Here is a 57671-nt window from a genome sequence, read left to right as displayed (position 1 = left end):
CCAGCGCTCTTCGCGCGGACCGAGAGTACGAGCCCATGCACGACGCACCCCCCGCCGCCGATTCCCTCGCGGCCGAGAAAGAACCCCTGTCGGCCGGGCTCAAGCAGCGGCATCTGACGATGCTCGGACTGGGCGGCGTCATCGGCGCCGGCCTGTTCGTGGGCTCCGGGGCCGGCATCGCCGTCGCGGGCCCGGGCATCGTCATCTCGTACCTGATCGCGGGTGCGCTCGCGATGCTGGTGATGCGGATGCTCGGCGAGATGTCCGCGGCGATGCCCGCCTCGGGCGCGTTCTCGGTGCACGCGGAGCGGGCGCTGGGCCGCTGGGCCGGTTTCACGGTCGGCTGGCTGTACTGGTTCCTGCTGGTGGTCGTGCTGGCCGTGGAGGCGACGGGCGCGGCCCAGATCGCGAACGGCTGGGTGCCGGGCGTCCCGACGTGGGCCTGGGTGCTGATCTTCATGGTGGTCTTCACGGCCGCCAACCTCTCCGCGGTGAAGAACTTCGGAGAGTTCGAGTTCTGGTTCGCCGCGCTGAAGGTCGGGGCGATCGTCCTCTTCCTGGCGCTGAGCCTGCTCGCGGTCTTCGGCGTGCTGCCGGACACCGAGGCGGTGGGCTTCACCAACCTCACCGGCCAGGGCGGCTTCCTGCCGAACGGCGTGAGCGGTGTCGTCTCCGGCGTCCTCGCGGTCGTCTTCGCCTTCGGCGGCCTGGAGGTCGTCACGATCGCCGCGGCCGAGTCCGACGACCCGGCGCGCGCGGTGGGCCGTGCGGTGCGCAGCGCCGTGTGGCGCATCCTCTTCTTCTACGTGGGCTCGATGCTCGTCATCGTCACCCTCCTGCCCTGGTCGTCGATGCAGCCGGGCAAGAGCCCGTACGTGGCCGTGCTCGACCACATCGGCATCCCGGGCGCGGGCCAGATCATGAACATCGTGGTCTTCGTGGCCCTGCTGTCCGCGCTCAACGCCAACCTCTACGGCTCGTCGCGGATGGTCTTCTCGCTCGCCGAGCGCGGCGAGGCGCCCAAGGGGCTGCTGAAGGTGTCGGGCGGCGGGGTGCCGCGCCGGGCCGTGCTGGCGTCGGTCGCCTTCGGTTTCGCCTCGGTGATACTCAACCTGGAGTGGCCGGATTCGATCTTCCGGTACTTGCTGAACGCCGTGGGTGCGGTACTGCTCTTCGTCTGGGGCCTGATCGCCGTCTCGCAGCTGCGGCTGCGGCGCCGCATCGAGCGCGAGATGCCGGAGCGGCTCGCCCTGAAGATGTGGGCCTTCCCCTATCTGACCTGGGTCGCTCTGGCCGGGATGGCCGCCGTGCTGGTGCTGATGATCACCGACGAGGGGGCCCGGCCGCAGCTGCTGTGGTCGGCCGCGGCGACCGCCGCGGTGCTCGTGGTGGCCTGGGTGCGCGAGCTCCGGCTGCGCCGCGCGGCCTGACCGGCCCGCCGGGTCGGCTCGTTTCCATCGCCTTCTGGCGAGATGTCAGGCACGGACAGTCATACCTGCGTCTGAATATCGGACAGCTCTGTCACAGGTGTTGTCCTGGGCGAACATGACCCCCACACTGAGGCAACTTTTCCGCTCTCACCCCACGGGACACACACGACCATGACTCGGACTTCTGCGACCTCCGCGCCCGAGCGCGCGGTCAATGGCCAGGCGCCGGGCGGCACGGATCTGTCGCACGGCCTCAAGCAGCGCCACCTGTCGATGATCGCCCTCGGCGGGGTCATCGGGGCCGGCCTCTTCGTCGGTTCCGGCGCGGGCATCGCCGCCGCCGGTCCGGCGATCGTGCTCGCGTACGCGGCCTCCGGGCTGCTCGTGATGCTCGTGATGCGGATGCTGGGCGAGATGGCCGCGGCCAACCCGGCCTCGGGCACCTTCTCCGTGCACGCCGAGAAGGCGATCGGCCCGTGGGCCGGCTTCACGGCCGGCTGGATGTTCTGGGTCGAGCTGTGCGTGGGCATCGCCGTGGAGGCGATAGGCGCGGCGCACATCATGCAGTCCTGGTTCCCCTCCACGCCCTCGTGGATGTGGGTGCTGATCTTCATGGCCGTCTTCTGCGGGACGAACCTCGCGGCGGTCAGCAACTTCGGCGAGTTCGAGTTCTGGTTCGCCACCCTCAAGGTCGCCGCGATCGGCATCTTCCTCGTCCTGGGCGTGCTGGCCATCGCGGGCGTGCTGCCGGGCACCGAGGCGCCGGGGGCGGACAACCTCACCGGTCACGGCGGCTTCGTCCCCAACGGTGCGAACGGCCTGGTCGTGGGCCTGCTCGCGTCGGTCTTCGCGTACGGCGGCCTGGAAACGGTGACGATCGCGGCCGCCGAGTCCGAGCAGCCGGTCAAGGGCGTCGCCCAGGCCGTCCGCACGGCGATGTGGCGGATCGCCCTCTTCTACGTCGGCTCGATGCTGGTCGTCGTCACCGTCCTGCCCTGGAACGACAAGTCGCTCCTGACGGACGGCCCGTACGTGGCGGTGCTCAAGTACCTGGACATCCCGGCCGCCGGGCAGATCATGAACGTGATCGTGCTGATCGCCCTGCTCTCCGCGATGAACGCCAACATCTACGGCGCCTCCCGGATGTCGCACTCCCTGGTCATGCGCGGCGAGGGCCCGCGCTTCCTGGCGAAGGTCACGGGCGGCGTGCCGCGGCTGACCGTCATCGCCTCCTCCGCCTTCGGCTTCTTCGCCGTCCTGCTCAGCTACTGGTGGCCGGACACGGTCTTCAAGTGGCTGCTGTACATGACGGGTGCCGCGGTGCTCGTGGTGTGGGGCTTCATCGCCGTCACCCAGCTGCGGATGCGCCGGCAGCTGGAGCGCACGGCGCCGGAGAAGCTCGTCGTGAAGATGTGGCTGTTCCCGGCGCTGACCTGGGCGGCCCTGATCGGCATCGTCGGCGTCCTCGCCCTGATGCTGCGCGAGGAGGACACCCGCGTCCAGCTGTACTTCACGGCCGGCCTCACGGGCGTCCTCGCCCTCGTCGGCTACCTGCGACAGCGCGTGACGGCCGCGAAGCACTGACCGCGGCGGGCGCGGCGCTCTCCGGCCACCACCACACCCCCCACGAGGCGGGCTGGGTCCTGATCTTCAGGACCTAGCCCGCCTCGGTCTTTAGTCGGAGATCCATAAGGATGGCCACCCCCTTACGGCGCGTCAGATGCTCTTGCTGGTAACGTCCACTTGCAAGTTAATTGCAATAAGTCGGAGGGCTCGGCATGGCCATCTACACACTTCCTGAACTTCCCTACGATTACGCTGCGCTCCAGCCGGTGATCGACGCGAAGATCATTGAGCTGCACCACGACAAGCACCACGCGGCGTACGTCAAGGGCGCGAACGACACTCTGGAGCAGCTCGCCGAAGCCCGCGACAAGGACCAGTGGGGCGCGATCAACGGCCTGGAGAAGAACCTGGCCTTCCACCTCTCCGGTCACATCCTGCACAGCATTTACTGGCAGAACATGACCGGCGACGGCGGCGGCGAGCCCCTGGACAAGGACGGCGTGGGCGAGCTCGCCGACGCCATCGCCGAGTCCTTCGGCTCCTTCGCCAAGTTCAAGGCGCAGCTGACCAAGGCCTCCGCGACCACGCAGGGCTCCGGCTGGGGCGTCCTCGCCTACGAGCCGATCAGCGGCAAGCTGATCGTCGAGCAGGTCTACGACCACCAGGGCAACGTCGGCCAGGGCTCGGTCCCGATCCTGGTCTTCGACGCCTGGGAGCACGCGTTCTACCTCCAGTACAAGAACCAGAAGGTCGACTTCATCGACGCCATGTGGGCCGTCGTGAACTGGCAGGACGTCGCCAAGCGCTTCGAGGCCGCCAAGCAGCGCGGCAACCTGCTGCTCGTTCCGTAAGGAACCCCCACTGTCCTGCTCGTGATCGTCTTCTCACCCTTCACGTGGCAGGCGGGGAAGGGCCCTCGCTCAGCGAGGGCCCTTCTTCATACGTGGCTTCATGCGCGTCTTCGAACGTGCCGTCTCACGCGTGGCCGAACGCCTCGCCCGTCACCGTGAACCCCTTCGCGAGGCCCACGTCGTGCAGCCGGGCGAACCGCCCCGCGTCCCAGCACGCGAGGACCGCGAAGCGGTAGTCGGCCGAGGCCGTGCCGTCGGCGGCGACCCGGACCGTGCCCGTCAGCCGGTACGCGAAGGCGCGCAGCGCCAGCCGCCAGTCGGCGCCGCCCCACGCCCGCGGGAGCGCCACCTCGCGCCAGCCGCTGTCCGCGGGGTACGCGGCGGCCGTACGGGGCCCGTCCTGCCACCGCTCCAGCGCCTCGGCGCGCCAGCGGTCCAGCTGCTCCCCGGCCGCGGAGCGCACGGCCGGCAGGGCGAGCAGGGCTTCCGCGTCCACGCGGTACGGGGCGCCGGTCCCGCGCAGGTAGTGGCGCAGGACGCCGGCCGCCCGGCGCAGGCCGAGCGCGGACCGCAGCGGGATCAGGGCCTGGCAGCCGGCCCGCAGCAGCAGGTCGTACGGCTGCACGGACTCCTCGGCGAAGCGGCCCGCGGCCGGTGCGTCCGCTTCGGCCCGGCCCCCGTCGAAGCCCAGCGGCGGCGTGAGATCGGTCTGCCCCATACCGGGACATTAAGGGAGGCGGGGCGTGTGTGCCCGTCGGCCGGGCCTTCCCGGCGGATCACCGCCGGTGATGCGGCTCGGTCCGGCACCGCCGGACAGGCGCACACCGGTTTCCCGCCGCTGCGGCGGGAAAGAGTGCCCGCCGCCACGGCGAACAGCCACCGCGGCGAGGGTCCGGCGGCATGCACAACCACCGCAATCGGTACTAGTCGAAGACCGGGCCCTGCGTGCGGGTGCGCTTGATCTCGTAGAAGCCCGGGGTCGACGCCACCAGCAGCGTGCCGTCCCACAGCCGCGCCGCGGCCTCGCCCTTCGGGGCCGGGGTGACGACCGGGCCGAAGAAGGCGATCTGCTCGCCGTCGGCGCCCGGCACCGCGATGACCGGCGTGCCGACGTCCTGGCCGACCTTCGAGATGCCCTCGGCGTGCGAGGCGCGCAGCTCGCCGTCGAACGCGTCCGACTGGGCGACGTCCGCGAGCTCGGCGGGCAGGCCGGCCTCCTCCAGCGCCGCCACGATCGTCTCGCGGTCCCGCGGCAGGCCCTGGTTGTGGAAGCGCGTGCCGAGGGCCGTGTAGAGCGGGCCGAGGACGTCCTCGCCGTGCTTGGCGGCGGCCGCGATGCACACCCGCACCGGGCCCCACGCCTCGGTCCGCATGACCGTGCGCATGCGCTCGTCCATCGTGTCGAGCTTGTCCTCGTTGAGGACGGCGAGGCTCATCACGTGCCAGCGCACCTCGACGGGGCGGACCTTCTCGACCTCCAGCATCCACCGAGACGTCATCCAGGCCCAGGGGCAGAGCGGGTCGAACCAGAAGTCGACGGGGGTCTTGGTCTCCACAGCGGTCACGGCGGTCTCCTCAGAAGGGCTGTTTATTCGCCGTTTCAACAAACACACCCCGTGCCATGATTCCGCTGTCGTCCGACACACACCATCCAGCAGAGGGAGTCCCGACGTGCCCGGTGAGAACCTGACCCGCGAAGAGGCCCGCGAACGGGCCCGGCTGCTGACCGTCGACGCCTACGAGGTGGCGCTCGACCTGCGGTCCGCGGTGGGGGCGGGACAGGACCACCGCACCTTCCGGTCGGTGACGACCGTGCGCTTCCGCTGCACCGAGCCCGGCGCGGCGACCTTCGCGGACCTGCTGGCGCCCGCCGTCACGGCCGTGACGCTCAACGGCCGCGCGCTGGACCCGGCCGCCGTCTTCGACGGCGCGCGGATCGCGCTGGACGGCCTGGCCGCCGAGAACGTCCTGGTCGTCGACGCGCAGTGCGCCTACAGCCGGACCGGCGAGGGCCTGCACCGCTTCGAGGACCCCGAGGACGGCGAGGTCTACCTCTACACCCAGTACGAGCCCGCCGACGCCCGCCGCGTCTTCGCGAACTTCGAGCAGCCCGACCTCAAGGCGCCGTTCTCGCTCGCGGTGACCGCCCCGGCCGGCTGGACGGTGCTGGGCAACGGGGAGCGGGCCGGCGAGCCCGAGCCCGCCGGGCCCGGCGCCGCCACCTGGCGGTTCGCGAAGACGCTGCCGATCTCCACGTACATCACGGCGGTCGTGGCCGGCCCGTACCACGTGGTCCGCGACCACTACAGCCGCAAGCTGCCGGACGGCACGGCCCTGGAGATCCCGCTGGCCGCGCTGTGCCGCAAGGGCCTGGCCCGGCACTTCGACGCCGACGACATCTTCACCGTCACCAAGCAGGGCCTGGACTTCTTCCACGACAACTTCGACTACCCGTACCCCTTCGGGAAGTACGACCAGGCGTTCGTGCCCGAGTACAACCTCGGCGCGATGGAGAACCCGGGCCTGGTGACCTTCCGCGAGGAGTTCGTCTTCCGCGGCAAGGTGACGCAGACGGCTTACGAGGGCCGGGCCAACGTCATCCTCCACGAGATGGCGCACATGTGGTTCGGCGACCTGGTGACCATGGAGTGGTGGGACGACCTGTGGCTCAAGGAGTCCTTCGCGGACTTCATGGGCACCTTCTCCATGGTCGAGGCGACCCGCTTCACGGGCGGCTGGATCACCTTCGCCAACCGCCGCAAGGCCTGGGCCTACCGCGCCGACCAGCTGCCCTCCACGCACCCGGTCACGGCCGACATCCACGACCTGGAGGAGGCCAAGCTCAACTTCGACGGCATCACGTACGCCAAGGGCGCCTCCGTCCTCAAGCAGCTCGTCGCCTACGTGGGGCGGGAGGCCTTCCTGGAGGGCGCCCGGCGCTACTTCAAGCGGCACGCCTTCGGCAACACCCGCCTGTCGCACCTGCTGGAGGTGCTGGAGGAGACCTCGGGCCGGGACATGGCCGCCTGGGCACGGTCCTGGCTCCAGACCGCGGGCGTCAACTCGCTCACGCCGCTGGCCACGTACGACGCCGCCGACCGGATCACCGAACTCGCGATCGTGCAGGAGGCCTCCCCCGAGCACCCCGAGCTGCGCCCGCACCGCGTGGCCGTGGGCCTCTACCGCCGCGAGGGGGCGGACGGCGCGCTCGTGCGCTACGCCGGCACCGAGGTGGACGTCGCGGGCCCGCGCACGGTCGTGACCGGGCTGGCCGGTGCCGAGCGGCCCGAGCTGATCCTGGTCAACGACGAGGACCTGACCTACTGCAAGGTCCGCTTCGACGAGGGCTCCCTGGACACCCTGCGCGCGCACCTCGGCGACATCGCCGACCCGCTGGCCCGCGCCCTGTGCTGGTCGGCGCTGTGGAACCTCACGCGCGACGGGCTGATGCCCGCCCGCGACTTCGTCGGCCTCGTCGAGCGGTTCGCGGGCGCCGAGAGCGAGGTCGGCGTGCTCCAGATGCTGCAAGCGTGGGCCCGGTCCGCGCTCGTGCACTACGCGGCGCCCGCGTGGCGCGAGCGGGGCGGGCGCGAGCTCGCCGAGGGCGCGCTGCGCGAGCTGCGGCGCGCCGAGCCGGGCAGCGGCCACCAGCTGGCCTGGGCGCGCTTCTTCGCCCAGCTGGCCGCGGACGCCTCCCACCTCCAGCTGCTGCGCGGCCTGCTCGACGGCTCCGCGCAGATCGACGGGCTGGAGGTGGACCAGGAGCTGCGCTGGGCGTTCCTGGCCGCGCTGGCCGGGCAGGGCGCGGCCGACGAGGCGGCGGTCGCCGCGGAGCTGGCCCGCGACAACACCGCCTCCGGCGAGCGGCACAGCGTCCGCTGCCTGGCGTCCCGGCCGTCCGTCGCGGTCAAGGAGGAGGCGTGGGAGGCCGTCACCGGCTCCGACAAGCTCTCCAACGCCCTCGCCGAGGCCACGATCGCGGGCTTCGACCAGCCCGGGCAGCGGGAGCTGCTCGCGCCGTACGCCGAGCGCTACTTCGCGGCGATCGAGGGCATCTGGCGCGAGCGGTCCATCGAGTACGCGATGGCCGTCGTGCGGGGGCTCTTCCCGAGCCTTCAGGACGACTCCCGCACCCTTGGCGCGGCGGACGCGTGGCTCGCGGAGCACGAGGGTTCGCCCGCGGCGCTGCGCCGTCTCGTGCTGGAAGCGCGGGACGACCTTGCCCGCGCGCTGCGGGCGCAGGAGTGCGATCGCGCCGCGGAGTAACTCCGCGGCGCGCGGGGTACGGTCCGGCTGCGGGGTGGCCCCGCAGCCGGTGCGTTCCCGTTCCGGCCGGGCCGGGCGCCGTCCGGCACCGCCGAATGCGTGGCACGGGGTTTCTCGCCGTCGCGGCGGACACAAGAAGCCGCATGCGGCGGAGACGGGAGGGATGCCGCCCCGGCTCGAAGACCAAGAGCACGGCCGCGGCCCGACCGCCAAGCGTCCGGTCCTGACCCGAAGGCCAAGCGTCCGGCCCCGGTCCGCAAGGCGGGCCGGTCGTCGAACATCCGTACTTTAGGGCGGCGTTGTCCTGAATTGTCGACGGACACGTAACACCGGGTTAGGGCCCGCCGCGGACACGGGAACGTGCCGGGCATGAACTCCGACACCCCTCTCTCCCCGCGCCCCCTGCACCACCTCTCCGACGTCCGTCACCGTGTCATGACCGCACGTCAGCTGCGCGACCACGGTGTGTCCGGACCCACTGCCGGGGAGCGCTGCCGCCCCGGCGGGCCCTGGCAGCAGCTGCTGCCCGGCGTCTTCCTGCTCCGCACGGGGCCCGCCACCAGCGAGGAGCGGCTGCACGCCGCCCTGCTGTACACGCTGCCGCGCACCCAGGGCCGGCCCGTGCAGCCGGGCCCGGGCACCGCCACCGCCGCGGCCCGGGAGGCGGCGGCCGGCCCGTACGGGCCCGCGATGATCACCGGGGCGGCGGCGCTGGCCCTGCACCGCTTCACGTCCGTGCCCCCGCTGCTCGCCCTCGACCACATCGACGTGCTCGTGCCGCGCACCCGCCGGCTGCGGGCGTCCGGCTTCGTACGGATCGTGCGGGCGCACTCCCTGCCGCGCCCGCGGCTGGTGACCGGGCTGCCGGTCGCGCCGGTCGCGCGGGCGGTCGCGGACACGGTCGGGCAGCTGACCGACGCCTCGACGGTGCGTCGGCTGCTGGCGGAGTCGGTGCGCGGCGGTCACTGCGAAGCGGCCGCGGTCGTGCAGGAGTTGACGCGGGCGCGGCTGCTGGGGCGCTCCCACGTGGTGGACGCGGTGGACACGCTGCTGGCCGAGGGGCGGGCCGTCGCCGAGGGGCGGCTCTACGACCTGGTGCGCGACCACCAGCTGCCCGCGCCGCTGTGGAACGTGGACCTGCGGCTGCCCGGCGGCCCGCAGCTGGGCCGGGTGGACGCGTACTGGCCCGAGCACAGCGTGGCCGTGGAAATCGACGCGCGCACGCCCCGGCAGGACGAGGACGCGGTGTGGTCGGCGCAGTTCCGCAAGCGGGAGCACCTGGAGCGGCTCGGGGTGATGGTCGTGCACGTCACGCCGAAGAAGCTGCGGGAGTCGCCGCAGCAGCAGGCCGCGGTGGTCCGTACCGCCCTGATGGCGTCGGCCGACCGCGACCCTGCCGCGTATCTGGTGGTGCTGCCCCGGTGAGGCCGCCTCAGCGGCGGGACAGCAGGAGTTCGGTGTTGCGGTCGCCGGGCGCCCCGCCGAGGGAGGTGTCCGATCCGGGCGCGTTGAAGGCGAGTTCGCGGTAGAGGGAGGCGAGGCCGGTCTGGGAGAGGTCGCCGAAGTCGGTGCGGTAGGGCGCGGCGGACTCGATGAGGGTGGTGAAGAGCGAGACCGTCCCGTCGTGGTTGTCCGTGACCTCGATGACGCGCGCGAGCTGCGGGTAGTCGACGTGCGAGGCGGTGGCGATCTCCCAGAAGCTGCCGCGGGGGCGGATCCGGTTGCGGTGGCTGTGGCCGTTGATCCAGGCGAGGACGTTGCTGTGGTCCTGGAGGACGGCGATGAGCTCGTTGCCGTCGTGGCGGTCCTCGCCGGGGCGGGTGGGGTCGGGGGTGAGGTTGTCCATGCTCCAGCTGGGGTGGTGGCTGAAGACGAGGGCGTACTTGTCCTCGTAGCGCTTGAGGGTGTTCTCCAGCCAGCGCAGCTGTGCGGTGCCGAGCGAGCCCTGGTAGTGGCCGCCGGGGTCGGTGGTGTCGAGGCTGATGCCGATGACCTTGTCGGAGATCTTGAAGGAGTAGTAGAGGTTGCCGGTGTCGAGGTTCTCGCGGGTGTAGCCGTGGCCGACGGGGCCGCGGCCCTTGTAGCGCGGGTCGAGGTGGGCCGCCACGTACTGACGCGCCGTCAGCGGGACCCGGCGGGGGTCGGGGGTGACGGTTCGCATCTCCTTCTTGTGCGCCTTCAGCAGATCCTCTATGCGCTTGCCCTTGGGGTCGACGCCCTTGGACTCGCCCTCCATCAGCCACTTGGCCTCGGCGGCCGAGATGGTCTGGAGCTTCTTGCCGCCGGTCGCGGCCTCGGCGATGAAGGTGCCCGCGGCCGGGTAACAGCCGCCGGAGAGACCGTCGTGGTTGCCGTAGGTGGAGTACCAGGGCACGTTGAGGCCGGGGCTGTTGACCTGGCGGGTGGCCGCGCCGAGGTAGCCGGGGATGCGCGGGTAGCCGGCCTGCTTGTCCTGGTCGCGCAGGGCGCTCTCGGGCTGCCAGAACAGCTTCAGGCCGCTGTTCTGGACGCCCTCGTAGTGGCGCGGGTCACCGGTGTTGGGGGTCATGCGGCCGCCGCTCATCGCGGTCAGGAACCACTCCGCCTCGATCTTGGCGTTCTCGTCGCCGTTGTCGCCGGTGGTGATGACGAAGGACAGCGGCGAGCCCGTCGCGGGCCCGTGCCGGAGCCGGTTGACGCGCTCGATGAGCGAGACGACGCCGGGCAGGGTCAGCGCCTCGTGCGGCCGCCACGCGCCGGGCTCGCCGGCCCGGAAGAACTCGTAGCGCAGCGGGTGCTGGACATCCGTCAGGTGCAGGTCGGTGAACTGCACGAAGGACGCGAGGGTCGTGCGCCGGTCCTCGCGGCCGCGCTGCGGCTCGGCCAGCTCGGAGCGGGTCTGCCGGGGCCAGCCGGGGCCGTCGCCGAGCCGCCGGTAGCCGCCGGTGCCGCGCGGGGCGGCGACCGAGACGAGCGTGGTGCCGGCGCCGTTCGGGCCGTAGACGGACGCGGCGTTCGCGCCCGCGGAGGCGGCCGCCCCCGGGCCCGGATCCGGTGGCTGCGCCGCGGCCGGTACGGCGTCGGTCCCCAGGGCCAGGCCGATGCCGGTGGCGGCGGTCGCGGCACCCGCCGCCGCGAGGAACGTACGGCGGTCGAGGCGGGCGTCTGCGGATCTGTCGGATCTGCGGTGCATAGCGGTCTCCCCGAGTGCGAACGCGAAGCGGGCTACGGGCTGCGGAGCGTGCCGGCAGCGATCCTTCCTACCGAGGATCGTTGGCAGCGGGGGTGACCTGGGCGTGAACGCGGCCGCAACGGCCGCCGCCGATCACCGCACATCGATCTTGGCGAATGCGAACGGACATACAGCACTCGTCCCCTGGCGGACTGACGCTCACTCAGCGTTCACTCTCGGGGGGAACACTGGGCCGCCTTTGGGGCGCGTGCTGTAGTCCGTTTGCCCTACAGCCTCTGAGCTGCGAGAACGCGGCTGACCGCTTCACGGCCTCCGTCACGCTTCCTCCCGAGTGGCGCCTGGCGGGTTTACGCCATCCTTACCTTCGAGCTCCGACAACTCTCCCCAAACCCCCGTCACTTCCATAAAAGTGATCGGTCATCCGGCTCCGATTTCCGGACGTCCGCTGTTCAGCGGCACCTTCACGTCAATTTCAGCCAGGGATGGTCATGACCCCCGAATCCCGCACCACCCGCCCCGGCGGCTCCAGACGCACGGCGCGAATAGCCGTCGCGGCCTCCCTCGTGGCCGCCCTCTCGGCCGCGGGCGCGGCGCCCGCCTTCGCCGACGACCCGCTGCCCGCCCCGGGGCCCGTCAAGTCCCCGGCGGACAAGCTCGGTTCGCAGGACGCCGCGCTCCTCGCCGGCGCCAAGGCCGGCGGCGACAAGACGGTCACCATGATGATCGCCACCGCTCCGGGGCAGACCGGCCAGGTCACCGGCAAGCTCGGGGCCATCAAGGGCGCGTCCGTGGGCCGCACGGACGACAAGCTCGGCTACGTCCGGGCCACCGTGCCCACGGCCAAGGCGGACGCCGCCATCGCCGAGGCGCAGAAGCTGGGCTCGGTGCACGGCATCGACCTCAAGCAGGAGATCAAGCTGCCGGACCCGACGCCGCGCGCCGACGCGGCCGAGGGCGCCCGCCGCGCCGGGGCCGGCAGCCGCCCCGGGCCCGGCAAGGACACCCCGGCGAAGAACCCGTACCAGCCGGCCTTCGAGACCGGCGCCGTGGGCTTCACCGAGGACCACCCCAAGGCCGACGGCCGCGGCGTGACCACCGGCATCCTCGACTCCGGCATCGACCTCGGCCACCCGGCGCTCCAGAAGACCAGCACCGGCGAGCGCAAGATCGTCGACTGGGTCACGGCGACCGACCCGCTCACCGACCAGGACGGCACCTGGCTGCCGATGACGGCCGACGTCTCCGGGCCGTCGTTCTCCTTCAACGGCCGCAGCTACACGGCGCCCGGCAACGGCACCTACCAGGTCGCCCTCTTCCGGGAGAAGGTCACCGCCGGCGGCGACATGAAGGGCGACCTCAACCGGGACGGCGACACCACCGACTCGTGGGCCGTCCTCTACGACAAGGCGAAGGGCACCGTCCGCGTCGACCTCGACGACGACGGCAACTTCACCAACGACGAGGAACTGAAGCCCTACAAGGACGGCTTCCAGGTCGGCTACTTCGGCAAGGACGACCCGAAGACCCCGATCGCCGAGCGCATCCCGTTCGTCGTGCAGATCCGCAAGGACGTGCCGATGGACCCCAAGGGCGGCGACTGGATCGGCAAGAAGGCCGACTTCGTCAACATCGGCGTCATCGAGTCCGAGCACGGCACGCACGTCGCGGGCATCACCGCGGCCAACGGCCTCTTCGGCGGGAAGATGAACGGCGCGGCGCCCGGCGCCAAGCTCGTCTCCTCCCGGGCCTGCACCTGGACCGGCGGCTGCACCAACGTCGCCCTCACCGAGGGCATGATCGACCTCGTGGTCAACCGCGGCGTCGACATCGTCAACATGTCGATCGGCGGCCTGCCCGCGCTCAACGACGGCAACAACGCCCGCTCCGAGCTCTACACGCGCCTGATCGACACCTACGGCGTCCAGCTGGTGATCTCCGCGGGCAACAGCGGCCCCGGCGCCAACACCATCGGCGACCCCGGCCTGGCCGACAAGGTCATCAGCGTCGGCGCGTCCATCTCCAAGGAGACCTGGGCCGCCAACTACGGCTCGGAGGTGAAGACCAAGTACGCGATGATGCCGTTCTCCTCCCGCGGCCCGCGCGAGGACGGCGGCTTCACCCCGACGATCACCGCCCCGGGCGCGTCCATCAACACCACGCCGACCTGGGAGCCGGGCGCCCCCGTCAAGGAGGCCGGCTACGACCTGCCGCCCGGCTACGGCATGCTGCAAGGCACCTCGATGGCCTCCCCGCAGGCCGCCGGCGCCTCCGCGCTGCTGATCTCGGCCGCCAAGCAGAAGAACATGAAGCTCACCCCGGCCGACCTGCGCACGGCGCTGACCAGCACCGCCAAGCAGATCAAGGGCGCGCAGGCCTACGAGCAGGGCGCGGGCCTCATCAGCATCGAGGACGCGTGGGAGGCGCTGCGCGAGCACGCCACCGCCCACGACTACACCGTCAAGGCGCCCGTCTCCACCGCGCTGTCCGGCGCGCTGAAGACCCCCGGCTCCGGCACCGGCATCTACGACCGCGAGGGCGGGCTCAAGGCCGGCGAGACCCGTACGTACGAGGTCACGGTCACCCGCACCTCCGGGCCGGACAAGGCCGTGTGGCACGAGCTGAAGTGGCGCAACAACGACGGCACGTTCAAGCTCGACGGCGACGACGAGGTCAAGCTGCCGCTGAACAAGCCCGTGACCGTCAAGGTCAAGGCGAAGGCGAAGACGGCCGGCCTGCACAGCGCGATCCTCACCCTCGACGACGACCGCACCGAGGGCATCGACAAGCAGGTCCTCACGACCGTCGTCGCCGCGGAGCCCGTCGCCGCGCCCTCGTTCGTGGTCAAGAAGAGCGCCACGGCCGTGCGCAACGCCAGCACGTCGTACTTCGTCAGCGTGCCCAAGGGCGCGAAGACGCTGGAGGTCGCGCTCGGCGGCCTGGCCAAGGACAGCCAGACCCGGTTCATCGCGATCAACCCCTACGGCGTGCCCGTTGACGAGACCTCCACCGTCAACTGCTACCCGAACTACCCGAACCCGGCCAACAAGTGCCGCCCGGACCTGCGCAGCTACGCCAACCCGCTGCCGGGCGTCTGGGAGATCGAGGTCGAGTCGCGGCGCACCTCGCCGCTGCTGGAGAACCCGTACGCACTTGAGGTCACCGCGCTCGGCGTCACCTTCGACCCGGCGACCCAGACCGTCCCCGAGGCGAAGATCGGCACCCCGGCCGCCGTGACCTGGAAGGCCGTCAACGGCTTCGCCGCGCTCGACGGCACGCTCAAGGGCGGGCAGCTCGGCTCCTCGAAGATCGCCCGGCCGGTGATCAAGGAGGGCGAGAAGCAGGTCACCAAGGTCACCCTCGGCGAGGGCGTCAGCCGCTTCGACGCCGCGATCGGCGGCACCGCGGACGCCAAGGCCGACCTGGACCTGACCGTCTACAAGGACGGCAAGGCCGTGGGCTCCTCCACCAGCGGCGGCTCCGACGAGCTCGTGAGCCTGACCAAGCCGGCGGCGGGCGAGTACACCATCGAGGTCACGGGCTACTCGGTGCCCGCGGGCTCGACCGCGTACGACTACCGCGACGTGTACTTCGCGCCCTCGCTGGGCGAGATCAAGGTCGCCGACGGTGCGGCGGTCAAGCTCGGCGCCGGGCAGTCCGCGCAGGTCACGGCCGATGTCGTGGTCGCGGGGGCGGCTCCCGAGGGCCGGTCCTTCTTCGGTGACGTGCAGCTGGTCAACGCGGCCGGGACGGTCGCGGGGAACGGCAGCGTGAAGATCGAGAAGGTCACCGGCTAGCCGGACGCACCACACGGGCAGCCGATCGAGTCCGGTCAAGGCCGGTCAGGACTGATCGAAGGCCCATCAGACTGATCATGGAGGGGCGGGCGCACGGTATGGGCGCCCGCCCCTCGCGCGCTTCGAGTGCCTTTTCCCGCGCCCCTCCGCGCCCCTATCGCGACCCGGGTTCCCGGAGGAGATTCGAGCACAGGGTGCGCTTATGCCCTATTCGATGCGGTCTGCGGACCTTGCTGTCGAAGGGACGGTTCCGCCATGCCACAGGACCCCCACACCCCCGTCTCCAGCGAATCCCCGGCGGGCCTGCTGCCCGCCGACGGACAGCCCGTGTTCCAGCAGCCCGGCACGGGTGAGGGCGACGCGCCCGCCACGGGCAGCTCCACCGGCACCGAGCCCGTCGAGGGCTACCGGCTGCCCGAGGCGCCCGAGGGAGGAGACGCCTTCGGCGGCCCCCTGCCCGACATCGGCGAGGCCTCCTTCGGACCGCCGGCCGACCCGGAGACCGTCCACGGCCCGGACGACCGGGTCCAGATCACCAACACCTGCGTCTACCCCTGGCGCGTGCACTGCTTCCTGGAGATCACCGCCGCCGACGGCAGCGCCTGGCTGGGCACCGGCTGGTTCATCGGCCCGCACACCATCGCCACCGCCGGGCACGTCGTCTTCATCAAGAACAGCGGCGTGCCCGGGCGCGACGGCTGGGTCCGCAGCATCAAGGTCTGGCCGGGCCGCAACGGCAACACCGTCTGCTACGGGCCGGTCGTCAGCACGAACTTCCGGTCGGTGACCGGCTGGACCGGCAGCGGCGACGAGAACTACGACTACGGCGCGATCATCCTGCCCACGGACCTGGGCCTGCAGACCGGCTGGTTCGGCTTCGGCGTCTGGTCCGACGCGGACCTGCTCCAGGTCACCGGCAACATCGCGGGCTATCCGGGCGACAAGCCGTACGCCACGCAGTGGTACGACGCGCGCCGCATCGACTCGGTGGGCCCGCGCAAGGTCTACTACGACATCGACACCTTCGGCGGGCAGAGCGGCAGCTCCGTCTACCGGATCACCGGCAACGACCGGTTCGGGGTCGCCGTCCACGCGTACGGCGGGGCCCGGGTGAACTCCGGGACCCGGATCACCACGCCGGTCTACAACAACTTCGTGGCCTGGAAGGCGTGACCCGCCCCCGATGACCGAGCGCTCATGAGCCCCTCCCCGGCGCCCGCCGGCGTGATCCGCGGCACGGTCCGCGACGCCGCGGGCGCTCCCGTCGCCGGGGCCCGCGTGGCCTTCACCGACGGGCCGGTGCCCCTGCCCGACATCGCCGCCGTCACCGACGGCGAAGGCCGCTTCGCGCTCACCGCCCCGGCGGCGGGGACGTACACCCTCGCCTGCCGGGAGGCCGCCGGAGCGGCGTCGGCCCAGGTCAGGGTCGGCGGCACCGCGGAGCCCGGCGCCGCCGGCCGCCCGGAGGATGTCCGGGCGGACCTGCGCCTCGGCTGAAGATTTCCGGCGCCGCCGGGCCCTTCTCGCACACCGGTCAAAGGATTGGACTTTTGGGGCGGGTGTGACCACATGATGGAACCGGCGTGCCAGGCGGGACGTCCCTGGCAGCAGGTTGCATGTGATGTACATGAGTAGGGAGCCCTCATGAGGATCGGAATCGTCGGAGCCACCGGGCAGGTCGGCGGAGTCATGCGCAAGATCCTCGCCGACCGGGACTTCCCGGTCAGCGAGCTGCGGCTGTTCGCCTCGGCGCGCTCCGCCGGGTCCACCCTCCCCTGGAAGGGCACGGAGGTCACCGTCGAGGACGCTTCGACCGCCGACTACACCGGCCTGGACATCGTGCTCTTCTCCGCCGGCGGCGCCACCTCGCGGGCGCTGGCCGAGAAGGTCGCCGGCCAGGGCGCCGTCGTGATCGACAACTCCTCCGCCTGGCGCATGGACCCCGAGGTCCCGCTGGTCGTCTCCGAGGTCAACCCGCACGCGGTCAAGGACCGCCCCAAGGGCATCATCGCCAACCCGAACTGCACCACCATGGCCGCCATGCCCGTGCTGCGCCCGCTGCACGAGGAGGCCGGCCTGACGGGCCTCATCGCCACCACCTACCAGGCCGTCTCCGGCTCGGGCGTGGCCGGCGTCGCCGAGCTGCACACGCAGGTGTGCCAGCTTGCGGAGGAGGCCGACCAGCTCGCGTTCGACGGCGAGGCCGTCGAGTTCCCCGAGCCCGGCGTCTACAAGCGCCCCATCGCCTTCAACGTGCTCCCGCTGGCCGGCTCGATCGTCGACGACGGCCGCTTCGAGACCGACGAGGAGCAGAAGCTCCGCAACGAGTCCCGGAAGATCCTGGAGATCCCGGGCCTCAAGGTCTCCGGCACCTGCGTCCGCGTCCCCGTCTTCTCCGGCCACTCCCTCCAGGTCAACGCCCGCTTCGAGCGCCCGGTCAGCGTCGAGCGCGCGTACGAGCTGCTGGGGGACGCCCCCGGCGTCGAGCTCTCGGAGATCCCCACCCCGCTCCAGGCCGCCGGCAAGGACGCCTCCTACGTGGGCCGCATCCGCGTCGACGAGACCGCCGAGAACGGCCTCGCGCTGTTCCTCTCCAACGACAACCTCCGCAAGGGCGCGGCGCTGAACGCCGTGCAGATCGCGGAGCTGGTCGCCGCCGAGCGGAACGGCTGACGCCGGTACGCGGGACAACGGGCCGGGCACCCCCTCCGGGGTGCCCGGCCCCTGTGCTGTCCGGCGCTCGGCAATGACGTTTCCAGGACATCGCGCCCCGAGGAACCGCCTCCCACCCGGCTCCCCTGTGGCCGGACGACCGCACTCCGCATCAACTCCACGGCGCCCGAGGCGCTCGTCGTGGAAGGATGGCCGGAAAGTCGCGAAGTTAAGGAGATGCCCAGGTGCCTGGAACGAATCTGACCCGCGAAGAGGCACAGCGGCGGGCGGCGCTGCTGACCGTCGACTCGTACGAGGTCGACCTCGATCTGTCCGGCGCGCAGGAGGGGGGCACCTACCGCTCCGAGACCCTGGTGCGCTTCGACGCGGCCGAGGCGGGCGCGGAGACGTTCATCGACCTGGTGGCGCCCGCGGTGCACGAGGTCGTGCTGAACGGGACCGCCCTCGACCCGGCCGAGGTGTTCGCCGACAGCCGGATCGCGCTGCCGGGCCTGGTGGCCGGGCGCAACGAGCTGAAGGTCGTCGCGGACTGCGCGTACACCAACACCGGCGAGGGCCTGCACCGCTTCGTCGACCCGGTCGACCAGCAGGCTTACCTGTACACCCAGTTCGAGGTGCCGGACGCGCGGCGCGTCTTCGCCTCCTTCGAGCAGCCCGACCTGAAGGCCGTCTTCACCTTCACCGTGAAGGCGCCCGAGGGCTGGACGGTCATCTCCAACTCGCCGACCCCCGAGCGGCCCGCCGACCACGTCTGGCGCTTCGCCCCGACGCAGCGGATCTCCACCTACATCACGGCCCTGATCGCCGGCCCGTACCACAGCGTGCACAGCACGTACGAGAAGGACGGCCGCAGCATTCCGCTGGGCATCTACTGCCGCCCCTCGCTGGCCGAGTTCCTGGACGCGGACGACATCTTCGAGGTGACGCGGCAGGGCTTCGACTGGTTCGAGGAGAAGTTCGACTACGCCTACCCGTTCCCGAAGTACGACCAGCTGTTCGTGCCGGAGTTCAACGCGGGCGCGATGGAGAACGCCGGCGCCGTCACCATCCGCGACCAGTACGTCTTCCGCTCGAAGGTCACGGACGCCGCGTACGAGACGCGGGCCGAGACGATCCTGCACGAGCTGGCCCACATGTGGTTCGGCGACCTCGTCACCATGGAGTGGTGGAACGACCTGTGGCTGAACGAGTCGTTCGCCACCTTCACCTCGATCGCCTGCCAGGCCTCCGCCCCGGGCTCGCGCTGGCCCCACGCGTGGACCACGTTCGCGAACTCCATGAAGACCTGGGCCTACCGGCAGGACCAGCTGCCCTCCACCCACCCGATCATGGCCGAGATCCGCGACCTGGACGACGTCCTCGTCAACTTCGACGGGATCACCTACGCCAAGGGCGCGTCCGTGCTGAAGCAGCTCGTCGCCTACGTGGGTGAGGACGCGTTCTTCCGCGGCGTCCAGGCGTACTTCAAGGAGCACGCCTACAAGAACACGCGCCTGACGGACCTGCTCGGCGCGCTGGAGAAGACCTCCGGCCGCGACCTGACCACGTGGTCGAAGCTGTGGCTGGAGACCGCCGGCATCAACATCCTGCGCCCGGAGATCGAGACCGACGCGTCCGGCGTCATCACCTCCTTCGCCGTCCGCCAGGAGGCGCCCGCGCTGCCCGCCGGCGCCCAGGGCGAGCCGACGCTGCGGCCGCACCGGATCGCGATCGGCCTGTACGAGCTGGAGGGCGGCAAGCTCGTCCGCACCGAGCGGATCGAGCTCGACGTCGACGGCGAGCTGACCTCCGTCGACGCGCTCACCGGCAAGGCCCGGCCGGCCGTCGTCCTGCTCAACGACGACGACCTGTCGTACGCCAAGGTCCGCCTCGACGAGCAGTCGCTGGCGACCGTCACCGCCCACCTCGGCGACTTCGCCGAGTCCCTGCCGCGGGCCCTGTGCTGGGCCTCCGCGTGGGACATGACCCGCGACGGCGAGCTCGCCGCGCGCGACTACCTCGCGCTCGTCCTCTCCGGCATCGCCAAGGAGTCGGACATCGGCGTCGTCCAGTCGCTCCAGCGGCAGGTGAAGCTCGCCATGGACCTGTACGCCGCCCCCGAGTGGCGCGCGACGGGCCTCGCCCGCTGGACCGAGGCGGCTCTCGACCACCTGCGGTCCGCCGCGCCCGGCAGCGACCACCAGCTCGCGTGGGCGCGCGCGTTCGCGGCCACCGCGCGGACCGAGCAGCAGCTCGACCTGCTCCAGGGGCTCCTCGACGGCACCGAGAAGATCGACGGGCTCGCCGTCGACACCGAGCTGCGCTGGGCCCTCCTCGGGCGCCTCGCGGCGACCGGCCGTGCGGACGAGACGGCCGTCGCGGCCGAGCTCGACCGCGACCGGACGTCCGCGGGCGAGCGGTACGCGGCGGCGGCGCGGGCCTCCCGGCCCACCGCCGAGGCGAAGGACGCCGCGTGGAAGTCGGTCGTGGAGTCGGCCGCCCTGCCCAACGCGGTGCAGGAAGCCGTCATCGGCGGCTTCGTCCAGTCCGACCAGCGGGAGCTGCTCGCGCCGTACGTGGAGAAGTACTTCGCGGCGGTCAAGCCGGTGTGGGAGACCCGCAGCCACGAGATCGCGCAGCAGATCGCGGTCGGGCTGTACCCCGCGCTCCTCGTCTCCCAGGAGACCCTGGACGCGACGGACGCGTGGCTGGCGTCAGCATCCCCGAACGCGGCGCTGCGGCGTCTGGTGATGGAGTCCCGCTCGGGCGTGGAACGAGCGCTGCGGGCGCAGGCCGCGGACGCGGCCGCGGCGAGCTGACGCTCGCTGCGCGAAGGGTGCGGGGCACGCACCCTTCACCCCGCCGCGGCGGCGATCCGCCACAGCGGCGGTATTCGGCGGTGCCGGACCGGCCTGAGCCCGCACGGCACCGCCGGTCGCCGCCGCGGTGGTTGCGCGCCGCGGCGGCGGGTTCAAGGGTGCGTGCGGGCACCCTTGACCCGGTCCAGGCCCCGTCCGGAGGACGTACGGCACCGCCGGTCGCCACCGCGGTGGTTACGCACCGTGGCGGCGGGTTCAAGGGTGCATGCGGGCGCCCTTGACCCCGGATGCGGAGAAGGCTTACGCCTTCTCCGACCTCGCGGCGCGCCGCGCCAGCAGCGCTGCCCGGCGTTCGTCGAACTTCGTTGCCTGGGTGTCCAGATCGGTCATGAACGCGCCCAGTTCGTCCTGGGCGCGGAGGCCCTCCGGGCCCAGGCCGGTGATCTCCAGGACCTTCAGGAAGCGGAGGACCGGCTGGAGGACGTCGTCGTGGTGGATGCGGAGGTTGTAGATCCCGCCGATCGCCATCTGGGCGGCCGCCCGCTCGAAGCCGGGGATGCCGTGGCCCGGCATGCGGAAGTTGACGACGACGTCGCGGACGGCCGCCATCGTCTGGTCCGGCGCCAGCTCGAACGCCTTTCCGAGCAGGTTGCGGTAGAAGACCATGTGGAGGTTCTCGTCCGTGGCGATGCGGGCGAGCATCCGCTCGCAGACGGGGTCACCGGAGTGCCGCCCCGTGTTGCGGTGCGAGATCCGCGTGGCGAGCTCCTGGAAGGCCACGTACGCGACCGAGTGCAGCATGCTGTGCCGGTTGTCGGATTCGAAGCCCTCGCTCATGTGGGACATCCGGAACCGCTCCAGGGCGACGGGGTCGACGGCCCGCGAGGTCAGCAGGTAGTCCCGCATGACGATGCCGTGCCGGCCCTCCTCCGCGGTCCAGCGGTGCACCCACGTGCCCCACGCGCCGTCGCGCCCGAAGAGCTGGGCGATCTCGTGGTGGTAGCTGGGGAGGTTGTCCTCGGTCAGCAGGTTGACGACGAGCGCGGTGCGGCCGATGTCGGTGACCTTGGACTGCTCGGGGGCCCAGGCCTCCCCGCCCATGACGCCGTCGAAGTCGCGGCCGTCGCTCCAGGGCACGTACTCGTGCGGCATCCATTCCTTGGCGATCTTGAGGTGCCGGTTGAGCTCGGCCTCGACGACCTCTTCGAGCGCGTACAGCAGGCGGCTGTCGCTCCACACGGCCCGGGCATGGTGGCGGAGGGGGGCGATGGTCACGGACAGCTCCAGGGGATGATCGTACTTACGGCTCCGTAGGTTACGACACCGTAGGTTAAGCCGGCCGTAAAGCGAAATCCTTGGCTCCGGAATGAGGGCGGGAACACACCGCGGGACACACACCGGGACACACCGCAAAAGGACGCGCAAAAGCCCGGTGCCCCGGTCCTTGAAGGACCGGGGCACCGGGCTGAAGCGGAAACGGAGCGGCTAGCGCGTGCGCGGGTGGTGGGTGTCGACGGTGTGCGGGTTGTCCGAGTGCCTGGCGGCGACCATCGTGAGGCCGGCGATCACCAGGAAGAGGACGATCGGCGCGGCGACGTAGAGGCCGAGCGTGTTGATCACGCTCAGGCCCGGACCCGGGTCGTCACCGTCGTCGCGGGTGAGCGCGAACGCGGGGGACGACATCAGCAGCATCAGCAGCGTGCCGGCCGAGATGGCACCGGCTCGCACGGCGTTCTTGTTCTTAGAGCTCACGGCCTCAAGATATCGGGAGCATAAGAGGCCCGCGCGCCCGGGGGTGGGGCTACGGCTCCCCCGCCGCTCCCACCTCGGCCATCAGGGCCCGCAGGCGGGGCGAGGCCATGAGCTCCTCCAGGGACAGCGGGCGCGCGTCGGGCCCGGCGACGGGCAGCCGCCAGTTGGGGTACTCGTCCCACGTGCCCGGCACGTTCTGCGGCCGGCGGTCGCCGACCGCGTCGGGCAGCCAGACGCCGACGAGCCGGGCGGGGGTGCGCAGCAGGAAGCGGTGGACGGCCAGAACGGCCGCCTCCTCGCCGTACGGCCCCTCGGGCAGGAGCCCGAGCCGCGCGAAGAGCTCCAGCCACTCCGCCGCCTCGCGGGCGTCCTCCCGCTGCTCGTCGGCGAGCGGGCGGGCGAGCAGCCCCAGCCGGTGGCGCAGGCCGACGTGGTCGCCGCTGAGCCGGGCGGCGGTGCTGGGCAGGTCGTGCGTGGTGGCGGTGGCGAGGCAGCCGGCGCGCCACCGGCCGGGCGGCAGGGGCGCGGCCGCGGCGCTCGCCCAGTCCCGCTCGAACCACAGCACGGACGTCCCGAGCACGCCGCGCTCGGCCAGCTCCTCGCGCACCCCGGGCTCGACGGTGCCGAGGTCCTCCCCCACGACGGTGGCGCCCGCGCGGTGCGCCTCCAGGGCGAGGACACCGAGCATGGCCTCGGGGTCGTAGCGCACGTACGTGCCGCGCGTGGGCTCCTCGCCCTCGGGCACCCACCACAGCCGGAAGAGGCCCATGACGTGGTCGACGCGCAGCCCGCCGGCATGCCGCAGGAGGCCGCGCAGCGTCTCGCGGTAGGGGCGGTAGCCGCAGGCCTCCAGGGCGTCGGGGCGCCAGGGCGGCAGGCCCCAGTCCTGGCCGCGGGGGCTGAAGGCGTCGGGCGGCGCGCCGACGGACATGCCGGCGGCGAAGGCGTCCTGCTGCGCCCAGGTGTCCGCGCCGGAGGGGTGGACGCCGACGGCGAGGTCGTGGACGAGGCCGATGCGCATGCCGGCGGCGCGGGCGGCGCGCTGGGCGGCGGCGAGCTGCTCGTCGGTGAGCCAGGCGAGCCAGCGGTGGAAGCCGACGCGGCCGGCCAGGCGGTCGCGGGCGCGGGCGGTGGCGGCGGAGCGGGGGTCGGCGAGCCCGCCGGGCCAGGAGCGCCAGTGCGGGCCGTGCAGCTCAGCGAGGGCGTTCCAGGTGCAGTGGTCCTCCAGGGCGCGGCCCTGCTCGGCGACGAAGGCCTCGTAGGCGGCGCGGCGGGCGGGGGCGAGCGGCACGGTGCGGACGAGCTCCAGGGCGCGCCGCTTGAGCTCCCAGGCGGCGTCGCGGTCGATGAGCTCGCCCTTGTGGAGGACGGCGTCGCGCAGGGCGGCGGCCCGGCCGAGGAGCAGCCCGGCGCGCTCGCGGGCCTCGCCGGTGAGCAGGGCGAACTCGGGGACGTCCGTGACGCGCAGGTGGACGGGGTCGGGAAAGCGGCGGGACGAGGGCCGGTAGGGCGAGGGGTCGGTGGGGGTGCCGCCGGCGCCGGGGACGGCCGCGTGCAGGGGGTTGACCTGGACGAAGTCCGTGCCGAAGGAGGAGGCGGACCAGGTGGCGAGCGCGGCCAGGTCGCCGAGGTCGCCCATGCCCCAGGAGCGGGCGGAGAGCAGGGAGTAGAGCTGGAGGAGGAAGCCGTGGCCGCGCGCGGGCGGGGCGGGCAGCCGGCCGGGGGCGACGATCAGGGGCGCGGCGGCGGTGCGGCCGTCGGGGGCGTGGGCGCGCAGCAGGTGCGTGCCGGGCGGGAGGGCGGCGGGGGGCCGTGCGGCGTCCAGGACGAGGACGGCGCCGTCCTCGGTCTCCACGCTGGCCTCGGTGCCGGGCGGCAGCGCCGGGAGCGCGCCGCGGCCCGCGCGCAGGACCACGGTGGCGGGCAGCAGCCTGCGCCGGGCGGCTTCCTCGTGGGCGGCGAGGGCCTCGCGCGCGGCGGCGGGCGTGGCGGCGTCGACGCCGAGCGCGGCGAGGACGGCGACGACGGTGTCCTCGGGCACCTCCACGCTGCGGCCGGGCGCGGGGCCGTACGACGTCGCGATGCCGTGCAGTGCGGCGAGCCGCGCTCTGGCCGTGAGCACGTCGGCCATCACCACCTCCGCAGGTGTCCGTGCCGAAGGCCGTACCCGCCGCCGGGCGGCGGGACACCACTCGAATTCCCGTTCACCCGCGGACGTTCGGCTTTCGCCGTCGACGCGCCGGGCAATACAGGCACTTCGGTCACGTGCGTTGACACGCCCACCGGCTGGTGATGGGCTCGCCCCCGTCCGGAGTACCAAGAGGGCGAGGGAGACGGCCGTGCACTTCCGGGGCAGCGACTCCTGCGGCACCTCAGCCGGCGGCCACGGGCCCGCGCGGCCCCGGCGCGCCGGCGTGACCGTCCTGGCGGCGGCCCTGCTCAGCGGCCTGCTGGCGGGCGCGCCCGGGAGCTCGGCCGCGCCCCGTCCGGACGACGCCGCGGCCGCCGCGACCGACCCGCAGAGCGACGGCGCGCTGCCGCCGGTGTGGCCGCGGCCCCAGGCCTCGCGCGCGCTCGGCTCGTTCGCCCCGGCCGGCGACGAGGTCACGCTGATGGCGGAGCCGGGCACGGACCCGTACGCGGTCGGTGCGCTGCGGGAGGTGCTGCGCGCGGCGGGCGCCCGTACGGTCGTGGACGCGGCCCCCGGCGGGACGCCGCCCCCCACCGGGCTGATCGTCTACGCGGGCGGGCGGGGCGCCGAGGAGGCGCTGCGGGCGCTGGGCGCGCCGGAGGCCGGGGACCTGCCGGCCGGGGGCTACCGGCTGGCGACGGGGCAGGTGGCGGGCCGGCCGACGGCGGCGCTCGCGGGCGCGGGCGCCGACGGGCTGTTCCACGCGGTGCAGACGCTGCGGCAGCTCGCGGTGGAGCAGGGCGGCGCGAAGGGCTTCGCGGGAGCGGTGGTCCGCGACTGGCCGGGCACGGCCGTACGGGGTCTGTCGGAGGGTTTCTACGGCGAGCCGTGGACGCGCGAGCAGCGGCTGGCGCAGCTGGACTTCATGGGCCGCACCAAGCAGAACCGCTATCTGTACGCGCCGGGCGACGACCCGTACCGGCAGGCCCGCTGGCGCGCCGCCTACCCCGCGGCGCAGCGCGCGGAGTTCCGGGAGCTGGCCGAGCGGGCGCGCCGCAACCACGTGACGCTGGGCTGGGCGGTGGCGCCGGGGCAGGCGATGTGCTTCTCGTCGGCGGAGGACCTGCGGGCGCTCAAGCGCAAGGTGGACGGCATGTGGGCGCTGGGCTTCCGGGCGTTCCAGTTGCAGTTCCAGGACGTGAGCTACAGCGAGTGGCACTGCGGGGCGGACGCGGACGCGTTCGGCTCGGGGCCGAAGGCGGCGGCGAAGGCGCAGGCGAAGGTCGCGGGCGCGCTGGCGGCGCACCTGGCGGCGAAGGGGGCGGAGGCGGCGCCGCTGTCGCTGCTGCCCACCGAGTACTTCCAGGACGGGCGGACGGCGTTCCGGCGGGCGCTCGCGGAGGAGCTCGACCCGCGCGTGGAGGTGGCGTGGACGGGCGTCGGGGTGGTGCCGAAGACCATCACCGGGGGCGAACTGGCCGACGCCCGGGCGGCGTTCGGGCACCCGCTGGTGACGATGGACAACTACCCGGTCAACGACTTCGCGCAGGACCGTATCTTCCTCGGCCCGTACACCGGCCGCGAGCCGGCCGTCGCGGCGGGCTCCGCCGCGCTGCTGGCCAACGCCTCCTCGCAGGCCGCGGTCGCGCGGATCCCGCTGTTCACAGCGGCCGACTACGCGTGGAACCCGCGCGGCTACCGCCCCCAGGAGTCGTGGCGGGCCGCGGTCGACGACCTGGCCGGGCCGGACCCGCGCACCCGGGAGGCGCTGCGGGCGCTGGCGGGCAACGACGCGTCGTCGGTGCTCGGGGGCGAGGAGTCGGCGTACCTGCGCCCGCTGCTGGACGCGTTCTGGACCGCCCTGTCGGGGACGGACGCCGCGGCGCGGGACGAGGCCGCGAAGCGGCTGCGGGCCGCCTTCGCGACGATGCGGGACGCCCCGCAGCGCCTGTCCGGAACCTTCGGCGGCGAGGTCGGCCCGTGGCTGGAGCAGCTCGCGCGGCACGGCGAGGCGGGAGCGCGGGCGCTGGACATGCTGCTCGCGCAGGCGCGCGGCGACGGCGCGGAGGCCTGGCGGGCCCAGTTGGACGTGCAGCGGTTGCGCGGGCGGGTCGAGGACAGCCCGGTGACGGTCGGCAAGGGCGTCCTCACCCCCTTCCTCGACCGGGCGCTGGCCCGGGCGAACGGCTGGACGGGCGTGGACCGGCCGGTCCGCTCGGCGGGCGCGGCCACCGACGGCGACCCGGCCACCTCGTTCACGGGCGCCGCGGGCGAGCCGCTGACCGTACGGCTGGGCGGGCCGCGGCCGCTGACGGCCGTCACGGTGCTCACCGCCCCGGCGCCCGGCGCGCGCGGCACGGCCTGGGCGCACGACGCCGCCAAGGGCTGGCAGCCGCTGGGCGCGGTGTCGGACAGCGGCTGGACGCAGGTGCCGGGCAAGGGCCTGACGGCGGACGCGCTGCGGGTGGTGTGGGAGGGGAACGGCACGCCGCCGCCCGTCCACGAGATCGCCCCGTGGTTCGCGGACACGCCCACGGCGGACGTCGAGCTCTCGCGCACGGAGGCGGACGCGGAGCTCGGCGGGGACCCGGCGACGGTGGACGTACGCATGATCAACCGGCGGCCGGAGCAGGTGCGGGAGAAGCTCACCGTGCGGGCGCCCGACGGGGTCCGGGTCACGGCCCCCGCCGAGGTGAGCGTGGCGCGCGGCGGGGTCGCCACGGCCCGGATCGAGCTCGCGGTCCCGGCGGGCGGCTCGGCCCGCACCTTCACCGTGCCGGTGCGCCTGGGCGACCAGGAGCGCACGCTGACCGTGCGGGCCTATCCGCGGGCCGGCGGCCCGGACCTGGCACGCGGCGCGGCCACGAGCTCCCCGGGCGGCGACGGCCTGTGGCAGCTGGAGCTGGCCCGTCCCGTACGGCTGGGGCGGCTGGTGCTGCACTGGAAGGACGGGCGGGACGGTCAGGATGCGGCCCGCTGCCGCGTCCAGGTGTCCGCGGACGGCCGCACCTGGCGGGACGCGGCCGTGTCCTGCGGCAAGGGAGGGACGGAGCCGGTGCGCGTGGACGCGCCGGACACGCGCTTCGTCCGCGTACAGGGCGGGAAGGCGCTCCAGGGCGTGGAGGCGTATGCGGTGATGCCCTAGCCCGCCCCTGCCGTGGAACGCGGCAGGAGCGGGCCGGAGGCGGGCAGGGGCAGAGCAATGGCCCGGAATCCTCAGGCGGAAATGCCGTCGATCCGGGCCATCGCGTCCTCCGCGCCGAATGCCTCCAGATAAGGCAGCCAGCGCGGATCCCTATGGCCCGTGCCGATGATGCGCCAGGCCAGGCCGGACGGCGGCGCGGGCTGGTGGCGCAGCCGCCACCCGAGCTCGGCGACGTGCCGGTCGGCCTTGACGTGATTGCAGCGGCGGCAGGCCGCCACCACGTTCTCCCAGGCGTGCTGGCCGCCGCGGCTGCGCGGGACCACGTGGTCGACGCTGGTTGCGACGCCACCGCAATACGCGCAGCGCCCGCCGTCACGGGCGAAGAGAGCACGGCGGGTGAGCGGGACGGGCCCCCGAAAGGGCACGCGCACGAAGCGTTTGAGGCGGACCACGCTGGGAGCGGGGATGGTGCACGTTGCGCTGTGCATATAGGCGCCGGTGTCCTCAAGGCTGACGGCCTTTTCATTGAGGACGAGTATGAGCGCGCGGCGGAGCGGTACGACGCCGAGCGGCTCGTACGACGCGTTGAGGACCAGGACATGCGGCACGGGTGCCTCCTTGTACGCCGGCGGCGCGTGGCTCGCGCCGGGACGATCTCCTGCAAGTGTCCCCCGGCCCCTGGTCGGAGCGCCACCATGACCAGGTAACGGGTCACGGGTGTTTTGGAACACATCTTGTTCATCCCCCGCTCAGGACCGGTCGCATCTCGAACACAGCAACGGACGATCACCTGGGCCCCGATAGTCTTGGGGGCCTGCCCGCCCGCGTCAGCGGGCCGGCATCACACACGAAGGGTTCCTGCAGTGTTCTGGTCCGCCGCCCTGGCCGCAGAAGACGCGACGCCCCGTCCCGTCTCTCTCGACGAGGCACAACGGACGGCGAACGACGCCGCCGGCTGGGTCGAGGAGAACTGGTCCATCTGGCTCAGCAACAGCCTGCGCATCATCCTGATCGTGGTCATCGCGGTCGTGATGCGCTCGCTGATCCGGCGTGCCATCACCAAGCTCATAGCGCGGATGAACCGCACGGCCTCGGCCGTGGACGGCACGGCCCTCGGGGGCCTGCTGGTCAACGCGGAGCGGCGCCGGCAGCGCTCGGAGGCCATCGGCTCCGTGCTGCGCAGCGTCACCTCGTTCCTGATCATGGGCACGGCGGCGCTCACCGTGCTGTCCGTCCTGAAGATCAATCTGGCCCCGCTGCTGGCGAGCGCGGGCGTGGCGGGCGTGGCCATCGGCTTCGGCGCCCGCAATCTGGTCACCGACTTCCTCTCCGGCGTCTTCATGATCCTTGAGGACCAGTACGGCGTCGGCGACTCGATCGACGCCGGAGTCGCCTCCGGCGAGGTGATCGAGGTGGGCCTGCGCGTGACGAAGCTGCGCGGCGCGGACGGCGAGATCTGGTACGTCCGCAACGGCGAGGTCAAGCGCATCGGCAACCTGAGCCAGGGCTGGGCGACGGCGGGCGTCGACGTCCAGGTCCGCGCCGACGAGGACCTGGACCGGGTGCGCGAGGTCCTCACCCGTACGGGCGAGGAGATGCAGAAGTCCGAGCCGTGGACGGAGCGGCTGTGGGAGCCCATCGAGGTCCTCGGCCTGAACGCGATCTACCTGGACTCGGTGGTCATCCGGGTGTCGGCCAAGACCATGCCGGGCAAGGCGCTGGGCGTCGAGCGGGAGCTGCGCTGGCGCGTCAAGCAGGCGCTGGACGCGGAGGGCATCCGGATCGTCGGGCGCCCGGGGGAGGCGAATCTGGAGGTGGGAGCGGCGGACCCGATGGCGGCCGTCGCGGCCCCGTCCGCCCTGGCCAACCCGGCCTCGCCGCAGTCCATGGCGACCACGCCGATCCCGCTGGCGCCGCCGGGGATGCCGCTGGGCAAGTGACGCGGCGGCGCCGCGTCACGCCCTGCCCCTAGGCCCGGCCCTGCCCGACCTTGCCGAGGAAGTCGTCCAGGTTCCCGCGCATGCGGGCGATCCGCTCCTCGACGCTCAGGGTCTCCTTGTAACGCATCGCCATCTGCGGGACCTTCTTGCCGCGCACGTAGAGCGAGCAGGCCAGGTCCGCGCACATGTACGCGCCGACCGTGTTGCCTTCGCGCCCGGCGGGGCCGACCCGCCTGGCGGCCAGCAGGGAGACGCCCGAGCCCGGGTGGCTCGTCAGGCACAGCGAGCACATCGTGGCCTTCGCCATGCTCCGCGGCCCGCCCTGCGGCACCCGCAGCGTCACGCCCGTCAGCTTTCCCTCGCGCTCGGCGACGACGTAGCCGCGGTCGGGCGCACCCGGATCCCGCCAGCCCAGGAAGTCGAGGTCCTCCCAGGGGAGTTCGGAGAGGTTCCGCGGGAGGGCGATCCGGCGGGCCTCGCCCTTGGAGCAATTGATGAAAGACGCGCGTATGTCGTGGTCGGCGAGCGGTTGCATGGTCAGGGAAATTAACATCGTCCGGGCGGTTCGTCGCCCGGTTTTCGGGCGGACCCGTTGACGCCCGGCCCGGCGGCCGCTTACGCTCCCGGTCATCGATAGGAAAGTTTCCTAACAGATCCTGACAGATCGTGGAGCCGACGAGATGGCCGGAACCCCGGGGACGCCGCGCGTGCTGCGGGCCATGAACGACCGCGCCGCCCTCGACCTCCTCGTCGCCCACGGCCCCCTCACCCGCACCCGCCTCGGCGAGCTGACCGGCCTGTCCAAGCCCACCGCCTCCCAGCTGCTCACCCGCCTGGAGACCGCCGGCCTGGTGCGCCGCACCGGCAGCGTCACCGGGCGGCCCGGCCCCAGCCCCCAGCTGTACGAGATCGACCCGGGCATCGCCCACGTCGCCGCGCTGGCCGTCGACCCCGAGGGCATCACCGCGCTGGTCGCGGACATCGCGGGCACGGTCGCCGGCGAGCACCGCGTGCAGCCGCAGGAGGGCCGCGAGACGGCGGAGCTCGTCGCGCAGGCCGTCGACGGCGCCCTCGCCGCGGCCGGGCTCGGCCGGGACGCCCTGCGCCACACCGTCATCGGCACCCCCGGCGCCCTCGACCCGCGCACCGGCGTCCTGCGCTACGCCCCGCACCTGCCCGGCTGGCAGTCGCGCACCCTGCGCGGCGAGCTCACCGCGGCCCTGGGCACGCCCGTCGTCATCGAGAACGACGTCAACCTCGCCGCCGTCGCCGAGCAGCACGCCGGCGCGGCGCAGGGCTGCGGCGACTACGTCCTGGTGTGGGCGGACGACGGCGTCGGCGCAGCGGTCGTGCTCGGCGGCCGGCTGCTGCGCGGCGCCACGGGCGGCGCCGGCGAGATCGGCTACATGCCGCTGCCGGGCGCGCCGCTCGCCCGCGGCGGGGACGACGCCACGGCCGGCCCCGACGGCGGCGGGGGCTTCCAGATGCTGGTGTCCTCCTCCGCCGTCGTCGCGCTGGCCCGCTCCCACGGCATCGAGGCCCGTACGGCTGCCGAGGCGCTCGCCCGCGCGGCGGAGCTGCCGGGCGCCGGCGACGACGTCTTCGCCGAGCTGGGCCGGCGGCTGGCCACCGGGCTCGCGGCCGTCGTCGCCGTGGTCGACCCCGCGCTCGTGGTGCTCTCCGGCGCGGTGTGCCGGGCGGGCGGCGAGCGGCTGCGCGCGATGGCCGAGGCCGAGCTGACCGGGCTGGCCCTGCCCCGGCCGGAGCTGCGGCTGAGCGCCGTGGAGGGCCGCCCGATCCTGACCGGCGCGCTGCGGACGGCGCTCGCCGCGGCCCGGGAGACCGCGTTCGACACGGCCTGAAGTCCTGGCCTTACGGCCTCGTCGCCCCGCCCCGGGGCGACCGACGAAGGAGTCACGGTTGAAGCTCGCAGTGGTGGGTGGCGGCTCCACGTACACCCCCGAACTCGTCGACGGATTCGCCCGGCTGCGCGATGTGCTGCCGGTGACGGAGCTCGTCCTGGTCGACCCGGACGCGCGGCGGCTGGAGCTCGTCGGCCCGCTCGCCCGGCGGATCCTCGCCCGGCAGGGCCACCCCGGGCGCGTCACCTGGACCGCGGACCTGGACGCGGGCGCCGACGGCGCGGACGCCGTCCTGCTGCAACTGCGCGTGGGCGGCCAGGCGGCCCGGCTCCAGGACGAGACGTGGCCGCTGGAGTGCGGCTGCGTCGGCCAGGAGACCACCGGCGCGGGCGGGCTCGCCAAGGCGCTGCGCACGGTCCCGGTGGTGCTGGACATCGCCGAGCGCGTACGGCGGCGCAGCCCCGGCGCCTGGATCGTGGACTTCACCAACCCGGTCGGCATCGTGACCCGGGCGCTGCTCGCGGCCGGGCACCGGGCCGTGGGGCTGTGCAACGTGGCGATCGGGTTCCAGCGGAAGTTCGCCCGGCTGCTCGGGGTGGCGCCCGGGGAGGTGGCGCTGGAGCACACCGGCCTCAACCACCTCACGTGGGAGCGGTCGGTGACCGTGGGCGGGCGGGACGTCCTGCCGCGGCTGATCGCCGAGCACGGGGACGCGATCGCCGCGGACCTGCGCATGCCGCGCGCGGTCATGGACCGGCTCGGCGTCGTGCCCTCCTACTACCTGCGCTACTTCTACCGCCACGACGAGGTCGTCCGGGAGCTGCGCGACGGGCCGTCGCGGGCCGCCCAAGTGGCCGCCATGGAGCGGGAGCTGCTGGCCCTGTACGCCGATCCCGCGCTCGACGAGAAGCCCGCGCTGCTGGAGAAGCGCGGCGGCGCCTTCTACTCGGAGGCGGCGGTCGCCCTGACCGCGTCCCTGCTGCGGGACACCGGCGACGTGCAGGTCGTCAACGCCTTCAACAACGGCACCCTGCCCTTCCTCCCGGACGACGCCGTGATCGAGGTGCCGGCGGCCGTGGACGCGCGCGGCGCGCACCCGCTGCCCGTACGCCCGCTGGAGCCGCTCTTCGCGGGGCTGGTCGCGAGCGTCACGGCGTACGAGCACCTGGCGCTGGAGGCCGCGCTCAAGGGCGGCCGGGAGCGGGTGTTCGCGGCGCTGCTCGCGCACCCGCTGGTCGGGCAGCTCGACCACGCCGACCGGCTGACCGGCGCCCTCCTCGCGCACAACAGGGAACACCTCGCGTGGGCGTGACGCGCTCGGACGGCGCGCTGCTCGCCGTCGACGCGGGCAACAGCAAGACCGACGTGGTGCTGGTGGGGCCGGACGGGGCGGTGCTGGGGGCGGCGCGCGGCGGCGGGTTCCAGCCGCAGGCCGGGAACGTGCGCAGCGCGGTGGACGGCCTGGCGGAGCTCGTGGAACGGGCCGTGGCGGACGCCGGCGCGGCCGGGCGGCCCGCCCCGCTCCCGTACGCCGCCCGCGTCCAGGCCTGCCTGGCCAACTGCGACCTGCCGGTGGAGGAGGAGCGGCTGACCGCGGAGATCGCCGCCCGCGGCTGGGGGCGGGCGGTCGCCGTCGCCAACGACACCTTCGCGCTGCTGCGGGCGGGGCTGCCCGACGGGGGCGAGCCGGTGGGGGTCGCGGTGGTGTGCGGGGCGGGCATCAACTGCGCCGGGCTCGGCCCGGGCGGGCGGACGGCCCGCTTCCCGGCGCTCGGGCGGCTCTCCGGCGACCGGGGCGGCGGCACGGACCTGGCGGAGGAGGCGCTGTGGTGGGCGGCGCGGGCGGCCGACGGCCGCGGCGGGCCCACCGCGCTGGCGGACGCCCTGCCCGCGCGCTTCGGCCTGGCCGGAATGCCCGCGCTGATCGAGGCGCTGCACCTGGGCGCGGTGGCGGCGGCGCGGCGGCACGAGCTCGTGCCGGTGCTGTTCGCGGTGGCCGCCGCGGGTGATCCGGTGGCCCGCGGGATCGTGGCCCGGCAGGCGGAGGAGATCGTCGCCATGGCCGCGGTCGCGCTGGGGCGGCTGGGCCTGCTGGGGGCACAGGTGCCGGTGGTGCTGGGCGGCGGTGTGCTCGCGGCCCGGCATCCCCTGCTGCACGAGCAGGTGGCGGCCGGGCTGGCGCGGCGCGCGCCGGGGGCCGTGCCGGTGGTGGTGACGGCGCCGCCGGTGCTGGGCGCGGCGCTGCTGGCGCTGGACGGCGCGGGGGCCCCGGCGGCGGCGTACGGGCGGCTGCGCGCGCACTACGCGTAGGGCCGGGCGCGCGGCGGCGGTCCGTACGGCGCGGGGCGCGGAGCCTGGGCGGCGAGGGGGCGCGGAGCGTGCGCGGCGCGGAGGGCGGAGATCCGGACCGCACGGCCGGAATCCGCCGTACCGCCGCATTCTTCACGTCACGTTCACATCGTGAGAGGCGTCACCACATCGGACGCCCCGCAGGAAGATCTTTCGGCAAACCCCCTCGCGGCCGCCAAGTTTCCTGACTCGGCGTCAACAACGTCACGAGTCGGAAATTCCTCTCTCCGCCGCTTGTTGACCGTTCATTTACCCAATGTCCCAAAACCGGTCAACCGTTTTCCTCCCCCTTCCCGATCGTGCGAGAGTCCGCCCCGCACGGATTGATCACGAAATACAACAAGCAACCGTCATCAAAAGGGATTTACGGCTGCATTCGTGATGACTTCCGCTACTGATCGTCCATTCCGCGCCTTGTCGGCGCGAACCCGAGGGGGACCGACCATGTCGTCCAACGTGAGCCGACGCATTGTGCTCAGAGGAACCGCCGCTGCCGCCGCCGGCGTGGCGCTGCTCGCCACCGGCGCCCGGGCGGCCGACCACACCGGCCACACCATGGACCACACCGGGCACGAGGGCCACGGCACCGGGCTCGCGGCGTTCGACGAGGTCTACAAGGGCCGCCGCATCGTCGGCAAGCCGGTGACGAGCGGGGAGCACGCGGCCCACGGTGGCTTCGCCGTCACGATCGACGGCAAGGAGCTGCACGTCATGCGGAACGCCGACGGCACCTGGATCAGCGTCATCAACCACTACCAGGTCTTCCCCGAGCCGCTGTCGCTCACCCGCGCCGCCGTCGACAAGCTCCGGGGCGCCTCGCTCGTCCCGATCCAGATGTAACCGGCGCACTGCCGCACGCACCCCGCGACCCACACTCTCACCCACGAGGACACGAACCCCATGGCAGTGCGCAAGAACCAGGCAAACCTGACCGCCACCGAGAAGCGGACCTTCGTCAACGCCCTGCTGGAGCTCAAGCGCACCGGCGTCTACGACGGATTCGTCCGCACGCACGACCAGTTCATCATGAGCGACCGCGACGACAGCGACCGCGTCGGCCACCGCTCGCCGTCGTTCCTCCCCTGGCACCGCCGCTTCCTGATCCAGTTCGAGCAGGAGCTCCAGAAGGTCGACCCCTCGATCACGCTGCCCTACTGGGACTGGACCGTCGACCGCTCGGTCAACTCCTCGATCTTCGGCGCCGACTTCATGGGCGGCAACGGCCGCAGCCGTGACGCCCAGGTCACCACCGGTCCCTTCGCCTACTCCACGGGCAAGTGGAACATCAACGTTCAGGCCGAGAACAGTCCCTTCCTCCAGCGCGAGATGGGCGCCGCCGGCACGCTGCCCACCCGCGCCCAGGTCGACGCCGTCCTCGCCATGCCGGTCTACGACACGGCCCCGTGGAACAGCGCCTCCGAGGGCAGCTTCCGCAACTACCTGGAGGGCTGGCGCGGCGCCGGCCGCGTCCACAACAACGTCCACGTGTGGATGGGCGGCCACATGGCCACCGGCGTCTCCCCCAACGACCCGGTCTTCTGGCTGCACCACGCCCACATCGACAAGCTGTGGTCCGACTGGCAGCGCATGCACCCCTCCTCGGCCTACCTGCCGGCCGCCGGCACCGCGAACGTCGTCGACCTCAACGACACCATGCGTCCGTGGAACAACGTCACCCCGGCCCAGATGCTCGACCACAGCGCGTACTACACGTACGCGTAAGGCACGGCCTGCCCGTACGGCCTCGGCGTATCCGTACGGCACGGCGTGCACGTAAGACCACGGCGTACCCGTAGAACACAGCACGCCACAGGCGCACGCGCGCCCGGCCCGGTGCGGGGAACCGCACCGGGCCGGCGGTCGTGATGGGGGACGAGGGCCGCCACGGGCCCGGGTGAAGAGCGCGACCGCACACAAGATCGGTCCCGCACCGGTGTTTTTGCCGGTTCTTGCGGCCATACTGCTGGCCGGGCACCTGTTCCCCCGCACGCCGGGCGACGGGCCGCCCTCAGCGACCGAGGGGGAGGTCACGTGTCACAGCCGCAGCCGGCGGGGGGAAAGCCGGGGGAGCCCGCCCGCAGCGCCGCCGTCCCGGCCTGGCGCGAGGCGCTCGACCGCGTGCGGGCCGCGGCCGTCACCGAACCCGGCCGGCTGCGCGCCATCGGCGCCGTCCTGGCCCTGGTCCTCGTGGCGTTCGGGGCCGTCACCGCCTGGCAGGTCGCCACCCGGGCGGCCGCGGCCGACGCCGTCGTGGACACCAGCCAGCCGCTGAGCGCCGACGCCGCCGCCATCTACCGCTCGCTCGCCGACGCCGACACCACGGCCGCGAGCGGCTTCCTCGCGGGCGGCCAGGAGCCGCGCGCGGTCCGGCAGCGCTACGAGAAGGACATCGCGCTCGCCTCACGGCTGCTCGTCAAGGCCGCGGCCGCCGGCGAGGGCTCGGGCGCGGCCCGCGACCGGATCGCCGCGCTCAACGAAGGGCTGCCGCGCTACACCGGCCTCGTGGAGGCCGCCCGGGCGAACAACCGCCAGGGCCTGCCGCTCGGCGGCGCCTACCTGCGCTACGCGGGCGACCGGATGCGCGAGGAGCTGCTGCCCGCCGCCCGCGGCCTGTACGAGGCCGAGACGGGCCGCCTCGGCTCGGACTACGACGACGCGAAGTCCTGGCCGTGGGCCGCCCTGGCCCTCGGCGTCGTCGCCCTCGGCGCCCTGGCCCGGGCCCAGCGGCGCAACTACCTGCGCACGAACCGGGTCTTCAACCACGGCCTGCTGGCGGCCACCGCGGGCACCGCCGTCGTCCTGCTGTGGCTCGTCGCCGGCCACGCCGTGGCCCGCTCCGGCCTGGAGGGCTCCTACGCCCACGGCGCGAGATCCCTGCAAGCGCTGACCGAGGCCCGGATCGGCTCGCTCCAGGCCCGCGGCGACGAGAACCTCACGATGGTCGCCCGCGGCGCCGTGCTCACGAAGAACGGCGACGACCAGTACGAGAGCAACTACCGCGCCGGCATGGGCCGGCTCATAGGCGGCGAGCAGGGGCCGGCCCGCGCGGGCAGCCTGCTGGACCGCGCCCGCGCCCTCGCCGACGACGCCGGGGGCCGCGCGCCGGTCGACGCCGCGATCAAGGACGTCCGCACGTGGCAGCAGCGCCACGGCGAGGTGCGGGTGCTCGCCGACGACCGCGGCGACTACAAGGACGCCTTGCAGAAGGTCATCGGCGACAAGGACAGCACCGGCGCGTCCTTCGACCGGGTGGACACCGAACTGGAGCGCGCCCTCGCCTACGAGCAGGACGAGTTCCGGCAGGCGGCCGACGACGGGCGCGGCGCGTTCTCGGGCCTGGCCGCCGGGGCGGCCGTGCTGACCGTGCTCGGCGCGGCCGGCGCCGTGGCCGGCATCGGGCGCAGGCTGTCGGAGTACCGGTGAGGCCGGTGCTGCGGGAGGAGGGGGAGACCGTGGGAGAGACCCGTACGGCACGGTGGCCGCGGATGCGGTCCCGGACCGCGGCCGTGGCTTCGGCGGCCGCCGCGTGCGCCCTCGCCGCGGTGGCCGCGGCCGTGCTGCCCGCGGGCGGCGGGCCCGCGCGCGACCGGCCGGCGCACTCCGCACCCGCCGCGCACGCCGCACCCGCCCCGGGCCCCGAAGCCGCACCCGCACAGTGCACCGACCCCGAGGCGAGCCTGCGGCCCGCGGGCGAGGCCGACGGCCCGGCCGTGCAGCGCATCAAGGCCCGCGGCCGGCTGATCGCGGGCGTCGACCAGAACAGCTACCGCTGGGGCTACCGCAACCCCGCCGACGGCGAGCTCAGCGGCTTCGACATCGACCTCGTCCGGGCCATCGCCAAGGACATCCTCGGCGACCCCGGCAAGGTCACCTTCCTCGCGATCCCCACGAGCCGGCGCATACCCGCCCTGCAAACGGGCAAGGTGGACATCGTCGCCCGTACGATGACCATCACCTGTGACCGGATCAAGCAAGTGGCCTTCTCCACCGCCTACTTCGAGTCCGGGCAGCAGGTCATGGTTCCCAAGGGGTCACCGGTGACCGCGTTCGACGACTCGCTGAAGGGGAAGAAGGTCTGTACGGCGGAAGGGTCCACGGCCGAGCTCAAGGTCCGGGAGGAACCGCACGGTTCGTCCCTGCTGACCGTCCCCAACCAGCTGGACTGCCTGGTGCGGCTCCAGCTCGGCGAGGTCGACGCGGTCGTCAACGACAGGGCGCTGGCGGCCGGCCAGGCGGCCCAGGACCCGTCCGTGCAGCTCGTCGGAAAGCCGTTCACCACCGAACCGTACGGCGTGGCGATGAACCTCGCGGACACGGACCTGGTACGCCGGGTCAACAAGGTGCTGGAGGACTACCGCAGCGGCGGCGCCGCGAGCCTGTGGATGAAGGCGTACGAGCGGTGGCTCGCCGGCGACCTGAAGGGGATCACCGCCCCGCCGGAGCCCAAGTACCGGGACTGACGGCGGGCCGGGGAGCACGGCCGTAACGGAAATCGGCCCGCGGCGCGCGCCGCGGACGGGAGAGAGGGGATCGATGGCGGTCGCGGAGCCCACCGGGCCGGCCTTGACCCGCGAGGAGGCGGACCGCGCCCTGGCCAGGCTCGGCGCGGAGCACGAGGCCGTCGAATCCTCGCTGCTCGCCCTCCAGGACCACGCGGGGCGGCGCCTGCTGGAGGGGGCGGACCTCACCGGCGAGACCAGGAGCCGGTGGGCGGCCGCCGAGGCCCTCATCGGGCAGCTGTGGGCGTACTTCGACGCCTACACCGCCGCCCTGACCACCGCCCGCGAGCTGCGCGCCCGCCGCCGCTGGCCCACCCAGGGCGAGCTGTCCGAGCTCACCGAACTGCTGCGCGGCTCCGGCATCACCCTGGACGCCCACGGCGCGGCCCCCGGCCTGACGGCGGGGCCGGGGGGCCTGACGGCCCGGCTCAGCGAGCAGCTGAGCTTGCAGGAGCTGCTGGACCGGATGAACGGCTGGTACGCCCAGGCCCTCGACGTCGTCGTCATCGCCGACGCCGTGTGGTCGGCGCTGCCCGCCCGGATCGACCTGCTCGCCGCCGAGCTGCGGCGCACCCGCTCCCTGGCCCACTCGGTGGGCGTGCGGCCCGGCGAGCACCCCTCCGGCGACGACCTGGAGCAGATCACGCGGGAACTGACCGTGCTGCGCGCCGAGGTGATAGGGGATCCGCTGGCCTTCTGGGCCGGTGCCTCGCCCAGCTCGGCGCCGGGCGGCGGCCGCCCCGACACCACGCGCTACGACCGGGCCGCGCGGGCCCTGGAGGACGTCCGCCGGGAGGTCGAGGCTGTCCTCGACGTCCGGCAGGACGCCGAGCAGCGGCTGATGCGCGTGCGCGACGTCCTCTCGCGCGCGGACCGCACGCTCAACGAGGCCCGGCAGGCGCGCGCCGAGGTCCTGTCGAAGATCGCCGCCTCCGTGGTGCCGGCCGTGTCGGGCCCGCCCACGGCCCTCTACGAGCAGCTGTCGGCCGCCGCCGACCACCGCAGGCACGCGCGCTGGCACCGGCTGTCGCCGCTCCTGGAGGGCCTGGAGGAGCGCGCGGAGGAGGAGCTGCTGCGGGCGCGCGAGTCGCTGACGGCGGTGACGGCCCCGCTGGCGGTCCGGGCGGAGCTGCGCGGCCGCCTGGACGCGTACAAGGCGAAGACCGCCCGGCACGGCCTCGCGGAGGACTCGCTGCTCATCGAGCGCTACGACGCGGCACGGCGCATGCTGTGGAGTGCGCCGTGCGATCTGGTCGCCGCCGAGGCGGCCGTCATGCGCTATCAGCAGGCGCTGGCCGAGGCGCTGGCGGCGGGTGCCGGGGAGCGGGCCACGGGGTGGAGGGGGGAGTCATGAGCGGGGCGTGTCAGCGGCCGGGGTGTGCCGGTTCGTACGAGGACGTCGGCGGCGGCGAGCTGTACTGCGACACGTGCGGCCTGGCGCCGGTCGTGTCGCCGAACGGGACGGTGGGCTCGCCGGCCACCGGGGTCACGGGGGGCGCGAGAGGCTCCGGGGGCCCGTCTTCGAAGAGCAGTGGATCGCAGGGCGGTTCGCAAGGCGGATCGCAGGGCAGCGGGGCGGGCTCGCAAGGCTCGTCGTCCCGGTCCGGCTCGGCGCGCTCGGCGTCGTCGCGCTCGGCCTCGTCGCGCCGCTCGGTGTCGGGGCGGCTCTCGCGTTCCCGGCCGGGGTCCGAGGGCTCGGCGTCCTCGCCGTCGCGGACGGTGTCGGTGCGCAGCTCCGGCTCGCTGCCCGCGGGTTCGGGCCGCGGCAAGCTGGGGGCCGGGCTGGTCAAGGTCCCGGAGGTGCCGCGCCCGGAGCCGCGGGCGGCCGTGCTGGAGAACCCGGAGGTCCCCGAGCGGAAGCGGTTCTGCAGCCGCGGCGACTGCGGGGCGCCGGTGGGGCGGGCGCGCGGTGACCGGCCCGGCCGCACGGAGGGCTTCTGCACGAAGTGCGGCCACCCGTACTCCTTCGTGCCCAAGCTGCGCGCGGGCGACGTGGTGCACGGGCAGTACGAGGTGGCGGGCTGCCTCGCGCACGGCGGGCTCGGCTGGATCTACCTGGCCATCGACCGGGCCGTGTCCGACCGCTGGGTCGTGCTCAAGGGCCTGCTGGACACCGGCGACGAGGACGCCCTGGCGGTGGCGGTCTCCGAGCGGCGCTTCCTCGCCGAGATCGAGCACGCCAACATCGTCCGCATCTACAACTTCGTCGAGCACCTCGACCAGCGCACCGGCAGCCTCGACGGCTACATCGTCATGGAGTACGTCGGCGGCAGGTCGCTGAAGGAGATCGCCAACGCGCGGCGGGCGCCGGACGGCCGGCGCGATCCGCTGCCGGTCGCGCAGGCCTGCGCGTACGGCATCGAGGCGCTGGAGGCCCTCGGCCACCTGCACAGCCGCAACCTGCTGTACTGCGACTTCAAGGTGGACAACGCCATCCAGCAGCAGGACCAGCTCAAGCTGATCGACATGGGCGCGGTCCGGCGGATGGACGACCACGACAGCGCGATCTACGGCACGGTGGGCTACCAGGCCCCCGAGGTCGCGGAGGTGGGCCCGTCGGTCGCCTCCGACCTGTACACGGTGGCCCGTACGCTCGCCGTGCTCACCTTCGACTTCCAGGGCTACACGAACGTCTTCGCGGACCGCCTGCCCGACCCGGACCACATCGAGGTGTTCTCCCGCTACGAGTCCTTCTACCGGCTGCTCGTGCGCGCCACGGACCCCGATCCGGCGCGGCGGTTCGCGTCCGCCGGGGAGATGGCCGACCAGCTGACGGGGGTGCTGCGGGAGGTCGTCGCGCTGGAGACGGGCCGGCCGCGGCCGGCGCTGTCCACGCTGTTCGGGCCGGAGCTGCGGGTGGTGGACACCCGGCTGTTCGCGGAGGCCGACGAGGAGGTGTCCGCGCTGGGCGGGCGGGTGCCGGCGGGGCGCGGGGCGCTGCCGTTCCGTGCGGCCGCGGCGGCCGTGGAGGCCGCCGCCGGGGCGCCCGCGTCCCCCGCTCCCCCGGCCGCCCCGGCCGTCGCCGCGCTCGACACCCGCGCCGCCGCGCTCGCCCTGCCCGTTCCGCTCGTCGACCCGGGCGACACCAACGCGGGCTTCCTCGCGGGCCTGATCGCCTCCCAGCCCGCCGAGCTGTACGCGGCGCTCCAGACCGCGCCCGCCGAGTCGCCGGAGCTGCGGCTGCGGCGGATCCGCGCCCAGCTGGAACTGGGCGAGGAGGCGCAGGCGTCCCACGCTCTGGAGAGCCTGGAGGCCGCCCACCCGGGCGACCGGCGGATCGTCTGGTACCGCGGGCTCCTCGCACTGGCCTGCGGCGACAAGGAGACGGCGGCGCTGTCCTTCGATGCGGTCTACGACGCCTTCCCGGGCGAGAGCGCCCCGAAGCTGGCGCTCGGCGTGTGCGCGGAGGTCCTCGGGCAGCTGGACAACGCCGCCGAGTACTACCGGCTGGTGTGGGCGACCGACCCGAGCTACGTCAGCGCCGCGTTCGGGCTGGCGCGGGTGCGGCTGGCCGGCGGGGACCGCCCGGGCGCGGTGCGCGCCCTGGAGTCCGTGCCGGAGGCCTCCATCCACTACACCGCGGCGCGCGTCGCCGCGGTGCGGGCCCGGCTGCGGCGGCGCTCGCCGCGGGAGCCGCTGCTGGAGGACCTGGTGGCCGCCGCGGGCCAGGTCGAGCGGCTCGCGGACTTCGGGCTGGACGCCGTGCGCCGCGAGCGGCTCTCCGCGGAGGTGCTGGGCAGCGCCCTGGACTGGGTGCTGTCGGGCTCCCCGGGCGCGGGCGGCGGGCCGCCGTCCGCCCGCCCGGGCGGGCTGCTGGGCCGCGGGCTGGACGAGCGCGAGCTGCGCTTCGGGCTGGAGCGCTCGTACCGCGTGCTCGCGCGGCTGGCCCAGCGCGGCGAGGAACGGATCGAACTGGTGGAGCGGGCCAACCGTTTCCGCCCCAGGACATGGGTGTGATCGATGTCGCAAGTGCCGCGCCCCTCACAGCTGACGGCGTGCCCCGCCTGCCGGGAGCCGCTGGACCCGGCCGACAACTTCTGCGGCGGCTGCGGCGCCGACCTGTCGGCGTCGCCGCCGGCCCTCCCCGACGAGGGCCCGGCCGACTACCGGCTCGCGCTGCCCGACCCCGGCGCCCGCACGGCCGTGCGGGCCCCCCTCGCGCCTCCCGCGCCCCCGGGAGACGGCCCGCTCCGGCCCGCGTGGCCGCCGGGCGCCGACGCCTCGGCCGGGCCCGGCGCGCCCGACCCGCGCACCGGCGCTGTGCTGGGGGTCCCTCCGCAGGCCGGCCACGCGGCCCCCGGGCCGCCGGCCGGGCCGGACACCGCCCGCCCGGGTGCGGGCGGGACCGGGCGGAGCTGCGGGTCGTGCCGATCCGGCATGATCGACAAGGACGGGTACTGCGAACACTGCGGACATGCACAGCCGCGCGAACGGGATCACATGGAGCACGAGTTGCCAGGCGTCGCGGCGGTCAGCGACCGCGGACTGCGCCACCACCGGAACGAGGACGCGTACGCCGTGTCCGCCATCGCCCTCGCCGACGGGGCCCCGGCCACCGTCGCCGTCGTCAGTGACGGCGTGTCGTCGGCGACCCGTCCCGACGAGGCGTCGGCGGCGGCCTGTGCCGCCGCGCGGGAGCTGCTGGTCACAGCCCTGCCGCAGGGCGACGACCCGCGGCAGGCCACCCACGACGCCATCATGCGGGCGTCCGAGGCCGTCAATGCGCTGGCGGCGCCCGCACGCGGGCCGCTCCAGCACGACCCGCACCGCCACGAGAACGCCCCCGCGTGCACGATCGTGACGGCCGTCGTCACCGGCGACCTGCTCACCGTCGGCTGGGTCGGCGACAGCCGCGCCTACTGGGTGCCGGAGGACCGTTCCACCCAGCCCGCCCGGCTCACCGAGGACGACTCCTGGGCCGCCCAGATGGTCGCGGCGGGCCTGCTGTCGGAGGCCGAGGCGTACGCGGACGAGCGGGCCCACGCCATCACCGGCTGGCTGGGCGCGGACGCCTACGAGGTCGAGCCGCACACCGCGTCCTTCCACCCCGACCGCAAGGGCGTGGTGATCGTCTGCACGGACGGGCTGTGGAACTACGCCGAGTCCGCCGAGCTGATGGCCGAGGTCACCCCGCCCGACGCCCGCACCCGGCCGCTGGAGTGCGCCCGGCAACTGCTGGCCCACGCCCTGGACGGAGGGGGCCACGACAACGTAACAGTGGCCGTACTGCCGTTCCCCCTGGCGCCCGAGGGGGCAGGATCGGCCTGAGGCCAGGGCGGTCGCAGGGGGGATGCAACGCCGGTGCCCGCTCGGCACCACGCGCCGGCCCGCCCCCTCGTGCCCCGGCACGGACGGAGTACCGAGGAGCGGATCAGATGGCCACTTTCTCCAAGACCAGCGGGGTCTCCAAGACCGGCGGGCACCGGTTCACGGTCGACGTGTACCAGAACGCCCATCTGCCCGAGGGCGGGCGCGAGGTCGACGCGATCGTCACCGTCACCGCCACGCGCGGAGGGACCACGGCGGGGACGCCCCTCGTGCCGGCCGTTCCGCACCAGTCCCCGTCGTCCCACGCCCTTCCGGCCCCCGGCCCGGACGCGGCCGTGGTCATCATGGTCGACTGCTCGGGCTCGATGGACTACCCGCCGGCCAAGATGCGCAACGCCCGCGCCGCCACGGCCGCAGCCGTCGACACCCTGCGCGACGGCGTGGCCTTCGCCGTGGTGGCCGGCACGCACCAGGCGAAGGAGGCCTACCCCGGCGGCGGGCGGCTCGCGCTGGCCGACGCCACCACCCGGCAGCAGGCCAAGGAGGCCCTGCGCAAGCTCACTCCGGGCGGCGGCACCGCCATCGGCACCTGGCTGCGCCTGGCCGGTCAGCTGCTGGAGACGTCCGAGGCGCCGATACGGCACGGCATCCTGCTCACCGACGGCCGCAACGAACACGAGGAGCCCGACGCGCTGCGCGCCTCCCTGGAGCACTGCGCGGGCCGGTTCACGTGCGACGCGCGCGGCGTGGGCACCGACTGGGAGGTCAAGGAGGTCACCGCCATCGCCTCGGCCCTGCTGGGCACCGCCGACATCGTCGCCGACCCGGCGGGCCTCGCGGCCGACTTCACGCGGATGATGGAGACGGCGATGGGCAAGGAGGTCGCGGACGTCGCGCTGCGGCTGTGGACGCCGCAGGGCGCCGAGGTGAGGTTCCTCAAGCAGGTCGCGCCCGCCCTGGAGACGCTCACCGAGCGCCGCGTCGAGGCGGGCCCGCGCATCGGCGACTACCCGACCGGCTCCTGGGGCGACGAGTCGCGCGACTACCACCTGGGCGTGCGGGTGCCCGCCGCCGCGGTGGGCGAGGAGATGCTCGCCGCCCGCGTCTCGCTGGTGCTGCCCACGCCTGACGGGTCCTCACCGCGCCCCTTGGCCCAGGGTCTGGTGCGGGCGGTCTGGACGGACGACCTGGCCGCCTCGACGTCCATGAACGCGCAGGTCGCCCACTACACCGGCCAGGCCGAACTCGCCCGCTACATCCAGGAGGGCCTGGATCTGCGCCGCTCCGGCGACCTGGACGGAGCGACGGCCAAGCTCGGCCGCGCCGTCCAGTTGGCGAACCGCTCGGGCAACGAGGACACGGCCAAACTCCTCGCCAAGGTGGTGGACGTGGTGGACGCCGCGACGGGTACTGTGCGGCTGAAGGCGAAGGTCACCGCGGAGGCGCAGATGACCCTCGAAACGCGCTCGACGAAAACCGTACGGGTGAAGAAGTAGCACCGGGGCGCGGGGAACGCGTACCGGCGACGACCGCAACGCACGGCACACGAGGGGGATCAACCGACATGCCGACCTGCCCGAACGGCCACCAGTCGACGGCCGAGGACTGGTGCGAGGTGTGCGGCCACCGCATGTCGGGGGCGCCCGACCGGTCCGTCCCCTCCGGTGCTCCGGGGGCCGGGGCCGTCCCGCCGCCGCCTCCCGCCCCGCCCACGGGCGCGCCGCTGCCGCCCCCGAGCGGCCCGCAGGGCGCCCCCGGCTACGGCTGGCCGCCCGCCGAGGGCGCGCCCACCGGGAGCGCCCACACCGGGGACACGACCGTGCAGGCGGAGCTGTGCCCGCACTGCCGTACGCCCCGCGAGGCGCAGGCACCTTTCTGCGAGGAGTGCCGCTACAACTTCCTGACGCGCACGGGCGCCTCCTTCGGGCCGCCCCCGCCGCCGGCCCCGCAGGGGCTCCAGTCGGCGCCGCCGCCCCCGCCGCAGCACACCCAGCCCCCGCAGTCGTACGAGTACTACGGCTCGCGCCCGTCGCGCATCAACCGCCCGGCCGAGCCGCTGACTCCGGAGACGCACCCGGCCTCGCCGTACGCGGCCCCGGCGTATGCCGAGTCGCCCTACGCGGACTCCCCGTACGCGGACTCCCCCTACGCCGGGTCGCCGGCCTACGCCGACGGCCCCGACGGCGACTGGATGCTGCCGCCGCCGAGCACGCCCGCGCCGCAGTCCGCGCCGCCGTACGGCTACGAGCGCGGGGCGACGGGCGGCGTGCCGGGGCAGCAGGGCGGGGCGCAGCAGCAGGCGCCGGCCGGGTGGACGGCCGTCGTGGCGCCCGACCGCGAGTACTTCACGGCGATGATGAACCGCAGCGGCCCCGAGGCCTCCGGGCTCAACCTCCCCGCGTACTCCCCCGAGTTGCAGCTCCAGCTGAGCGGGCCGCAGGTCACGGTCGGCCGGAAGCGGCACAGCACGGGCGAGTCCCCGGACATCGACCTGTCGCGGCCGCCGGAGGACCCGGGCGTCTCGCACCAGCACGCGATGTTCGTGCAGCAGCCGGACGGCAGCTGGGCGGTCGTCGACCAGGACTCCACCAACGGCACGACGATCAACGGCTCGGAGACGCCGATCCAGCCCTACGTGCCGGTGCCGCTCCAGGACGGCGACCGGGTGCACGTGGGGGCGTGGACGACGATCACGCTGCGCCGGGGCTGACGCCGGCCCCGCGGGGGCCCGGGGCGCCCAGCGGCCACCGGTACGGCCCGTCCGGGTGGTCGAGCCAGGACCACTGGGCGTCGCCCGCGACCGAGATGCCGTAGCGCTCGCGGCCCGGGCGCCCCAGGCCGCGCCACAGCTGGTGGGCGTCGCCCGGGTCCAGCGCGCCCGCGGTCAGCGCCAGCAGGAAGCGGAAGCGGTCGCTCTGGAGCAGCCGCCGGGGCAGGCCCCGTACGCGCGGCACCGGCGCGGGGGCGCCGCCGCGCAGCGGGACGAAGAAGGCGGGGGTGCGCAGGAAGCGGCCCTCGGCGTGGGTGGCGTCCTTGACGCGCAGGGCGATCAGGCCGGTGGCGAGCGGGGCGAGGACCAGGCCGTCGTGGCGGGTCTGGGCGAGCCAGGCCGGCGGCACCCGGGTGATCGCGCAGGTGGCCAGGATCCGGTCGAAGGGGGCGCGCCACGGGCAGCCGTACGCGCCGTCGCCCGTGACGACCTCCGGGTGGAAACCGGCCTCGGCGAGGTGCGCGCGGGCGGGCCCGGTGAGCTCCGGGCCGAGGTCGACGGTGGTGACCTTGCCGTCGCCGAGGCGGTGGGCGAGCAGGGCCGCGTTGTAGCCGGTGCCCGTGCCGATCTCCAGCACGGTGTGGCCGTCCTGGACGTTCAGGGCGGCGAGCATCTTCGCCATCAGGGAGGGCTGGCTGCTGGAGGAGATCAGCTCGCCGTCCCGGACGTGGGTGGCGAGCGGCTCGTCGGCGTAGGCGCCGACCAGCCAGCTCTCGTGGCGCAGGGGGTCGGGGTCGTCGCCGGAGAGGCGCTGGTAGCCGCCGACGACTCCGACGTAGTAGACGGGAACGAACAGCTCCCGGGGCACCTCGGCAAAAGCGCGCCGCCACCGGGGGTCGGTGAGCTCGCCGGCCGCCCGCAGCCCCTCGACCAGCTCGCCCCGCAGCGCCGAGGACAGCTCGGCGTCCCCCTTGAGATGCGTACCGCCCATGTCTCCACTGTGCGCCGGGGGCCGCCGGTCCGGCCAAAGGGCCCGTCCGGGCGGAGGACCTACGTCCCCCGTCCTCGGCCGGTCCGTCTGAGACCATGGAGGGGTGATGGAGATTCCGCGCGGCACCCTTCAGGAGCAGACCTTCTACGAGCAGGTCGGCGGCGAGGAGACTTTCCGGCGCCTGGTCCGCCGCTTCTACGAGGGCGTGGCCGCCGATCCGCTGCTGCGGCCGATGTACCCGGAGGAGGACCTCGGCCCGGCCGAGGAGCGCCTGGTGCTCTTCCTCATGCAGTACTGGGGCGGGCCGCGGACCTACAGCGAGAACCGGGGCCACCCGCGGCTGCGGATGCGCCACGCGCCCTTCACCGTGGACCGGGCCGCGCACGACGCGTGGCTGCGGCACATGCGGGACGCGGTGGACGAGCTCGGGCTCGCTCCGGAGCTGGAGCAGCAGCTGTGGAACTACCTGACGTACGCGGCGGCGTCGATGGTGAACACCGGCACATAAATCAGCCTGTCCGGCGATTGAGGACGAGCGCGTTCAGCGCGATGGGGCCGGGGGCGAAGCCCCCGGCCACGGCCCGCTCAGGCAGGCGTGACTGTCAGCCCCGGGAGCCCGCCCGTCCGGACCGCTACCGACCCGTAGGACGTGCTCAGGCGCAGCCAGCCCGCGGCTGCGAACAGGGCCACCGGCTGCTCCGGCGCAAGCGCCGTGCCCGTACCCGTGCGGCCCCGTGCCGGGGCGGCCACCGCCGCCCGGGCGGGCCGCAGGAAGCCCAGTGACTGCGCCGCGTGCACCGCGCGCAGCGGCAGCTCCGTGTCGCCGAGCGTGCGGGACCAGATCTCGCGGCCGATGCGGTCGCGCTCGACGCGGGTGCGCCGGTGCTCGGGCAGGGCCTCGTCGCGCCCGCGGAACTCCGCGACCGCCGCCCCGACCACAGCCCGCAGGGCGTCCTGGCCGGGCAGCCCCGGCACGCGCTGCCAGCCGCCGCGGGGCGGCAGCACACCGGCCCAGGGCGGGCCGGTGACGGCTTCGGGGACGGTGATCTCCAGCTCGCCGGAGGGCAGGGCGGGCGCCGTGTCCAGGGCGTCGGCGAGCTGGCCCGCCGAGACGGTGACGTCCAGCGCCCCGCCGTGGGCCAGCCTGGCCGTGCGCACCGCGAGGACCTCGAAGGACGGCGGGCGCCCGAAGACGCCGAGGACGCCGTCGCCGGCCTGTATCCGCACGACGGCGGCCCGGTCGTAGTGGATCAGCCGGGCCAGGAAGGCGACCAGGTCGGCCGCCTCCCTGGCATCGGCGAACCGGAGCCGGTGCCCGGGCGGAGGCTGGAGCCCCGTCATGCGGCGACGGCCTCCTCCGCGGCGTCGTCCTGGAACTCCGCCAGGAACATGCGCTCCTCGTCGGTGATCCGGCGAGGCCGGCCGGCCTCGAAGTCGAACGGGACGACGACGGTGCTGGCCCGCACGTACACCTGGTCCTCGTCCTTGACCTCGTAGGCGACGGTGAGCGACGCGGCGCCCACCCTGGTCACCCAGGTCTCCACGGTCACCGGCGCATGCCGGTGCACCAAGGGGCGCAGATAGTCGATCTCGTGCCGGGCCACGACGGACCCGCCCTGGAACGACGTGCTCCCCTCCCCCGGCGCCAGCCGGAACATGAAGTCGATCCGTGCCTCTTCGAGGTAGCGGATGAAGACCGCGTTGTTGACATGGCCGAAGGCGTCCATGTCGGACCAGCGCAGGGGGCAGGAGTAGAGGTGACGCGCCATGCTCAGCCCCGGGTGAGCTTCTTGTAGGTGGCGCGGTGCGGACGGGCCGCGTCCGGGCCGAGGCGCTCGATCTTGTTCTTCTCGTAGGACTCGAAGTTGCCCTCGAACCAGAACCACTTGGAGTCGCCCTCGTACGCCAGGATGTGCGTGGCGACTCGGTCCAGGAACCAGCGGTCGTGGGAGACGACCACAGCGGCGCCCGGGAAGTCGAGCAGGGCGTTCTCCAGCGAGGAGAGGGTCTCGACGTCGAGGTCGTTGGTGGGCTCGTCGAGGAGCAGCAGGTTGCCGCCCTGCTTGAGGGTCAGCGCCAGGTTGAGGCGGTTGCGCTCACCACCGGAGAGCACGCCGGCCGGCTTCTGCTGGTCCGGGCCCTTGAAGCCGAACGCGGAGACGTAGGCGCGGGAGGGCATCTCGACGTGGCCGACGTTGATGTAGTCCAGCTCGTCGGAGACGACGGCCCACAGCGTCTTCTTGGGGTCGATGTTGGCGCGGCTCTGGTCGACGTACGAGATCTTGACGGTCTCGCCGACCTTGATCGAACCGGAGTCCGGCGTCTCCAGGCCCTGGATCATCTTGAACAGCGTGGTCTTGCCGGCGCCGTTCGGGCCGATGACGCCCACGATGCCGTTGCGCGGCAGGGTGAAGGACAGGTCGTCGATGAGGACCTTCTCACCGAAGGCCTTGGAGAGGTTGTTGACCTCGACGACGATGGAGCCCAGGCGCGGGCCCGGCGGGATCTGGATCTCCTCGAAGTCCAGCTTCCGCATCTTGTCGGCCTCGGCGGCCATCTCCTCGTAACGGGCGAGGCGCGCCTTGGACTTGGCCTGACGGCCCTTGGCGTTGGAGCGGACCCACTCCAGCTCTTCCTTGAGGCGCTTCTGGCGCTTGGCGTCCTTCTGGCCCTCGACCTTCAGACGCGAGGCCTTGTTCTCCAGGTAGGTGGAGTAGTTGCCCTCGTAGGGGATGGCGCGGCCGCGGTCGAGCTCCAGGATCCACTCGGCCACGTTGTCCAGGAAGTACCGGTCGTGGGTGATCGCCACGACGGTGCCCGCGTACTTGGCGAGGTGCTGCTCCAGCCAGTTCACCGACTCGGCGTCGAGGTGGTTGGTGGGCTCGTCGAGGAGCAGCAGGTCGGGGGCCTCCAGCAGCAGCTTGCAGAGGGCGACGCGGCGCTTCTCACCACCGGAGAGGTTGACGACGGGCCAGTCGCCGGGCGGGCAGCCCAGGGCGTCCATGGCCTGCTCCAGCTGGGCGTCGAGGTCCCAGGCGTTGGCGTGGTCGAGCTCCTCCTGGAGCTTGCCCATCTCGTCGAGCAGGGCGTCCGAGTAGTCGGTCGCCATGAGCTCGGCGATCTCGTTGAAGCGGTTGAGCTTGCCCTTGATCTCCCCGACGCCGTCCTCGACGTTCTCCAGGACGGTCTTGGACTCGTCCAGCTTCGGCTCCTGCATGAGGATGCCGACGCTGTAGCCCGGCGACAGGAACGCGTCGCCGTTGGACGGCTGCTCCAGGCCCGCCATGATCTTGAGGACGGTGGACTTACCGGCACCGTTGGGGCCGACCACACCGATCTTCGCACCGGGCAGGAAGCTCAGCGTCACGTCATCGAGGATGACCTTGTCGCCGTGCGCCTTGCGCGTCTTGCGCATGGTGTAGATGTACTCAGCCAAGAGAAACCGTCCGGCAATCGAGAAGGGCCAATGTGCGGCTCCGCCGCGTGAGGGCAGATACACCCATCTTGCCGCACCGGACGCCCGGGGCGGAAACCCGATACGGGGGCGATCCGCTCACAGTCCGCCGGGCGGGCGGCCGCCGGAGGGCCTTGCGGCCCTCCGGGCGCCCCGGACGGGGCGCCGGCCCCCGCCCCGCGGCCCGCGCGCCGGGGGCTCACTCCCCGGCGGAGGCCCGCTCCCGGCGCAGGAGGTAGACCGCGCCGCTGCCGGCGACGATCAGGGCGATCGCTATCCCGGCGATCGTGGGGGTGGTGTTGCTGCCGCCGGTCGCGGCCAGGTCACCGTCGGCCCTGACGGCCGCCTTGCCGCTGCCGCCGCCGGTCGACGCCGGGCTCATGCGGGAGGCCAGGGTGGCCTTGGTGCCGCCGTCGCCGGAGCCCGCAGCGCCGGAGTCCTCCCCGGCCTCGGGGGCGGCTCCCGCGGCGTCCCCGGCCGGGGGTGCGGCCGCGGTGGCGGCGAGGGTCGCGCAGTCCATGATCCCTGAGAAGGTCCTGGACAGCCCGCCCGGCCCGGTGATCGTGAACCGGTAGGCCCGGTCCTCGCCGACCTTCACCAGGGTGGTCTCGGAGCGGCCGGGGGCGACGGTGTGCGTCCGGCCGGCCAGCTCGTAGGTGAAGGGGGCGTCGCCCTGGTTGTCGGCGGTGACGTCGACGCCGCCCTTGGCGCAGTTCTTGCGGGCGGACAGGGCCGGGGCCGCGCCCTTGGCCGTCCAGTGCGCGGTGGCACCCGCGGAGACCGTGCTCTCGCTGGAGCCGGCCAGGATCTGCGTCTGGGTGGTGGTGTGATCGCCGGCGAAGACCCGGCCGACCGGGACCTTGGCGGCGCCCGAGGCCTTCAGCGACATGGAGCCGTCGGGGGCGCCCGCCGGGACGTCCACGTAGAACTCGCCGCCGTTGCCGGTGGCGGCGACCGGCTTGCCGTCCTTGTCGACGATCTTCACGCCCCTGGCCACGGCATCACCTGAAGGAGTGAGGGTGACACTGCTCGCCGTGGTCCGCACCGTGACCGGGCCGAGCTTGCGGCCCGGCTTGCCGGAGAGCGCCGGCGGGCTCAGGGTCAGCGACGCCTCGGGCTCCTCGACGTCCTTCGCGGCCTTGTAGAGGTAGTCGGCGAGCTTGGCGGCCGCGGGGTCCTTGGCGTCGACCTGAGCGGCGTCCGAGTACCGCCAGATGGCGATCTGGGTGCCGGCGGCGGCGGTGTTGGCGTCGAGCGGGCCCGCGCCCGCGTCCTTGGCGAGCGCGGCGAGGTCGTTCACCTGCGGGTAGGAGTGCTGGAGGATCCAGCGGATCTTCCCCGCGTCCTTGTTGGCGTGCAGGGACGACTCGGCCGCGCCGACCTCGCGGTAGCGGGCGCCGTCCACGGTGTTGGTGAGGATGTCGACGCAGTACGTCTGCAGCGAGCCGCCGCCGTCGACCTTCATCTCGAACAGACCCGCCGGGATCTCGGCCGTCCGGTGCCGGTCGTGCACCACGACGCCCGAGCCGGCCGTGATGCGGCCGAGCGTGGCGGTGACGCCTCCCGCGGTCTGCGGCGCGTCGTCCGCGGCGGCGGGGCCCGCCGCGGCTATCGTGCCCACCGCGGCGAGTCCTGCTGCCAGGCAGGCTGCGGCAAGGCGGGCGGATCCCCGCCTCCTGACAGAAATCATCGACTTCCTTCCGGGCGAACGCAGAACAAGTCGGCGCGCCTCGCCACCGAACTCAAGACTCAGAAGCCCCCGTTGCACGCTGTCGCTCGCAGCCGTTGAACACGTCGCCGCGGCCCCCCGTTGCACGTTGCTGTGAACGTGATCTTAAGGAGCGGGCGCGGCGCCATCCCCACCCGAGGGGCCGCTCAATCGATCCGAATCGGAATCGTTACCAGCGGGCCGCGGCCCGGCCCGGCAATATCGATAAATCGCCGGGACAAACCGGCCTTTTCAGAAGGGCGGCGCCTCGGCGCCGACGGCCGCGGGCTCCCGATCCGGAATGGCCGGAGCGGTTACCTCCGCCGAGGCCCCCACGGCCGCCGCCATCCGGACCGGATCCGCCGGCAGCGGCCTCGGTTGCGTCACCCTGCGGAACACCGACGTCCCCCGGCTCAGGTCGTGGCCGATCGACACCGCGTCAATGTCCGCCGACAGCCACCGTTTTCCCTCGCGCTCCTCTTCCCGGATGCGCAACTTGCCCTGGACCACGACCGGTTCCCCCACGCCCAGCGACGCCACCACGTTGGCCGCGAGCGCGCGCCACGCCCACACCGTGTAGAAGCTCGTGTACGCGTCCGCCCACTCCTCCTTGGACCGGTCCCAGCGGCGCACCGACGCCGCCAAGCGGAACCGCGCGGACGACGAGCCGTTCGCCGCCTCCCGGTAGTCCGGCTCCGTCGCGACGTTTCCCACGACCGTCACCAGCGTCTCGTTCATACGGATCCCCCCGCTTTCCCCGTCCGGGCTTCGTGAAGTGCTTCGTGAACTGCTCCGTGAGCTGCCTCGCGAGCTGCTTCGTGAAGCCATGCTGCCGGTGTTCGGGGCATCCCGCTGGAGGCTGTGGACGAGGGAGCTTTTGTGGATAACTCCGTCCCCCACAAGGCCGGTCTTCCGCCACTCACCAGGCCGGCCTCCCGTCACCGACCAGGCCGGTCTCAGGCCTCCCCGGCCGCGATCACGTACTGCGCGCGGACCTCCTGATACCGCAACAGCTCCGCGGCGACCGGCTCCAGCACCCGCTCCCGCCCGCAGCCCGCGGCGGCGTTGCGCAGCCGCCGCTCCGTCTCCAGCCCGTAGCGGCGGGCCGGGCCCCGGGCCATCGCCCGGCAGCACCAGGCCAGGGCCGGGCCGCTCGCGACGGCGCCCGCCAGCAGCAGCGCCGGGATCCACCACTCGCCGCCCCAGGCACCGGTCAGCAGGACCAGCAACCAGGCCGCGGTCAGCACCTGAAGCACCGACAGCACCCATTGCACGGCGGCCGCCACGGCCCACCAGCCGGGCCGGACCGGCCGGGCCGGGCCGCCCGCGCGCGCCCGCCGGCCGCCGATGATCCATCCGCCGGCGCGGCCTCCCGTACGGTCGCCCGCCCGCCCGGAGGCGCGGCTTCCGGACGGGCCTTCGCTCTCCGGAGAACCGGCCTGGCGCCCCACGCTCGTGCACCAGGCGCTCGCCCGGCGCGCCCCGGTGCGCCACATTCCCGCGCGCCCCGGCCCCGCCGCCGCCATTGCGGCGGCAGCCGCGGCGGACGCCGCGTCCAGGGCCTCCGCGAGGCCCTCGGCCCCGCGCCGCGCCGCCTCGCGCACGGCCAGGGACCAGGGGTCGGGAAGCCCCGTGGACGCCTCGTAGGCCAGGGCCCGTACGGCCTGCTCGACGAGCGGCCGGGAGACGGCGCGGCTCGGGGCGGAGCCGCTCTCGCCGACAGCATGCGGCGCATACGCCTCTGCGGACGCCGCCGTCACACTCGTACCCGTGCCCGTAGTCGTACCCGTGCCCGTAGTCGTACCCGTACCCGTACTCGCACCCGTACCCGTATGCGCGGCCACTTCCCCGCCACTCGCCCCGCCCGCCCCGCCCGCCGCCTTCCGCCCCGCGCGCCCCCGTACGTACCACCGCTGCGCCCGCATCCACGGCATCCCGCACGCCCGTCCGGCGTCCCGGAGCCACGCGCGTTCCGCCGCGAGCCCGGCCGCCTGGGCGCCCACCGCCTCGGCCAGCCGGTCCTCGAACTCGTGCCGGGCCGACTCCGTCAGCCCCGGCCGCCCCTCGGCCACGTACGCGCCCCGCAGCCGCGCCGAGACCCCGTCGACGTCGGCCGTCAGCCGGCGCAGCGCGGCGCCCCGCGAGGCCGTGAACCGGCCGAGGATCTCGCGCAGTTCGCCGACGCCGTCGCCGGTGAGGGCCGACAGGGCCAGCACCTCGGCCCCCGGTTCGCCGTGCTCGCCGAGCGCGATGCCGTCGTCGTCCAGGAGCCGCCGCAGGTCGTCGAGGACCTGGTCCGCCGCGTCCGTGCCCAGCCGGTCGATCTGGTTGAGGACGATGAACGACACCTCGGCGTACCCCGCGAGCGGCCGCAGGTAGCGCTCGTGGAGGACGGCGTCCGCGTACTTCTCCGGGTCCACCACCCAGATCACCGCGTCGACGAGCCCCAGGAGCCGGTCCACCTGCTCGCGGTGGCCGGGGCTGGCCGAGTCGTGGTCGGGCAGGTCGAGCAGGACGAGCCCGTTGAGTGCCGGGTCGTACGGGCGGACCGGCTGCCGGCGGGAGCGGGCGGGGATGCCGAGCCGGTCGAGGACGCCGTCCGCGCGCTCGGGCTCCTCCGTCCACACGCAGGCCACGGGCGCGGCGGTGGTGGGGCGGCGGACGCCCGCCTCGGAGAGCTGGGCCCGGCCGAGCGCGTTGAAGAGGGTGGACTTGCCGCTGCCCGACGCCCCGGCGATGGCCACGACGGTGAGGTCGAGGGGGTGCCGCTGGCGGGCGACGGCCTCGTCCAGGACGCGCCCCGCCTCGGCGAGCGTGCGCCGGTCCAGCCGCGCCCGGGACAGCCCGACGAGCTCCCGCAGGGCGTCCAGGCGCGGCCGGAGGACGGCGGCGCCGGGGTGCGGCGGGGGCGCGGACGGAGGGCGCGGGGCGGTCTCCGGGCGCGGCGGGGGTGCGATGCGCGCTTCGGGGCCGCCGCCTGCGCGCGGGGGGCGGCCGGGGCGGGCGCGGCGGGCGATGAGGCCGTCGTCCCAGATGCCGGCGGAGGGGCGCGGGCGGGCGGCGGCGGCCGGGTCGGGGTGCGGAGGGGCGGCCGGAGCGGCTCCCTCGGCGGCGCGGTCGGCAGATCGGTCGGCGGATCGGTCAGCGGGGCGCACGGTGGTCACCTCTCCTTCTGTAGTACGGACAGCGCGGCGATGAGCTCGACCTGGTGGTCGGGGGTGACGTCCAGGGCTTCCAGCGGGGCGGTCCGGCGGTCGCGCTCGGCGTCGAGCACGCCGTCGAGGCACTCGGCGAGGAGGTGGCCGCCGCGGTCGCGCAGGCGCAGGGCGCCCTGGGCGCCGAGCAGTTCGGCGAGGCTCTCCCCGGCCGGGCGGGCCTGTCCGCCGCCCAGCAGGGCGGCGGCGAGCAGGGCGGCCGCCCGGTCGGCGTCGAGGCCGGCCGCGCGCTCGGCGGCCCGCACCTCCTCCTCCGCGATCTCCTCCAGGCAGCGCCGCCAGCGGCGTACGGCGACGCCGATCCGGCCGACCGCGCCGTCCGGGTCGCGCGGGGCGAGGACGGCGTCCGCCGCGGGGTCGCCCGCGCAGGCCGCGGCGACCTCCTCGTCGGCGGCGGCGACGGCGCAGCCGACCAGGGCGGCGAGGGCGGCCGTGAGCGCGCCGAGCAGCTCGTCGGAGGTGCTGTCCTCGGGGTGGCCGCGCCAGTGGGTGAGGGCGTCGCCCGCGAGGGCCTCCCCGCCCGCGACCCCGTCCCGTACGCGCTCCGTGGCCTTCGCGTACGCGTCCTCCACGCGCTGGGTGAGCCGGACCGCGGCGGCGTGCTGGACGGCGGCGGCACCGGCGAGCCCGGGCAGCCGCGACCCCAGGGAGGCCAGCAGCCCGGCGACGGTGCGGGCGGAGGCCACGGCGCGGGCGGCGGGGTCCTGCGCCCGCTGGTGGAGCCAGGCGCGCAGCCCCGCGACGGCGGTGTCGGGCAGCAGGCCGGTGCCGCCGCCCGCGGACTCCGGGAGCTCGGGGATGGTGAAGCGCGGGACGTCCCCGAGGCCGGCGGCGGTCAGCAGCGCCCCGTAGTGCTTGGAGACCTCGGTGGCGACCTGGTGGGGCACCCGGTCCAGCACGGTGACGAGGGTGACGTCGTACTCCTTGGCCGTCCGCATCAGGTGCCACGGCACCGCATCGGCGTACCGGGTCGCGGTGGTGACGAGCACCCAGATGTCCGCCGCGCAGATCAGCTCGGCGGCGAGCTCGCGGTTGCGGGCGACGAGGGAGTCGATGTCGGGGGCGTCGACGAGGGCGAGCCCGGGCGGCATGGCGCGGTCGGTCTCGATGCGCAGGGACGGGGGCTCGGCGGCGTCGTCCTCGTCCCCGCGGCGGGCGTCGGGGTCGGGGTCGTAGAGGGTGGAGACGTCCTGGGCGGGCACCCAGACGCGGCGCAGTTCGGGCAGGACGCGCTGCCCCGCGAACCAGTGGTGGTCGTCCGGGTGGCAGACCAGTACAGGCGTACGGGTCGTCGGCCGCAGGACCCCCGCCTCAGTGACCCGCCGCCCCACCAGGGAGTTGACGAGGGTGGACTTGCCGGCCCCCGTCGAACCCCCGACGACCGCGAGCAGCGGCGCTTCGGGGGCGCACAGGCGGGGCACCAAGTAGTCATCGAGTTGCGCCAGGAGTTCGGCACGGTTCCGGCGGGCGCGGGCGGCGCCGGGAAGGGGAAGGGGGAAGCGTGCGGCGTCGACACGGTCACGCAGTGCGGACAGTGCGTCGAGCAGTCGGGGCCGTACGTCCAAGGTCGCCACACGTGCAGAATGCCCAATTCTGGTGTGATTTTGAAGCGTATAGGCCATGGCGCGCGAGGCGTGGCGCACGGGGCTCAGGCATAACGAGTACACAACACCCGTCGCCTGAGGCGTGAAAAACGGTGCAAGATTCGTACCCGCCTGCGATTATCAGGACCGCTTCACTAAACCTCCACATCGTGGCACGGAGGTGAAGCAACCGGGACGAGGTGAGCGGAGCCCTATCCTTGTCCCCGGCAAGGTCACGGCACCACCGAGCCCGGGGCTTCAGCCGTCCGCGACACCGCCGCACACCGGCCCCCGTAGCTCAGTGGATAGAGCAGGCGCCTTCTAAGCGCTTGGCCGCAGGTTCGAGTCCTGCCGGGGGCGCTCGCTCCATACCGCACGCCCCTCCCGGGCGAATTCGAGGGGTCGTAGCAACACAGTGATCAACTGGCTGTGGCCAGAAGCTTAGCGAGACGCTCGGCTGGGGTTTCCCAGCCGAGCGTTTTGCGTGGGCGGCTGTTGAGCTCGGCCGCGACGG

Annotated in this window: 42 protein-coding genes and 1 tRNA gene; 26 read left to right on the top strand and 17 right to left on the bottom strand. The window is 73.7% G+C overall.

From position 1 onward, the window contains the following. The first annotated feature begins 35 nt into the window (after nucleotides 1–35). The 3 genes from D7231_RS29550 to D7231_RS29540 all read left to right on the top strand — a co-directional run bounded on the left by D7231_RS29550 (nucleotide 36) and on the right by D7231_RS29540 (nucleotide 3847). A complete protein-coding gene (locus D7231_RS29550; protein WP_120758678.1) occupies nucleotides 36–1430 on the top strand; it encodes an amino acid permease in 1395 nt (464 codons plus the stop codon). A gap of 171 nt (nucleotides 1431–1601) precedes the next feature. Further along, complete coding sequence (locus D7231_RS29545; protein WP_120758677.1) at nucleotides 1602–3014, top strand: amino acid permease; 1413 nt, start codon at nucleotides 1602–1604, stop codon at nucleotides 3012–3014. 194 nt (nucleotides 3015–3208) lie between these two features. Beyond that, nucleotides 3209–3847, top strand: coding sequence for a superoxide dismutase (locus D7231_RS29540; protein ID WP_120758676.1), 639 nt, complete (start codon nucleotides 3209–3211; stop codon nucleotides 3845–3847). A 124-nt stretch (nucleotides 3848–3971) separates the two neighbouring features. On the opposite strand, the gene D7231_RS29535 is transcribed toward D7231_RS29540, so the two are convergent. Together D7231_RS29535 and D7231_RS29530 are read right to left on the bottom strand one after the other, a co-directional pair. Continuing rightward, nucleotides 3972–4565, bottom strand: a complete 594-nt coding sequence (locus D7231_RS29535; protein ID WP_120758675.1) for a hypothetical protein — start codon at nucleotides 4563–4565, stop codon at nucleotides 3972–3974. A 205-nt stretch (nucleotides 4566–4770) separates the two neighbouring features. Continuing rightward, the gene (locus D7231_RS29530) at nucleotides 4771–5412 is read right to left on the bottom strand and encodes a DsbA family oxidoreductase (protein ID WP_277875658.1); all 642 of its coding nucleotides are present in this window, start codon (nucleotides 5410–5412) and stop codon (nucleotides 4771–4773) included. Nucleotides 5413–5518: 106 nt separating this feature from the next. On the opposite strand from D7231_RS29530, the gene pepN (D7231_RS29525) reads away from it, so the two are divergent. Together pepN (D7231_RS29525) and D7231_RS29520 are read left to right on the top strand one after the other, a co-directional pair. Next, on the top strand, nucleotides 5519–8113 hold the full coding sequence (pepN, locus tag D7231_RS29525) for an aminopeptidase N (protein WP_120758674.1): 2595 nt from the start codon (nucleotides 5519–5521) through the stop codon (nucleotides 8111–8113). Nucleotides 8114–8482: 369 nt separating this feature from the next. Then, entirely contained in the window at nucleotides 8483–9538 is a 1056-nt protein-coding gene (locus D7231_RS29520) for a hypothetical protein (protein WP_120758673.1), read from the top strand. A 7-nt stretch (nucleotides 9539–9545) separates the two neighbouring features. On the opposite strand, the gene D7231_RS29515 is transcribed toward D7231_RS29520, so the two are convergent. After that, nucleotides 9546–11285, bottom strand: a complete 1740-nt coding sequence (locus tag D7231_RS29515) for a TIGR03767 family metallophosphoesterase (RefSeq protein WP_120758672.1) — start codon at nucleotides 11283–11285, stop codon at nucleotides 9546–9548. A gap of 488 nt (nucleotides 11286–11773) precedes the next feature. Here D7231_RS29515 and D7231_RS29510 point away from each other — a divergent pair, with 488 nt between their 5' ends. From D7231_RS29510 to pepN (D7231_RS29490), 5 genes are all read left to right on the top strand, one after another. Beyond that, nucleotides 11774–15079: a S8 family serine peptidase gene (locus D7231_RS29510; protein ID WP_120758671.1), complete on the top strand. Its 3306-nt coding sequence runs from the start codon at nucleotides 11774–11776 to the stop codon at nucleotides 15077–15079. Between the two features lie 255 nt (nucleotides 15080–15334). Continuing rightward, entirely contained in the window at nucleotides 15335–16252 is a 918-nt protein-coding gene (locus tag D7231_RS29505; RefSeq protein WP_120758670.1) for a trypsin-like serine peptidase, read from the top strand. Between the two features lie 24 nt (nucleotides 16253–16276). Next, a complete protein-coding gene (locus tag D7231_RS29500; protein WP_120758669.1) occupies nucleotides 16277–16576 on the top strand; it encodes a carboxypeptidase-like regulatory domain-containing protein in 300 nt (99 codons plus the stop codon). Nucleotides 16577–16723: 147 nt separating this feature from the next. Continuing rightward, nucleotides 16724–17752: an aspartate-semialdehyde dehydrogenase gene (locus tag D7231_RS29495; RefSeq protein ID WP_120758668.1), complete on the top strand. Its 1029-nt coding sequence runs from the start codon at nucleotides 16724–16726 to the stop codon at nucleotides 17750–17752. A gap of 224 nt (nucleotides 17753–17976) precedes the next feature. Next, nucleotides 17977–20550 carry an aminopeptidase N gene (pepN, locus tag D7231_RS29490; protein ID WP_120758667.1) on the top strand — a complete coding sequence of 858 codons (2574 nt, stop codon included), beginning with the start codon at nucleotides 17977–17979 and terminating at the stop codon, nucleotides 20548–20550. A 300-nt stretch (nucleotides 20551–20850) separates the two neighbouring features. On the opposite strand, the gene D7231_RS29485 is transcribed toward pepN (D7231_RS29490), so the two are convergent. The 3 genes from D7231_RS29485 to malQ all read right to left on the bottom strand — a co-directional run bounded on the left by D7231_RS29485 (nucleotide 20851) and on the right by malQ (nucleotide 24433). Further along, complete coding sequence (locus tag D7231_RS29485) at nucleotides 20851–21825, bottom strand: acyl-ACP desaturase (protein WP_120758666.1); 975 nt, start codon at nucleotides 21823–21825, stop codon at nucleotides 20851–20853. Between the two features lie 210 nt (nucleotides 21826–22035). Continuing rightward, entirely contained in the window at nucleotides 22036–22242 is a 207-nt protein-coding gene (locus tag D7231_RS29480) for a hypothetical protein (RefSeq protein ID WP_078660181.1), read from the bottom strand. Nucleotides 22243–22351: 109 nt separating this feature from the next. Continuing rightward, nucleotides 22352–24433: a 4-alpha-glucanotransferase gene (gene malQ, locus D7231_RS29475; RefSeq protein ID WP_120758719.1), complete on the bottom strand. Its 2082-nt coding sequence runs from the start codon at nucleotides 24431–24433 to the stop codon at nucleotides 22352–22354. A gap of 292 nt (nucleotides 24434–24725) precedes the next feature. On the opposite strand from malQ, the gene D7231_RS29470 reads away from it, so the two are divergent. Next, nucleotides 24726–27578, top strand: coding sequence for a glycoside hydrolase family 84 protein (locus tag D7231_RS29470; RefSeq protein WP_391473676.1), 2853 nt, complete (start codon nucleotides 24726–24728; stop codon nucleotides 27576–27578). Between the two features lie 71 nt (nucleotides 27579–27649). Here D7231_RS29470 and D7231_RS29465 read toward each other — a convergent pair whose 3' ends face one another. Next, nucleotides 27650–28186, bottom strand: coding sequence for an HNH endonuclease (locus tag D7231_RS29465; RefSeq protein ID WP_030366446.1), 537 nt, complete (start codon nucleotides 28184–28186; stop codon nucleotides 27650–27652). 255 nt (nucleotides 28187–28441) lie between these two features. On the opposite strand from D7231_RS29465, the gene D7231_RS29460 reads away from it, so the two are divergent. Next, complete coding sequence (locus D7231_RS29460; protein ID WP_120758665.1) at nucleotides 28442–29518, top strand: mechanosensitive ion channel family protein; 1077 nt, start codon at nucleotides 28442–28444, stop codon at nucleotides 29516–29518. Nucleotides 29519–29546: 28 nt separating this feature from the next. On the opposite strand, the gene D7231_RS29455 is transcribed toward D7231_RS29460, so the two are convergent. Continuing rightward, the gene (locus D7231_RS29455; protein ID WP_120758664.1) at nucleotides 29547–30053 is read right to left on the bottom strand and encodes an FBP domain-containing protein; all 507 of its coding nucleotides are present in this window, start codon (nucleotides 30051–30053) and stop codon (nucleotides 29547–29549) included. A 145-nt stretch (nucleotides 30054–30198) separates the two neighbouring features. Here D7231_RS29455 and D7231_RS29450 point away from each other — a divergent pair, with 145 nt between their 5' ends. From D7231_RS29450 to D7231_RS29415, 8 genes are all read left to right on the top strand, one after another. Further along, nucleotides 30199–31380 (top strand): ROK family transcriptional regulator, encoded by a 1182-nt coding sequence (locus tag D7231_RS29450; RefSeq protein ID WP_241999987.1) that lies wholly within the window; start codon nucleotides 30199–30201, stop codon nucleotides 31378–31380. 58 nt (nucleotides 31381–31438) lie between these two features. Continuing rightward, nucleotides 31439–32692 carry a 6-phospho-beta-glucosidase gene (locus tag D7231_RS29445; protein ID WP_120758663.1) on the top strand — a complete coding sequence of 418 codons (1254 nt, stop codon included), beginning with the start codon at nucleotides 31439–31441 and terminating at the stop codon, nucleotides 32690–32692. After that, entirely contained in the window at nucleotides 32683–33690 is a 1008-nt protein-coding gene (locus D7231_RS29440) for an N-acetylglucosamine kinase (protein ID WP_120758662.1), read from the top strand. The genes D7231_RS29445 and D7231_RS29440 overlap by 10 nt, the downstream gene beginning before the upstream one ends. 495 nt (nucleotides 33691–34185) lie before the next feature. After that, entirely contained in the window at nucleotides 34186–34569 is a 384-nt protein-coding gene (gene melC1, locus D7231_RS29435) for an apotyrosinase chaperone MelC1 (RefSeq protein ID WP_241999986.1), read from the top strand. A gap of 60 nt (nucleotides 34570–34629) precedes the next feature. Then, a complete protein-coding gene (gene melC2 / locus D7231_RS29430; protein ID WP_120758660.1) occupies nucleotides 34630–35451 on the top strand; it encodes a tyrosinase MelC2 in 822 nt (273 codons plus the stop codon). Between the two features lie 309 nt (nucleotides 35452–35760). Then, nucleotides 35761–37152, top strand: a complete 1392-nt coding sequence (locus D7231_RS29425) for a hypothetical protein (RefSeq protein ID WP_416385417.1) — start codon at nucleotides 35761–35763, stop codon at nucleotides 37150–37152. Between the two features lie 62 nt (nucleotides 37153–37214). After that, a complete protein-coding gene (locus D7231_RS29420; RefSeq protein WP_120758715.1) occupies nucleotides 37215–38189 on the top strand; it encodes a glutamate ABC transporter substrate-binding protein in 975 nt (324 codons plus the stop codon). Between the two features lie 73 nt (nucleotides 38190–38262). After that, nucleotides 38263–39582: a hypothetical protein gene (locus D7231_RS29415; protein WP_120758659.1), complete on the top strand. Its 1320-nt coding sequence runs from the start codon at nucleotides 38263–38265 to the stop codon at nucleotides 39580–39582. Nucleotides 39583–39592: 10 nt separating this feature from the next. Here D7231_RS29415 and D7231_RS38575 read toward each other — a convergent pair whose 3' ends face one another. Beyond that, nucleotides 39593–39997, bottom strand: a complete 405-nt coding sequence (locus D7231_RS38575) for a hypothetical protein (protein ID WP_422396768.1) — start codon at nucleotides 39995–39997, stop codon at nucleotides 39593–39595. Between D7231_RS38575 and D7231_RS29410 the strand changes: the two genes are divergently transcribed. The 4 genes from D7231_RS29410 to D7231_RS29395 all read left to right on the top strand — a co-directional run bounded on the left by D7231_RS29410 (nucleotide 39954) and on the right by D7231_RS29395 (nucleotide 46206). After that, nucleotides 39954–42185, top strand: coding sequence for a serine/threonine-protein kinase (locus tag D7231_RS29410; RefSeq protein ID WP_422396767.1), 2232 nt, complete (start codon nucleotides 39954–39956; stop codon nucleotides 42183–42185). The genes D7231_RS38575 and D7231_RS29410 overlap by 44 nt on opposite strands. 3 nt (nucleotides 42186–42188) lie before the next feature. After that, the gene (locus D7231_RS29405) at nucleotides 42189–43496 is read left to right on the top strand and encodes a PP2C family protein-serine/threonine phosphatase (RefSeq protein ID WP_120758657.1); all 1308 of its coding nucleotides are present in this window, start codon (nucleotides 42189–42191) and stop codon (nucleotides 43494–43496) included. A gap of 107 nt (nucleotides 43497–43603) precedes the next feature. Beyond that, nucleotides 43604–44992, top strand: a complete 1389-nt coding sequence (locus D7231_RS29400; protein ID WP_120758656.1) for a vWA domain-containing protein — start codon at nucleotides 43604–43606, stop codon at nucleotides 44990–44992. 68 nt (nucleotides 44993–45060) lie between these two features. Further along, on the top strand, nucleotides 45061–46206 hold the full coding sequence (locus D7231_RS29395; RefSeq protein ID WP_120758655.1) for an FHA domain-containing protein: 1146 nt from the start codon (nucleotides 45061–45063) through the stop codon (nucleotides 46204–46206). On the opposite strand, the gene D7231_RS29390 is transcribed toward D7231_RS29395, so the two are convergent. Next, nucleotides 46187–47197, bottom strand: coding sequence for a methyltransferase domain-containing protein (locus D7231_RS29390; RefSeq protein ID WP_120758654.1), 1011 nt, complete (start codon nucleotides 47195–47197; stop codon nucleotides 46187–46189). The two genes, D7231_RS29395 and D7231_RS29390, sit on opposite strands and share 20 nt — an antisense overlap. Nucleotides 47198–47303: 106 nt before the next feature. On the opposite strand from D7231_RS29390, the gene D7231_RS29385 reads away from it, so the two are divergent. After that, the gene (locus D7231_RS29385) at nucleotides 47304–47705 is read left to right on the top strand and encodes a globin (protein WP_194962351.1); all 402 of its coding nucleotides are present in this window, start codon (nucleotides 47304–47306) and stop codon (nucleotides 47703–47705) included. A gap of 77 nt (nucleotides 47706–47782) precedes the next feature. Here the strand turns inward: D7231_RS29385 and D7231_RS29380 are convergent, their stop codons facing one another. From D7231_RS29380 to D7231_RS37855, 7 genes are all read right to left on the bottom strand, one after another. Next, nucleotides 47783–48538: a DUF8010 domain-containing protein gene (locus tag D7231_RS29380; protein ID WP_120758652.1), complete on the bottom strand. Its 756-nt coding sequence runs from the start codon at nucleotides 48536–48538 to the stop codon at nucleotides 47783–47785. Next, nucleotides 48535–48966: an acyl-CoA thioesterase gene (locus D7231_RS29375; protein WP_120758651.1), complete on the bottom strand. Its 432-nt coding sequence runs from the start codon at nucleotides 48964–48966 to the stop codon at nucleotides 48535–48537. The genes D7231_RS29380 and D7231_RS29375 overlap by 4 nt, the downstream gene beginning before the upstream one ends. A 2-nt stretch (nucleotides 48967–48968) precedes the next feature. After that, on the bottom strand, nucleotides 48969–50633 hold the full coding sequence (ettA, locus tag D7231_RS29370; protein ID WP_120758650.1) for an energy-dependent translational throttle protein EttA: 1665 nt from the start codon (nucleotides 50631–50633) through the stop codon (nucleotides 48969–48971). A 217-nt stretch (nucleotides 50634–50850) separates the two neighbouring features. Continuing rightward, nucleotides 50851–52341, bottom strand: a complete 1491-nt coding sequence (locus D7231_RS29365; RefSeq protein WP_120758649.1) for a Cys-Gln thioester bond-forming surface protein — start codon at nucleotides 52339–52341, stop codon at nucleotides 50851–50853. Nucleotides 52342–52611: 270 nt separating this feature from the next. Further along, entirely contained in the window at nucleotides 52612–53097 is a 486-nt protein-coding gene (locus tag D7231_RS29360; RefSeq protein WP_120758648.1) for a single-stranded DNA-binding protein, read from the bottom strand. Nucleotides 53098–53315: 218 nt separating this feature from the next. Beyond that, on the bottom strand, nucleotides 53316–55523 hold the full coding sequence (locus tag D7231_RS29355) for a GTPase (protein ID WP_422396766.1): 2208 nt from the start codon (nucleotides 55521–55523) through the stop codon (nucleotides 53316–53318). Further along, the gene (locus D7231_RS37855) at nucleotides 55520–57139 is read right to left on the bottom strand and encodes a dynamin family protein (protein ID WP_120758713.1); all 1620 of its coding nucleotides are present in this window, start codon (nucleotides 57137–57139) and stop codon (nucleotides 55520–55522) included. Before D7231_RS37855 ends, D7231_RS29355 begins: the two co-directional genes overlap by 4 nt. Nucleotides 57140–57444: 305 nt before the next feature. Here D7231_RS37855 and D7231_RS29345 point away from each other — a divergent pair. Then, a tRNA-Arg gene (locus tag D7231_RS29345) sits at nucleotides 57445–57517 on the top strand. Nucleotides 57518–57671 lie beyond the last annotated feature (154 nt).

Source organism: Streptomyces klenkii (genome assembly GCF_003626645.1).
Classification (GTDB): Bacteria; Actinomycetota; Actinomycetes; order Streptomycetales; family Streptomycetaceae; genus Streptomyces; species Streptomyces klenkii.
This window is presented reverse-complemented; position numbering and strand designations above follow the sequence as displayed.

Coding starts and splice junctions, on each gene's coding strand:
- D7231_RS29415 (WP_120758659.1), top strand. CDS start 38,263: ATGGCGGTCGCGGAGCCCACCGGGCCGGCCTTGACCCGCGAGGAGGCG.
- D7231_RS29395 (WP_120758655.1), top strand. CDS start 45,061: ATGCCGACCTGCCCGAACGGCCACCAGTCGACGGCCGAGGACTGGTGC.
- D7231_RS29420 (WP_120758715.1), top strand. CDS start 37,215: ATGCGGTCCCGGACCGCGGCCGTGGCTTCGGCGGCCGCCGCGTGCGCC.
- D7231_RS29385 (WP_194962351.1), top strand. CDS start 47,304: ATGGAGATTCCGCGCGGCACCCTTCAGGAGCAGACCTTCTACGAGCAG.
- D7231_RS29400 (WP_120758656.1), top strand. CDS start 43,604: ATGGCCACTTTCTCCAAGACCAGCGGGGTCTCCAAGACCGGCGGGCAC.
- D7231_RS29540 (WP_120758676.1), top strand. CDS start 3,209: ATGGCCATCTACACACTTCCTGAACTTCCCTACGATTACGCTGCGCTC.
- D7231_RS29480 (WP_078660181.1), bottom strand. CDS start 22,242: ATGCTGCTGATGTCGTCCCCCGCGTTCGCGCTCACCCGCGACGACGGT.
- D7231_RS29365 (WP_120758649.1), bottom strand. CDS start 52,341: ATGATTTCTGTCAGGAGGCGGGGATCCGCCCGCCTTGCCGCAGCCTGC.
- malQ (WP_120758719.1), bottom strand. CDS start 24,433: ATGGCCGACGTGCTCACGGCCAGAGCGCGGCTCGCCGCACTGCACGGC.
- melC2 (WP_120758660.1), top strand. CDS start 34,630: ATGGCAGTGCGCAAGAACCAGGCAAACCTGACCGCCACCGAGAAGCGG.
- D7231_RS29495 (WP_120758668.1), top strand. CDS start 16,724: ATGAGGATCGGAATCGTCGGAGCCACCGGGCAGGTCGGCGGAGTCATG.
- D7231_RS29520 (WP_120758673.1), top strand. CDS start 8,483: ATGAACTCCGACACCCCTCTCTCCCCGCGCCCCCTGCACCACCTCTCC.
- D7231_RS29455 (WP_120758664.1), bottom strand. CDS start 30,053: ATGCAACCGCTCGCCGACCACGACATACGCGCGTCTTTCATCAATTGC.
- D7231_RS29500 (WP_120758669.1), top strand. CDS start 16,277: ATGAGCCCCTCCCCGGCGCCCGCCGGCGTGATCCGCGGCACGGTCCGC.
- D7231_RS29380 (WP_120758652.1), bottom strand. CDS start 48,538: ATGACGGGGCTCCAGCCTCCGCCCGGGCACCGGCTCCGGTTCGCCGAT.
- D7231_RS29545 (WP_120758677.1), top strand. CDS start 1,602: ATGACTCGGACTTCTGCGACCTCCGCGCCCGAGCGCGCGGTCAATGGC.
- D7231_RS29535 (WP_120758675.1), bottom strand. CDS start 4,565: ATGGGGCAGACCGATCTCACGCCGCCGCTGGGCTTCGACGGGGGCCGG.
- D7231_RS29515 (WP_120758672.1), bottom strand. CDS start 11,285: ATGCACCGCAGATCCGACAGATCCGCAGACGCCCGCCTCGACCGCCGT.
- D7231_RS29375 (WP_120758651.1), bottom strand. CDS start 48,966: ATGGCGCGTCACCTCTACTCCTGCCCCCTGCGCTGGTCCGACATGGAC.
- D7231_RS29360 (WP_120758648.1), bottom strand. CDS start 53,097: ATGAACGAGACGCTGGTGACGGTCGTGGGAAACGTCGCGACGGAGCCG.
- D7231_RS29550 (WP_120758678.1), top strand. CDS start 36: ATGCACGACGCACCCCCCGCCGCCGATTCCCTCGCGGCCGAGAAAGAA.
- D7231_RS29390 (WP_120758654.1), bottom strand. CDS start 47,197: ATGGGCGGTACGCATCTCAAGGGGGACGCCGAGCTGTCCTCGGCGCTG.
- D7231_RS29450 (WP_241999987.1), top strand. CDS start 30,199: ATGGCCGGAACCCCGGGGACGCCGCGCGTGCTGCGGGCCATGAACGAC.
- D7231_RS29505 (WP_120758670.1), top strand. CDS start 15,335: ATGCCACAGGACCCCCACACCCCCGTCTCCAGCGAATCCCCGGCGGGC.
- D7231_RS29405 (WP_120758657.1), top strand. CDS start 42,189: ATGTCGCAAGTGCCGCGCCCCTCACAGCTGACGGCGTGCCCCGCCTGC.
- D7231_RS29510 (WP_120758671.1), top strand. CDS start 11,774: ATGACCCCCGAATCCCGCACCACCCGCCCCGGCGGCTCCAGACGCACG.